This is a genomic window from Helicobacter winghamensis ATCC BAA-430, assembly GCF_028751035.1.
In the GTDB taxonomy this organism is placed as follows: Bacteria; Campylobacterota; Campylobacteria; order Campylobacterales; family Helicobacteraceae; genus Helicobacter_D; species Helicobacter_D winghamensis.
Genome location: NZ_CP063533.1, coordinates 576,715 through 634,385 on the forward strand (window position 1 = coordinate 576,715; position 57,671 = coordinate 634,385).

The 57,671-nt window shown below is 35.2% G+C and carries 53 protein-coding genes and 1 tRNA gene (2 of these 54 only partly in view); 35 read left to right on the forward strand and 19 right to left on the reverse strand.

Annotated elements, in window-relative coordinates:
• On the forward strand, positions 1–435 hold the 3' portion of the coding sequence (locus tag IP358_RS03040; RefSeq protein ID WP_050754795.1) for a hypothetical protein. It extends 291 nt beyond the left edge of the window; the window shows 435 of its 726 coding nt (coding positions 292–726); its start codon lies off the left edge, out of view; its stop codon occupies positions 433–435.
• 62 nt (positions 436–497) lie between these two features.
• Here the strand turns inward: IP358_RS03040 and IP358_RS03045 are convergent, their stop codons facing one another.
• Positions 498–2,165, reverse strand: coding sequence for a hypothetical protein (locus IP358_RS03045; protein WP_006801748.1), 1,668 nt, complete (start codon positions 2,163–2,165; stop codon positions 498–500).
• A gap of 302 nt (positions 2,166–2,467) precedes the next feature.
• Here IP358_RS03045 and gdhA point away from each other — a divergent pair, with 302 nt between their 5' ends.
• Together gdhA and IP358_RS03055 are read left to right on the forward strand one after the other, a co-directional pair.
• Positions 2,468–3,820 carry an NADP-specific glutamate dehydrogenase gene (gdhA, locus tag IP358_RS03050; RefSeq protein ID WP_006801747.1) on the forward strand — a complete coding sequence of 451 codons (1,353 nt, stop codon included), beginning with the start codon at positions 2,468–2,470 and terminating at the stop codon, positions 3,818–3,820.
• Positions 3,804–4,646: a DNA ligase gene (locus tag IP358_RS03055; RefSeq protein ID WP_006801746.1), complete on the forward strand. Its 843-nt coding sequence runs from the start codon at positions 3,804–3,806 to the stop codon at positions 4,644–4,646. Before gdhA ends, IP358_RS03055 begins: the two co-directional genes overlap by 17 nt.
• 99 nt (positions 4,647–4,745) lie before the next feature.
• On the opposite strand, the gene IP358_RS03060 is transcribed toward IP358_RS03055, so the two are convergent.
• Positions 4,746–4,822 (reverse strand) — tRNA-Arg (locus tag IP358_RS03060).
• A 60-nt stretch (positions 4,823–4,882) separates the two neighbouring features.
• On the opposite strand from IP358_RS03060, the gene IP358_RS03065 reads away from it, so the two are divergent.
• Positions 4,883–5,719, forward strand: a complete 837-nt coding sequence (locus IP358_RS03065) for a metal ABC transporter solute-binding protein, Zn/Mn family (RefSeq protein WP_006801745.1) — start codon at positions 4,883–4,885, stop codon at positions 5,717–5,719.
• A gap of 53 nt (positions 5,720–5,772) precedes the next feature.
• Here IP358_RS03065 and IP358_RS03070 read toward each other — a convergent pair whose 3' ends face one another.
• On the reverse strand, positions 5,773–6,057 hold the full coding sequence (locus IP358_RS03070; protein WP_006801744.1) for a 4Fe-4S binding protein: 285 nt from the start codon (positions 6,055–6,057) through the stop codon (positions 5,773–5,775).
• 143 nt (positions 6,058–6,200) lie between these two features.
• On the opposite strand from IP358_RS03070, the gene IP358_RS03075 reads away from it, so the two are divergent.
• On the forward strand, positions 6,201–7,118 hold the full coding sequence (locus tag IP358_RS03075; RefSeq protein ID WP_006801743.1) for a radical SAM protein: 918 nt from the start codon (positions 6,201–6,203) through the stop codon (positions 7,116–7,118).
• On the opposite strand, the gene IP358_RS03080 is transcribed toward IP358_RS03075, so the two are convergent.
• Positions 7,087–8,292 (reverse strand): multidrug effflux MFS transporter, encoded by a 1,206-nt coding sequence (locus IP358_RS03080; protein WP_006801742.1) that lies wholly within the window; start codon positions 8,290–8,292, stop codon positions 7,087–7,089. The genes IP358_RS03075 and IP358_RS03080 overlap by 32 nt on opposite strands.
• A gap of 136 nt (positions 8,293–8,428) precedes the next feature.
• On the opposite strand from IP358_RS03080, the gene IP358_RS03085 reads away from it, so the two are divergent.
• The 3 genes from IP358_RS03085 (at position 8,429) to xseA (ending at position 12,560) form a co-directional block, all read left to right on the forward strand.
• On the forward strand, positions 8,429–9,331 hold the full coding sequence (locus tag IP358_RS03085) for an AEC family transporter (protein WP_006801741.1): 903 nt from the start codon (positions 8,429–8,431) through the stop codon (positions 9,329–9,331).
• A 197-nt stretch (positions 9,332–9,528) separates the two neighbouring features.
• Positions 9,529–11,316: a sodium-extruding oxaloacetate decarboxylase subunit alpha gene (gene oadA / locus IP358_RS03090; protein ID WP_040498214.1), complete on the forward strand. Its 1,788-nt coding sequence runs from the start codon at positions 9,529–9,531 to the stop codon at positions 11,314–11,316.
• Positions 11,316–12,560 carry an exodeoxyribonuclease VII large subunit gene (gene xseA / locus IP358_RS03095; protein WP_006801739.1) on the forward strand — a complete coding sequence of 415 codons (1,245 nt, stop codon included), beginning with the start codon at positions 11,316–11,318 and terminating at the stop codon, positions 12,558–12,560. Before oadA ends, xseA begins: the two co-directional genes overlap by 1 nt.
• On the opposite strand, the gene IP358_RS03100 is transcribed toward xseA, so the two are convergent.
• Positions 12,553–13,326, reverse strand: coding sequence for an undecaprenyl-diphosphate phosphatase (locus IP358_RS03100; protein ID WP_006801738.1), 774 nt, complete (start codon positions 13,324–13,326; stop codon positions 12,553–12,555). The two genes, xseA and IP358_RS03100, sit on opposite strands and share 8 nt — an antisense overlap.
• A 134-nt stretch (positions 13,327–13,460) precedes the next feature.
• Here IP358_RS03100 and IP358_RS03105 point away from each other — a divergent pair, with 134 nt between their 5' ends.
• From IP358_RS03105 to mnmE, 7 genes are all read left to right on the forward strand, one after another.
• Positions 13,461–14,891, forward strand: coding sequence for an acetyl-CoA carboxylase subunit A (locus tag IP358_RS03105; RefSeq protein WP_006801737.1), 1,431 nt, complete (start codon positions 13,461–13,463; stop codon positions 14,889–14,891).
• A 62-nt stretch (positions 14,892–14,953) separates the two neighbouring features.
• A complete protein-coding gene (gene rpmH, locus IP358_RS03110; protein WP_006801736.1) occupies positions 14,954–15,088 on the forward strand; it encodes a 50S ribosomal protein L34 in 135 nt (44 codons plus the stop codon).
• 15 nt (positions 15,089–15,103) lie between these two features.
• Complete coding sequence (gene rnpA, locus IP358_RS03115) at positions 15,104–15,421, forward strand: ribonuclease P protein component (RefSeq protein WP_006801735.1); 318 nt, start codon at positions 15,104–15,106, stop codon at positions 15,419–15,421.
• Positions 15,422–15,424: 3 nt separating this feature from the next.
• A complete protein-coding gene (yidD, locus tag IP358_RS03120) occupies positions 15,425–15,808 on the forward strand; it encodes a membrane protein insertion efficiency factor YidD (RefSeq protein WP_006801734.1) in 384 nt (127 codons plus the stop codon).
• Positions 15,809–15,842: 34 nt separating this feature from the next.
• Entirely contained in the window at positions 15,843–17,402 is a 1,560-nt protein-coding gene (gene yidC, locus IP358_RS03125; RefSeq protein ID WP_232086831.1) for a membrane protein insertase YidC, read from the forward strand.
• Positions 17,403–17,405: 3 nt separating this feature from the next.
• Positions 17,406–18,176, forward strand: a complete 771-nt coding sequence (locus IP358_RS03130; protein WP_006801731.1) for a Jag N-terminal domain-containing protein — start codon at positions 17,406–17,408, stop codon at positions 18,174–18,176.
• On the forward strand, positions 18,176–19,564 hold the full coding sequence (gene mnmE, locus IP358_RS03135) for a tRNA uridine-5-carboxymethylaminomethyl(34) synthesis GTPase MnmE (protein WP_006801730.1): 1,389 nt from the start codon (positions 18,176–18,178) through the stop codon (positions 19,562–19,564). The genes IP358_RS03130 and mnmE overlap by 1 nt, the downstream gene beginning before the upstream one ends.
• A gap of 8 nt (positions 19,565–19,572) precedes the next feature.
• Here the strand turns inward: mnmE and IP358_RS03140 are convergent, their stop codons facing one another.
• Together IP358_RS03140 and IP358_RS03145 are read right to left on the reverse strand one after the other, a co-directional pair.
• Positions 19,573–19,884, reverse strand: coding sequence for an SMR family transporter (locus IP358_RS03140; RefSeq protein ID WP_180322706.1), 312 nt, complete (start codon positions 19,882–19,884; stop codon positions 19,573–19,575).
• 1 nt (position 19,885) lies between these two features.
• The gene (locus tag IP358_RS03145; RefSeq protein WP_006801728.1) at positions 19,886–20,218 is read right to left on the reverse strand and encodes a DMT family transporter; all 333 of its coding nucleotides are present in this window, start codon (positions 20,216–20,218) and stop codon (positions 19,886–19,888) included.
• A 117-nt stretch (positions 20,219–20,335) separates the two neighbouring features.
• On the opposite strand from IP358_RS03145, the gene aroB reads away from it, so the two are divergent.
• Genes aroB through IP358_RS03170 form a run of 5 tightly spaced genes read left to right on the forward strand, consistent with a single transcriptional unit; the run spans position 20,336 to position 26,427 of the window.
• Positions 20,336–21,427 (forward strand): 3-dehydroquinate synthase, encoded by a 1,092-nt coding sequence (gene aroB / locus IP358_RS03150; RefSeq protein WP_006801727.1) that lies wholly within the window; start codon positions 20,336–20,338, stop codon positions 21,425–21,427.
• A complete protein-coding gene (locus IP358_RS03155; RefSeq protein ID WP_006801726.1) occupies positions 21,427–23,106 on the forward strand; it encodes a mechanosensitive ion channel family protein in 1,680 nt (559 codons plus the stop codon). The genes aroB and IP358_RS03155 overlap by 1 nt, the downstream gene beginning before the upstream one ends.
• Positions 23,107–23,164: 58 nt before the next feature.
• Positions 23,165–24,436: a tRNA (N(6)-L-threonylcarbamoyladenosine(37)-C(2))-methylthiotransferase MtaB gene (mtaB, locus tag IP358_RS03160; RefSeq protein ID WP_101313155.1), complete on the forward strand. Its 1,272-nt coding sequence runs from the start codon at positions 23,165–23,167 to the stop codon at positions 24,434–24,436.
• Entirely contained in the window at positions 24,423–26,090 is a 1,668-nt protein-coding gene (locus IP358_RS03165) for an AAA family ATPase (RefSeq protein WP_006801724.1), read from the forward strand. The genes mtaB and IP358_RS03165 overlap by 14 nt, the downstream gene beginning before the upstream one ends.
• A gap of 10 nt (positions 26,091–26,100) precedes the next feature.
• On the forward strand, positions 26,101–26,427 hold the full coding sequence (locus tag IP358_RS03170; protein WP_006801723.1) for a hypothetical protein: 327 nt from the start codon (positions 26,101–26,103) through the stop codon (positions 26,425–26,427).
• Here the strand turns inward: IP358_RS03170 and IP358_RS03175 are convergent.
• The 3 genes from IP358_RS03175 to IP358_RS03185 form a co-directional block, all read right to left on the reverse strand.
• Positions 26,424–26,765, reverse strand: a complete 342-nt coding sequence (locus IP358_RS03175) for a hypothetical protein (protein ID WP_006801722.1) — start codon at positions 26,763–26,765, stop codon at positions 26,424–26,426. The genes IP358_RS03170 and IP358_RS03175 overlap by 4 nt on opposite strands.
• Positions 26,766–26,775: 10 nt before the next feature.
• A complete protein-coding gene (locus IP358_RS03180; protein ID WP_006801721.1) occupies positions 26,776–27,105 on the reverse strand; it encodes a hypothetical protein in 330 nt (109 codons plus the stop codon).
• Between the two features lie 105 nt (positions 27,106–27,210).
• A complete protein-coding gene (locus tag IP358_RS03185) occupies positions 27,211–27,543 on the reverse strand; it encodes a DUF5666 domain-containing protein (protein WP_006801720.1) in 333 nt (110 codons plus the stop codon).
• Positions 27,544–27,660: 117 nt separating this feature from the next.
• Between IP358_RS03185 and IP358_RS03190 the strand changes: the two genes are divergently transcribed.
• On the forward strand, positions 27,661–28,584 hold the full coding sequence (locus IP358_RS03190; RefSeq protein ID WP_083781379.1) for a tRNA dihydrouridine synthase: 924 nt from the start codon (positions 27,661–27,663) through the stop codon (positions 28,582–28,584).
• Here the strand turns inward: IP358_RS03190 and murJ are convergent.
• Positions 28,559–29,998: a murein biosynthesis integral membrane protein MurJ gene (murJ, locus tag IP358_RS03195; protein ID WP_006801718.1), complete on the reverse strand. Its 1,440-nt coding sequence runs from the start codon at positions 29,996–29,998 to the stop codon at positions 28,559–28,561. The genes IP358_RS03190 and murJ overlap by 26 nt on opposite strands.
• Before the next feature lie 101 nt (positions 29,999–30,099).
• Here murJ and IP358_RS03200 point away from each other — a divergent pair, with 101 nt between their 5' ends.
• The 5 genes from IP358_RS03200 to IP358_RS03220 are packed head-to-tail and all read left to right on the forward strand — an operon-like array spanning position 30,100 to position 35,156.
• Positions 30,100–31,887: a flagellar assembly protein A gene (locus IP358_RS03200; protein ID WP_006801717.1), complete on the forward strand. Its 1,788-nt coding sequence runs from the start codon at positions 30,100–30,102 to the stop codon at positions 31,885–31,887.
• Positions 31,888–31,897: 10 nt separating this feature from the next.
• Entirely contained in the window at positions 31,898–32,479 is a 582-nt protein-coding gene (gene ruvA, locus IP358_RS03205) for a Holliday junction branch migration protein RuvA (protein WP_006801716.1), read from the forward strand.
• 13 nt (positions 32,480–32,492) lie between these two features.
• Positions 32,493–33,824 (forward strand): 30S ribosomal protein S12 methylthiotransferase RimO, encoded by a 1,332-nt coding sequence (rimO, locus tag IP358_RS03210; RefSeq protein WP_006801715.1) that lies wholly within the window; start codon positions 32,493–32,495, stop codon positions 33,822–33,824.
• Positions 33,817–34,821 (forward strand): tRNA lysidine(34) synthetase TilS, encoded by a 1,005-nt coding sequence (gene tilS, locus IP358_RS03215; protein WP_006801714.1) that lies wholly within the window; start codon positions 33,817–33,819, stop codon positions 34,819–34,821. Before rimO ends, tilS begins: the two co-directional genes overlap by 8 nt.
• The gene (locus IP358_RS03220; RefSeq protein ID WP_006801713.1) at positions 34,821–35,156 is read left to right on the forward strand and encodes a hypothetical protein; all 336 of its coding nucleotides are present in this window, start codon (positions 34,821–34,823) and stop codon (positions 35,154–35,156) included. The genes tilS and IP358_RS03220 overlap by 1 nt, the downstream gene beginning before the upstream one ends.
• Here the strand turns inward: IP358_RS03220 and IP358_RS03225 are convergent.
• The 7 genes from IP358_RS03225 to glyS form a co-directional block, all read right to left on the reverse strand.
• Positions 35,149–36,213 carry a glycosyltransferase family 9 protein gene (locus IP358_RS03225; RefSeq protein ID WP_006801712.1) on the reverse strand — a complete coding sequence of 355 codons (1,065 nt, stop codon included), beginning with the start codon at positions 36,211–36,213 and terminating at the stop codon, positions 35,149–35,151. The genes IP358_RS03220 and IP358_RS03225 overlap by 8 nt on opposite strands.
• A gap of 3 nt (positions 36,214–36,216) precedes the next feature.
• Positions 36,217–37,131: a lipid A biosynthesis lauroyl acyltransferase gene (locus IP358_RS03230; RefSeq protein ID WP_006801711.1), complete on the reverse strand. Its 915-nt coding sequence runs from the start codon at positions 37,129–37,131 to the stop codon at positions 36,217–36,219.
• On the reverse strand, positions 37,131–38,123 hold the full coding sequence (gene waaC, locus IP358_RS03235; protein WP_006801710.1) for a lipopolysaccharide heptosyltransferase I: 993 nt from the start codon (positions 38,121–38,123) through the stop codon (positions 37,131–37,133). Before waaC ends, IP358_RS03230 begins: the two co-directional genes overlap by 1 nt.
• Entirely contained in the window at positions 38,123–39,601 is a 1,479-nt protein-coding gene (locus IP358_RS03240; protein ID WP_006801709.1) for a Ppx/GppA phosphatase family protein, read from the reverse strand. The genes waaC and IP358_RS03240 overlap by 1 nt, the downstream gene beginning before the upstream one ends.
• Before the next feature lie 14 nt (positions 39,602–39,615).
• Complete coding sequence (locus IP358_RS03245; RefSeq protein WP_006801708.1) at positions 39,616–39,867, reverse strand: YfhL family 4Fe-4S dicluster ferredoxin; 252 nt, start codon at positions 39,865–39,867, stop codon at positions 39,616–39,618.
• Positions 39,868–39,941: 74 nt separating this feature from the next.
• Positions 39,942–40,553, reverse strand: coding sequence for a beta/alpha barrel domain-containing protein (locus IP358_RS03250; protein ID WP_248613370.1), 612 nt, complete (start codon positions 40,551–40,553; stop codon positions 39,942–39,944).
• Positions 40,554–40,567: 14 nt separating this feature from the next.
• Positions 40,568–42,619 carry a glycine--tRNA ligase subunit beta gene (gene glyS, locus IP358_RS03255; protein ID WP_006801706.1) on the reverse strand — a complete coding sequence of 684 codons (2,052 nt, stop codon included), beginning with the start codon at positions 42,617–42,619 and terminating at the stop codon, positions 40,568–40,570.
• Positions 42,620–42,737: 118 nt separating this feature from the next.
• Between glyS and IP358_RS03260 the strand changes: the two genes are divergently transcribed.
• The 5 genes from IP358_RS03260 (at position 42,738) to IP358_RS03280 (ending at position 51,683) form a co-directional block, all read left to right on the forward strand.
• Positions 42,738–44,081 (forward strand): PAS domain-containing sensor histidine kinase, encoded by a 1,344-nt coding sequence (locus tag IP358_RS03260; protein WP_370521377.1) that lies wholly within the window; start codon positions 42,738–42,740, stop codon positions 44,079–44,081.
• Positions 44,082–44,206: 125 nt separating this feature from the next.
• Positions 44,207–45,796 (forward strand): methyl-accepting chemotaxis protein, encoded by a 1,590-nt coding sequence (locus IP358_RS03265; RefSeq protein ID WP_006801704.1) that lies wholly within the window; start codon positions 44,207–44,209, stop codon positions 45,794–45,796.
• A gap of 206 nt (positions 45,797–46,002) precedes the next feature.
• Positions 46,003–47,130, forward strand: a complete 1,128-nt coding sequence (locus IP358_RS03270; RefSeq protein ID WP_006801703.1) for an efflux RND transporter periplasmic adaptor subunit — start codon at positions 46,003–46,005, stop codon at positions 47,128–47,130.
• Between the two features lie 10 nt (positions 47,131–47,140).
• Positions 47,141–50,269, forward strand: a complete 3,129-nt coding sequence (locus IP358_RS03275) for an efflux RND transporter permease subunit (RefSeq protein ID WP_040498206.1) — start codon at positions 47,141–47,143, stop codon at positions 50,267–50,269.
• Positions 50,259–51,683, forward strand: a complete 1,425-nt coding sequence (locus IP358_RS03280) for an efflux transporter outer membrane subunit (protein ID WP_006801701.1) — start codon at positions 50,259–50,261, stop codon at positions 51,681–51,683. Before IP358_RS03275 ends, IP358_RS03280 begins: the two co-directional genes overlap by 11 nt.
• Before the next feature lie 34 nt (positions 51,684–51,717).
• Here the strand turns inward: IP358_RS03280 and IP358_RS03285 are convergent, their stop codons facing one another.
• Positions 51,718–52,266, reverse strand: a complete 549-nt coding sequence (locus IP358_RS03285) for a hypothetical protein (RefSeq protein ID WP_006801700.1) — start codon at positions 52,264–52,266, stop codon at positions 51,718–51,720.
• 127 nt (positions 52,267–52,393) lie between these two features.
• On the opposite strand from IP358_RS03285, the gene IP358_RS03290 reads away from it, so the two are divergent.
• The 4 genes in view from IP358_RS03290 to IP358_RS03305 are tightly spaced (at most 59 nt apart) and all read left to right on the forward strand, a layout consistent with a single transcriptional unit that may run on beyond the window.
• A complete protein-coding gene (locus IP358_RS03290; RefSeq protein WP_006801699.1) occupies positions 52,394–54,202 on the forward strand; it encodes an extracellular solute-binding protein in 1,809 nt (602 codons plus the stop codon).
• A gap of 59 nt (positions 54,203–54,261) precedes the next feature.
• On the forward strand, positions 54,262–55,251 hold the full coding sequence (yejB, locus tag IP358_RS03295; protein ID WP_370521399.1) for a microcin C ABC transporter permease YejB: 990 nt from the start codon (positions 54,262–54,264) through the stop codon (positions 55,249–55,251).
• Positions 55,251–56,276, forward strand: a complete 1,026-nt coding sequence (locus IP358_RS03300; RefSeq protein ID WP_006801697.1) for an ABC transporter permease — start codon at positions 55,251–55,253, stop codon at positions 56,274–56,276. The genes yejB and IP358_RS03300 overlap by 1 nt, the downstream gene beginning before the upstream one ends.
• A protein-coding gene (locus IP358_RS03305) for a dipeptide ABC transporter ATP-binding protein (RefSeq protein ID WP_006801696.1) crosses the window boundary here: on the forward strand, positions 56,273–57,671 show its 5' portion. Its footprint extends 188 nt past the window's final position; the window shows 1,399 of its 1,587 coding nt (coding positions 1–1,399); the start codon lies at positions 56,273–56,275; the stop codon falls past the right edge of the window. The genes IP358_RS03300 and IP358_RS03305 overlap by 4 nt, the downstream gene beginning before the upstream one ends.

A 57,671-nucleotide genomic window follows, 5' to 3' on the forward strand; every position in this document is an offset into this window, starting at 1 on the left:
AAAAAAATACAAGAAGGATTTGAGACAAATTTTATTTTGTATTGTGAGTTTGTGGAATCTCAAAAGCAAGAGTATAACACTATTTTGGAAAAAATTGAGAGTGAAGTTTCTAAAAATCCTTTCTTGATGTTTACTGTCCCTAGAGTTGATTTAGGTGTAAATAAAGCGGAATTTCAAGAAAGCGATGCTTTGCTAAATGTAGAGCTTTTAAAGCTTGCTTTAGAAAAAGCAAAAGAATATGGAAAACTCACCAAAAAGAAATGCTCTATTAAAGAGATTACATTAGGTGATATTGGAGATATTGATCAGATAACTTTTAAAGCGGAATCTCGCTTAATGCAAAGTTCCAAGAATGCATTAGAAGACATTGTATTGCCAAGTGCAAAAAAGGAGCAAAAAACCTTATGGGGTAATGCGATCTTTAGTTGTAAGTGATCTTTAGAATTTTATTTAAAATTTGGAATCCAAAATTAAATTTGGATTCCATAGAGTAATGCTTATGCTCCCAAGAGTTTTGTAAGTGGCAGTGAGCTTAGAATATTATCTTTAAAAGTTTCAGTGCTTTCTTTGAATTTACTTGGATCAAAGAGCAAGCGATTAATTTCTTTATAGCTTGTTTCAAAATGTTCTAGTAAGGATTCTACAAGATTTCCTGTTATTAAGTTAGAACCATTTTTATCTGTATTATTTACTTTAGACTGATTGTTTTCTGTTTGGTTTCCGCTAATTTGGAGTTTTCCAAAACTGCTTTCAAGTTTTGCCCACATTTGTGATAATTCAAAACTTACGCCATTTTGACCATTTTGTAATGAGCTCATACTTACAGAGATATTGACTTCAAGCCTAGAAATTTGAGTAAAACTAATGTGGCTCTTTTCTAGGATTTCACTTAAGATTCCATTTCCAAGATTTCCTAAAGTATTTTGAATTCCAATGTTTGGATTGCCCGCGCTAAGGCTTCCTTGTGTGGAGATTATCTGTATATTCGAAAGGCTGTTTCCATAGACTTTTCCAGCAAGAATTTGTGCAAGCCCACCTTGCAAGACATCATTTTGTGCTTGATTTTGCAAAGCCTCATTTTTGATTTTTTCAGAAACTAAGTCAATGTGATGTATTTTTCCGTCCTTGCCATTTTCAAAGAGAAAGTCTGCGCTTTTGCGTTTGATTCCTAAGAGATCACCGTTTTCTCCACGCATTAACTCTTCACTTTCTTTTGGGTTAAGATAGATTACTCCTATGCCCTTTTCCCCAAGCCCTACAAGTTTACCTTCACCGTTGCCATCTGGAGCCCAAATCCTTAATTTATCATAAATAGGGTCTTCTTTATCAATTTTACCATCTTTGTTGGAGTCATAAACGCTTAAATCTTTAAAACCATCTCCACTTTTTGTTCCAAAAAGCTCACTGCCATCATTGATTTTACCATCATTATTTTTGTCAAGTGCTAAGAATCCAGATCCTTTTTTGAGTGTTGCAATTTGATCGGGTGTTCCATCGCTATCTAAATCAAATTGCATTTTAGTATCGCTTAACTCTGTTCCATTGCCTTCATAATCAATCACAAGCGGGTCAATCACATTTTGATTGGGCGTTTGCGCGTTACCTTGTGTATTGTTCCCAATCCCACTAATTTGAAGATTTTGCATAAAGCTTTGCGAGATGCCAATACTAATATCAAGTTGTTTTTTTGTGCCATCACTTGCAACAATTGTGCCTTGAATGGAGACTTGCAAAGATTGTGAAAAGCCTTGTGAAATACTAATTCCATTGCCTAAAATTTTTTGTCCTAAGCTTGTATTAAGTAAGGAATCTAAGCTTAAATTAACATTTTGTGAGTTGCTAGATGAATTATTTGGTCTAATACCAAAAACTTCTTCCCACATTTTTAACATTTCATCTTTAATTTGTGAGAGCTTTTCTAGCGCCTTATCTACAATAACTTTTTGAAAGTCGTTAAGTTGTCCATTACTTAGAGAGTTGCTAGATAGAACTTCTGAAGTTTGTCCGTTAGCATCTTTGTTGATACTGGATTGTGGAACGCTATTTGCTTCTTTATTTGTGATCTCTTCTTTAGGACTTTTTTGATTTACACTTAAATGCGTGGTGGCTGAAGTGTGTGAAAAGTCAAAAGCCTTAAAAGAAGAGAAATTAATGCCTGCTTGCATCATTTCTCCTTTTATTTTTTGTTTAGCACTCACTATATCGGCAAATTTTTTAAAAACTAAACTAAAAGTGCAAATTTTTTACGCGTTAAGTATTTGTTAAAATTTAAAAGCATATTTAAAATCTAAAAAGTATGCATTATGCATGCTACAGCATTATAAAGTAACAAGTTTTAGATATAATTCTAAAATTAACAAAAAATATTAAATTATAAGTTTAATTTAAAATTAATTTTATTATAATCTCCGCGCAAAAAATAATTTGGTGAAAATCATTTGATGCAATTTATATCAAAGGAATAAAAATGTCTTACGCGCAAGAAGTTATCCAAAAAGTTCAAAAACTTTGTCCTGAGCAAATAGAGTTTCATCAAGCCGTTAAAGAAGTGTTGGAATCTATTGAGCCAGCATTACAAAAAGATTCTAAGTTTCAAAAAAATAAAATTTTAGAAAGAATTGTAATTCCAGAGCGTCAAATTAACTTCCGTGTAACTTGGGAAGATGATAATGGAGAAATCCAAGTTAATCGCGGTTATCGTATTGAGTTTAGCTCACTTTTAGGTCCTTATAAAGGTGGTTTGCGATTCCATCCTAGCGTAACAGAAGGAATTATTAAGTTTTTGGGATTTGAGCAAATCTTTAAAAATGCTTTAACGGGGCTTTCAATGGGCGGTGGTAAAGGTGGAAGTGATTTTGATCCAAAAGGAAAAAGCGATAGAGAAATTATGCGTTTTTGTCAAGCCTTTATGAATGAGTTATATCGTCATATTGGAGCACACACAGATGTTCCTGCCGGTGATATTGGTGTTGGTGGGCGTGAGATTGGCTATCTTTTTGGGCAATATAAAAAGCTAACAAATCGTTATGATGGAGTTTTGACAGGCAAGTCTTTGTTGTGGGGCGGAAGTTTAGTAAGAACAGAAGCTACAGGTTATGGAAGTGTGTATTTTGCGCAAGAGATGTTGGAACATAGTAATTTTGGTCCGCTAGAAGGTAAAGTATGTTTGGTATCTGGTAGTGGAAATGTTGCAATTTATACGGTAGAGAAGCTACAGCAGCTTGGCGCCAAGCCCGTAACAATTAGTGATTCAAGAGGAATGATTTATGATGAAGCAGGGATTGATTTAGCTCTTTTAAAAGAGATTAAAGAAGTCAGACGCGAGAGTTTGGAGTCTTATGCTAAAGAAAGAAGTAGTGCAAAATGGACAAGTGTAAAAGATTATCCAAGCGATCATAATCCACTATGGGCAATCCCAGCATTTGCGGCATTTCCAAGCGCAACACAGAATGAATTAAATGCAAAAGATGCGGAAAATCTCTTGAAAAATGGTTGTAAGTGTGTAAGTGAAGGGGCAAATATGCCTTCAACTATTGAAGCTGTGCATAAATTTTTGGATGCTAAAATCTGCTATGGTCCAGGCAAAGCTGCAAATGCTGGTGGTGTTGCAACAAGTGGGCTTGAGATGAGTCAAAATGCTTCTATGACTTCTTGGACATTTGAAGAAGTGGATGGAAAATTGCATAGAATTATGAAAAACATTTACGCAAGCGCAAATGAAACGGCAAAAGAGTTTGGAGAGCCTACAAACTTGGTGCTTGGTGCAAATATTGCAGCATTTAGAAAAGTTGCAAATGCGATGATTGAGCAAGGTTTATAGTCTGAAAATCTTTTTTAAACTTCTTTTCATTTGGAATCTCTTTTGGAGTTTTTCCCTCGGAGAGATTCTGCGATTTCAACTCTATGAAACCCATTTAAGCAATGCAGAACTTCAAGCCTTTGTAATGAGCGAAAAACTTGATGGTGTGCGTGGAATTTGGAATGGAGAATCCCTAAAAACGCGTAATGGTAATCCTATGCAGCCACCTAAATTTTGGTTAGAGAATTTTCCACCTTTTATTTTAGATGGAGAATTATGGCTTGAGAGAAACGCATTTGAAAAGACTTTAAGCGTAATTAAAAGCGCAGATAAAGAGCGATGGGAGAAAATTACCTTACAAGTTTTTGATGTGCGTGGAGTATGTGAACATTGCACCTTGCAAGAGCGTTTGAAAATATTGCAAAAATATTTAGATAAAAATCCTAATAAATTTATAAAAATAATTCCACAAATTCCTATTAAAAGTCAATTACATTTAGACGAGTTTTATCGAAATATTTTAGAAAAAGGCGGTGAAGGTGTGATTATTCGAAATAATGTATTTTCAAATGTAGGCTACAAGCTAAAGCCATTTTTAGATGCAGAATGTATTGTTAAAGGACATACACAGGGAAAGGGCAAAAATATCGGTAAATTGGGGGCTGTGATTTGTGAAGTAATGATTAATGGAATCCAAAAACGCTTTAAAATAGGTTCTGGATTTAGTGAAAAAGAGCGTGAAAATCCACCACAAATTGGCACAACAATCACTTATAAATATCAAGGTTTTACCAAAAATGGGTTTCCACGCTTTCCTGTGTTTTTGCGCATAAGGGAAGAAGATTAGTATTTTCTAAAGCGACAATGTCTAAAAATATTTGGCTTAGTGGTCGGCCTTATTGCTAATTTTTGCGTATTTTATCTGTAAAATAAGATTAAAAAAGTTTGGTACGCTCAGAGGGAGTCGAACCCCCAACCCTCAGATCCGAAGTCTGATGCTCTATCCAATTGAGCTATGAACGCTTAAAAATAGTGTAAAATAATATCCCAAAAAAGTTTTAATATGCATTAAAAGGATAAAAAATGCAAAAGATTCTAATGTTTGTGTGTTTGCTGTTAAATTTTGCTTTGGCGCGTGAAGTGATAGCGGTAAGTATTCCTATGCAAAAGGAATTTGTAGAAAAAATTGCTGGGGATTTCTATGATGTGGTATCACTTGTAACCCCAGGTGTAAATCCTCATGATTTTGAACCAAAGATTTCAGAGATTAGAAAGGTTAATGAAGCGGTGGCTTATTTTGCGATTGGAATTGAGTTTGAGGAATCTTGGCTTCCACGCTTTAAAGGGCAAAATCAAACAATACAAGTTTTTAATACAGGGGCTAATATTTCAAGGATTAACTTTTCAGATAAACATTATCACAATAATCATCATCATAATGGAGATACACACATTTGGCTATCCCCTAATAATGCAAAAATCATTGCCACAAACATTTATGAAAGCTTAAAAAAGTTGGAATCCAAAAAGGACTTTTCTCAAAATTATAATGCGCTAATGTTAGAGATTGATGCGTTAGATAGAGAGTTAAAGGTGGTTTTAAAGGATCTGCCAAAACATCAAAAATTTGTTGTGTTTCATCCGATGCTTGGATATTTTGCAAGGGATTATCATTTAGATGAAATTTCTATTGAAGTGGAGGGCAAAAGCCCAAAAATGCAAGAAATGATTGTAGTGATTGAAACAATCAAGAGGGAAAATCTTAAAACAATTTTTGCACAACCTGAATTTTCTACAAAAGCAGCGGAATTTATCGCAAAAGAGAGTGGAGCGAAGTTGGGGTATTTTTCACCTTTGCAAACGCCTTGGAAAGAAAATTTATTAAACTTTGCTAAAACACTTGTGGAGTTTGAAAAATAGAAAGAAAAGGATCCCATGAAGTTGGAATCCAAAAGCCCACAAGGGCTTAAAAATTATTCAACAACTGGCGTGTGTGCGCTTCTTTTATCATCACCAATATCTTCTCTGTGAGATGGTGATTCTGCAACAGCATCCCAAACAATACAGCCTTCAGTTGGACAAGCAGTTGCACAAGCTGGCTCATCGTTATGTCCTACACATTCTACGCATTTGTTATTATAAACAAAGTAGCATCCATCATCATTTGGGCTATCATCTTCATCAACAATTGCTTCTACTGGGCATTCATCAATGCAAGCACCACAGGCAATGCAAATATCAGTAATTTTAACAGCCATAATTTCTCCTTAGAATTTGGTTTAAGTTGTGAGTATATAGAAAAGAATATAAATTTTAGCTTCAGTCAAATTAGAATCGCAAAAGTTTCGTAAAATAGTGTAGAATTATCGGATTTAAAATACAGAATCTAAAAAGGGATTTTATGGATATTATTTTTGGACCTGTGCAATCAAGGCGTTTTGGAGAGTCTTTGGGTGTGGATTTATCGCCAAAGTTAAAGCAGTGTAATTATGATTGTTTGTATTGTGAATTAGAAGGTAAAAAAGCGCAAGAGAGTATGCGGGAAGTCTTAAGCGTAGATGAGATTTTAGAAGCTATAAAGCAGGGCTTGGAGAAGTTTCCTAATGTGGAATCTCTAACAATTACTGCAAATGGAGAACCTACACTTTATCCGCATTTGTATGAGTTAATGTTGCGCTTAGAGGATATTAAAGGGGATAAGCAAACGCTACTTTTAACAAATGGCGCATTGCTGTGGGATTTGTGTGTTGCTAGGGCTTGTTTGCTTTTTGATAAGGTGAAGTTTTCTTTAGATGCGGTGAGTGAGAGGGTGTTTAAAAAAATTGATAGGGCGTATAAAAGTGTGGATTTAGCGCAGATTTTAAAGGGGATTTATCAATTTAGCGCAGATTTTAAAGGGGAATTGTATGCGGAGATTTTGTTTGTAAAGGGAGTCAATGATAATCCGCAGGAAATACAAGAAATGGCGCGGTTTTTAGCCCCTATGCCGCTAAAGAGATTAGATATTAGCACCATTGATCGCCCGCCAGCTTACAAGGTGGAATCCTTAAGTTTAGAAGAATTAGAACGCATTGGGCAAGTGTTTTTGCACTATAAGATTCCAACTTTTGTGCCTAAACGCAAGCAAGGTAGTATGCAAGAGAACTTGCAATTAAGCCAAGATGAGATTTTAAAAACACTTGCTTTACGCCCAATGAGTGAGAGCGATATTAATATGCTTTGGAGTATGGAATCTAAAAAGATATTGGAATCTCTTATAGAGATAGGCAAAGTGAAGCAAAAAAGTATTAATGGTGTGAATTTTTATGCCTTGCGCTAAAATAAATAAGATTTGCTAAAAGCACAGAGACAAACATTATAAGACTTAGAAAAATGGGTGTGTTTGCTTCAAATGCACCTACAATAAAGGCTATAAGCCCAGCAAAGGCAAATTGCGTTGTGCCAAGAATAGCAGAAGCCGTGCCAGAGCAATCTCTAAACCTTGCCATTGCTAAAATAGTGGTGTTTGGCATAATAAAACCAAGTGTGGCAAGAATGCTAAAGAGCGAGAACTCAAAGAGCCATAATTGTGGGCTAAAATACGCATTTAAAAGCATTATAAAATGTGCTAGAAGCATCGCTAAAAGCGCAATAGCTAGAATTCTTTTTGCACTAAGTTTTTTTAGCGATCTTGTGTTGAGATTTGCACAAAGCATAAAACCTAGTGCGTTTAATCCAAACAAAAAGGCGAAGTTTTGTTCAGAGATTCCAAAAAAATTGACAAAAACGAAGTTTGAACCTGTAATATAAGCAAAGATTGTTGCCATTGTGAAAGCAGAGCATAGCACATAGACTAAAAATGCGCGATCTTTTAAGACGAAATAATAGTTTTTTAGCGTTTCTTTGTGAGAGAATTTTTGCTTTTTTAAATGTGGTGCGCTTTCTTTTAACCCAAAAAGCACCATTAAAAACAAAAAGATTCCAAGCAAAAACAAAAAGGCAAAAATGCTTTGCCAAGGGAAGTATTGAATCAAAAATGCTCCAAGTGTTGGCGATAACATCGGTGCAAAGGAGCTAAAAACCATCATTAAAGCATACACACCAGCGGCTTCTTCAAAGTCAAACAAATCATTAACAATAGCCCTTGCAATCACCACTCCAGCACAGCCACCTAGGGCTTCAAAAAAGCGCAAAATAATAAAGCTATAAATATTGTCAATCACTACGCAACCAAAGCTTGAAGTGATGAAAATTAACATTCCTATAAGTGCTGGCTTCTTGCGTCCAAAAGTATCGCTTAAAGGTCCATAAAGAAGCTGCCCAAAAGCAAAGGCGATAAAAAAACTAGCAAGAGAGAGTTGTGTAAAAAATGGGTTGGTTTGGAAGCTCTCTTGCACGCGATTTAGTGCGGCTAGATACATATCTGTGGAGAGTGGCGCAAGGCTTGACATAAGAGCTAGAATAAAAATGAGTTTAAATTTATAAGATCCGCGAATTTTAGTGTGGTTTTGCATTTTAATCCTAAATTTTAAAGATTATGTTTTGGATTCTAACAAAGAAAACTACAAAAACTTATAAAAAAGATTCCAACTTTTACATTGTGTTTTGCTGGCAAAAGTGGTAAAATCCCAAATTTAACAAGGAATTATAATGCTTTTGGCGATGTATAGTATTTTTGTCTTTATTTTTATCGGTTATATGGCAAATGTTTTGCGCCTTTTGGGGAATAAACAAAGCGGAATCTTGCTTGGGTTTTTGGTAAATTTTGCACTTCCGGCACAAATTTTTAATGGAACATATCATGCTAGTGTGAGTGTGGATTTTTTGCTTGTGTGCTTGATTGCTCTGTTTTCAAACCTATTTTCCGTGCTGTTTGTTTTGTTTCTTGGGAGAATTTTTAGGCTTGAACGGAGTGTGTTAATTACGCTTTGTTTTATGGCAACGTTTGGAAACACACTGTATTTAGGTTTCCCATTTGTGCAAGGTGCATTAGGTGAAGCACAAGCAAATCAAGTGATTATTTTTGATCAATTTGTAACAGGAATTCCCTTTGCGTTTTTAGCCCCGATTTTGCTAAGTTTAAATGGTAAAACCGCATTTTCCTTTGTAGAAGTTTTTAAGCGATTGTTTAGAAGTCCTTTGTTTTTAGCTCTTATTTGTGGTGTGCTTTTTAGGCTTATTCCCTTTGAGATTCCAGAAGTTTTATTTACGCCGTTAAAATCCCTTGCGCAAACCGCCACGCCTGTGGCACTCTTTGCTATTGGAGTGCAATTAAATTTGCGCGGAATTTTAGAGTGGAAGTATCCAGTGTTGCTTTTGGGGGCAAAAATGTTTGTAGCGCCTTTGGTTTTATTTGTGTTTGTGAGGGTGTTTTATGGAGAATTTAGTAACGCCTGGAAAATGGCGTTAATAGAAGTTGCAATGCCACCACTTGTTAGTGGAGCGGCTATTATTTATAAGGCAGGTTTCAATGCTAAAGTTGCCTTAAATGCAGTTACTTTTGGAATTTTAGTAAGTTTTGTTAGCATTCCATTGTGGTTGTATTTTGCATAAATTATTATCTAAGTCAAGGGAATACAGAAAGAACGAAAGAGCGATACTTTCATAGCTTAAAAGCTTCTAGGCTTCTATGGCGTGATACTAAAAGAAGCAGTTTTTTAAAAAGAAATTACAAAATCCACGCGTTGTATTTAATTAATCGGGATTATTGTTATAATGCGACATTAAAATGAAAATTTTTGGAGTTTTTAATGGTTAAGATTACTGAAAATAGCTTAAGAGATGGACATCAATCTTTGCTAGCTACAAGAATGCGCACAGAAGATTTAGTAGAGGCTGCGCAGATTTTTGAACAAGTTGGATTCCATAGCATTGAAGCTTGGGGCGGGGCAACTTATGATACTTGTTTGCGCTATTTAAAAGAAGATCCTTTTGAGCGTCTTGCAACTTTTAAAGAGATTTTCAAAAAAACTCCCATTCAAATGTTGTTGCGCGGACAAAATCTTATTGGTTATCGCCATTATGCTGATGATATTGTGCGTGAGTTTGTGCGATTATCCGCGCAAAATGGTGTAGATATTTTTAGAATTTTTGATGCTCTAAATGATATTCGTAATCTTGAGGTTTCTATTGAAGAGGTTAAAAAACAAGGAAAACACGCGCAAGGAGCGATTTGCTACACAACTTCGCCTGTGCATACTATTAAAAGTTTTGTAGAGTATGGCAAAGAGTTAGAAAAGCGCGGTTGTGATTCTTTGGCAATTAAAGATATGGCTGGGCTTATTACTCCAAATGCAACATTTGAACTTGTTAAAGCTTTAAAAGAAGAAATTGACTTGCCTTTAGCATTACATACACATTCTACTGCCGGTTTTGCTTTTGGCTCGCATTTAAAGGCTATTGAAGCTGGAGTGGATATTTTAGATCTTGCAAATTCCGCATTAGCAGAAGGCACAAGTCATCCTTGCACGCAATCAATGGTAGCAACATTGCAAGGCACGCAATGGGATAGCAAATTAGATTTATCCTTAATGGAAAAAGCAGCAGAGATTTTAAAGCGTAATCGCAGAAAGTATAAAAAGTTTGAATCAGAATATAACAATATTGATACGCGTGTGCTTGTTAGCCAAATACCTGGAGGTATGATTTCTAATCTAGCCAATCAATTAAGAGAGCAAAACGCGCTAGATAAAATGGATGCCGTTTTAGAAGAGATTCCAAATGTGCGTAAAGACTTTGGGTATCCGCCTTTAGTTACTCCATCAAGTCAGATTGTAGGCACACAAGCAGTATTAAATGTCTTAGCACAAACGCGTTATAAGACTTTGACAACGGAATCTAAAAACATCATCAAAGGCTATTATGGTAAAACTCCAGCACTGATTGATTCTGTATTGATTGAACGCGTTAAGCAAGAAGGTGAGGAAATTATTGCAAGTCGTCCAGCAGACAAAATTGCACCAGAGTTACAAAAAGCAAGAGAAGAATCTCAAGAATTTGCCAAAAGTGAAACAGATGTGATTTCTTATGCGATTTTTGGGGCAATTGCAAAGAAATTTTTAGATGAACGCAATGAAAATCGCCTAAGCCCAGAAGCATTGACGACTTTTGAAGGTGTTCAAGGTCCTATGCCAAAAGAATTTACTATTAATTTACATGGCGAAACTTACCATATTAAAATTGAAGGAAGTGGTGAAAAAAATGCAAGTGTACGTCCATTTTTTGTGCGCGTAGATGGGGATTTAAGGGAAGTTTTAGTGGAGTTGGATTCTAGCGATAAAAAAGGAGGTGTCAAAAAAACTGATTCCTTGCCACAAGCAAGCTTGCCTGGACATATTATTTCTCCAATGCCAGGAAATCTAACAAAACTTAAAGTGAAAGTAGGTGATAAAATCAAAGAGGGAGATGTGCTAGCTATTGTTGAGGCAATGAAAATGGAAAATCAAGTTTTAGCAACGGTGGGTGGTGAAATCAAAGAAATTTATGCAAAAGAAGGGCAGCAAATTAGTGCAAATTTAGCGATTATGCTTGTTGAATAATGCAAACTTTAAGCATTACAGATTTAAATACACAAATTAAGAGTTTATTGGAAGCGACTTTTGTGCAAGTGCGCGTAAGTGGGGAAGTGAGCAATTTCACAAAGCATACAAGCGGGCATTTATACTTCACTCTAAAAGATAAAAATTCTTCTTTAAAATGTGTGATGTTTCGTGGTAATGCAGCAAAACTTAAGTTTCAAATCACAGAAGGAATGGATTTGACTTTAGAAGGTGTGATAAGTGTTTATGTGCCGCGTGGAGATTATCAACTAAATTGCTTAGATGCTATTCCTAAAGGCATAGGAGCTTTATTGTTAGCCTATGAGCAACTTAAGCAAGAATATGAAAAAAAGGGTTATTTCACAAAGCAAAAGCCTATTCCGAGATTCCCTAAAAAAGTTGCACTACTTACTTCAAGCACTGGAGCCGTACTGCACGATATGCTAAGTATTGCTAAGAAACGATGGAATCTTGTAAGATTTGTGCTATTAGATACGCTTGTGCAAGGCGATGGAGCAAAAGAAAGCATTGCAGCAAATCTTAAAATTGCCGATACCTTAGGTGCAGATTGCATTATTTTAGCGCGCGGGGGTGGAAGTTTAGAGGATTTATGGGCTTTTAATGAACCTATGGTAGCAGAAGCGATTTATCAATCAAATACCCCTATTATTTCAGCCATAGGGCATGAGCCTGATGTGGTGCTTAGTGATTTTGTGGCAGATTTGCGCGCCCCAACACCTTCTGCGGCAATGGAGTTATTACTGCCTGATGAAAAGGAATGGTTAATGCGTTTAGATGCGTTGCAAATAGATTTAGAGAAGCTTTTAATGCGGGCTTTACAAGCAAAATCTAATGCGCTAAAAGCATTTAAAGAAAAGCTTAATTACAATCCATTTTTTATGAAAATTACACAATTCCAAGCGCAATGCCAGCAACAAGAAATATTTTTTACACAAAAAATGGAACACAAGTTAGCTTTATCATCTTTTAAATTACAAGTTCCACAGACGCAAGTCCATCTAAAAATGGAGCAGAAATTAGCTCAACTTCAAGCAAAATTGGGAATTTTAAAAGCACAAATGGAATCCAAAAATCCAGAAAATTATCAAAAAGAAGGTTATGTTTGCGCTTTAAGTGAAGGTAAGAGAATAAAAAAACTTGCGGATTTAAATTTAGATTCCATCATAGAATTACAAGATAAAAGTGCGACAATCAAAGCGCAGATTAAAGAAATGCTTAAATAATATCCAAATAATATAAAAATATAATCCCCAGCACAATACGATAAATTCCAAAAGGGATAAAGTTAAAGCGCGAAACAAAATTTAAAAAAAGCTTAATTGCAAGTAATGCGCTGAAAAATGCTACAACAAATCCTGTCCCTAAAATTAGTGCATTATCTACACTTAAAACTTCGTGATTTTTATAAAGACTATAAGCGCTTGCTAGCACCATTGTAGGCAATGCTAAGAGAAAGGAAAATTCTGTGGCTACCTTACGATTGCAGCCTAAGAGTAATCCTCCAACAATTGTTGCCCCACTGCGTGATGTTCCTGGAATCATCGCTAAGGCTTGAAAGAGTCCTATTAATAAAGCTTGCTTGTAAGAGATTGTATTAACTTCTGTGGTGTGGTGTTCTCTTTCTTTATAAAAAATCTCTAAAATAATAAAAATGATTCCACCTAAAATTAGCATAATTGATACGGTAATAGGGGCAAAAAGTGCTTTAATATAGGAATAAAATAGGAATCCTAAAATCCCAGCAGGTAAAAATCCAATTCCAAGCTTTATCCAAAGTTGCAAGCTGTTTTTAAAAAGTTTTTGCGAGAAAACAAAAATTACAGCTAAAATTGAACCTAGTTGGATCACAACTTCGAAAGTTTTATGGAATGTGTTTTGTGGAATCCCTAATAACTCTGAAGTTAAAATTAAATGTCCGGTTGATGAGATTGGCAGAAATTCTGTTAAGCCTTCTACAATGCCTAAAATAATTGCATAAATAAATTCCATAATCATACGCCCAAATGTGTAAAAATGCCTAAATTGTAGCACAAATCTACTCTTTTTGCCAAATTTTGTAAAACTTTAACAATGCCTTAAAAATAAAATTATAGAATTTAAGATTGCTTTTATTTGGAGTAACAATGTTTAAAAGAATTTTGATTGCAAATCGTGGTGAGATTGCTGTGCGTATTATTAGAGCTTGTAATGATTTAAATATTGAGTCTGTGGCGATTTACTCGCGTGCTGATAGGGATAGTATGCATGTTAAAATGGCAACGCACACTTATGCTATTAGTGAAGATCCTATTAAGGGATATTTAGATCCGGATTTAATTATTCAAGCAGCCAAAGAAATGGAAGCAGAAGCAATTCATCCCGGATATGGGTTTTTAAGTGAAAATGCTTTGTTTGCAAAAAAGGTAAAAGAAGCTGGGCTTGTATGGATTGGGCCAGATAGTGAGGTGATCGCAAAAATGGGGGATAAGAATGCGGCTAGAAATCTAATGATTGCAAATGGGATTCCTGTTGTTCCAGGAACTGAACCGCTTAATGCACTAAGTTTGTATGAGATTCAAAAGATTGCGCGCAAGATTGGCTATCCTGTGATTTTAAAGGCAAGTAGTGGGGGTGGAGGGCTTGGAATCCGTGTTGTGTGGGAAGAAAAAGATTTGGAGAGCGCATTTGAAGCGTGTAAAAGAGAAGCATTGACTTTTTTTAAGAATGAAGATGTTTTTATGGAAAAATACATTCAAAATCCGCGCCACATAGAGTTTCAAATCTTAGCAGATAATTATGGAAATGTGATTCATCTTTTTGAGAGAGATTGCTCTATCCAAAGGCGTCATCAAAAACTTATTGAAATCGCGCCTTGCCCTACAATGAGTACGGATTTAAGGCGTAGAATGGGAAGCGTGGCAGTGGGTGCTGCAAGAGCTGCAAACTACACAAATGCTGGAACGGTGGAATTTTTGGTAGATGATTACAATAATTTTTATTTTATGGAGATGAACACAAGGATTCAAGTAGAACACGGCGTTACAGAAGAGATCACAGGCTTTGATTTGATAGGGCGTCAAATTAGAATTGCAAGTGGGGAGATTTTGGATATTTCACAAAGTGATGTGCATATTCAAGGATTTGCGATTGAAGCTAGGATTAATGCTGAAGATGTGCATAATGACTTTGTTCCAAATCCTGGAACAATCACGGCATATTATCCAGCTTTAGGTCCTTTTGTGCGTGTGGATAGTTATATTTATAAAGATTTTACGATTCCGCCTTTTTATGATTCTATGGTGGCAAAGTTGATTGTGCGTGCAACAAGCTATGATTTAGCGGTTAATAAACTTAAGCGCGCATTAAACGAGTTTAAAATTCGCGGAGTTAAAACGACAATTCCTTTTTTGGTTAATATTTGTAATGATAAAGATTTTAGGCGCGGGAATTTTGATACTTCGTATTTGGAGCAAAAGGTTGGACAGCTAATGCCACAAGAAAGTAGCGATGAGAGTGATTTGGTTGCTGCAATTGCAGTTGCTTTGGCTTTTGGATTGGAAGAAAATGTTAAATAAATCTAGTTTTAAGTAAGGTTGCGCTAGAATCAGCGTTTATTTTTTTAAAGAGGTTTTGTAAGATGAAAAGAACATATCAACCACATAATACACCGCGTAAGCGCACGCATGGCTTTAGAGTGAGAATGCAGACAAAAAATGGTCGCAAGATTATTAATGCTAGACGCGCAAAAGGCAGAAAAAGATTAGCAATCTAAGTTTGGAATAGCATTTTGGTAACATTAAACACAAAACAAGATTTTAATCGTGTTTATAGGAGCCAAAAGCGCTGGCATAATGCTTATTTTGTCTTATTCTTTAGAGAGGATGCACAACAGAAAAGAATTGGATTTTCTGTATCAAAAAAGGTAGGCAACGCGGTATGTCGTAATCGCATAAAGCGTAGGTTGCGTGCTATCTACAGGGAGTCTATGCTGGATTTAAGGGGCGGGGATATGATTTTGTTAGCAAAAAATGGATTAGATAAGGTTGCATATAAAACCTTACAAAGTAATTATAAATATGCATTAATAAGACTTGGTTTGGTGTAAAAGATGATAAAAACAGCTTGTCTTTTTGCAATTAAGAGTTATCAGCGTTATCTTTCTCCATTGCTAGGGACAAATTGTCGTTATTACCCTAGTTGTTCAGAATATGCCAAGCAAGCGTATTTATTTCAAAATCCTTTTATTGCCACACTTAAAACGCTGGGTAGAATTTTATCTTGCAACCAGTTATTTAGAGGTGGAATCGCTTATCCTAGTGCATCTTTGTCTTTGCAAATTTATGTTTTCAAGCCTTGTTTGGTAAGATATTGGTTGATTCCTAATCATACTCCAAGCTATGCTTTTTATAATATCCCAAGTTGTACTTTTTTAGAAATTAAATCTCAAACATTTCAGATTATTAAAAATTATCCAAAGGCTTCTCGTGTTTAATAAAATTAATGAATTAAGTTCCCAAGCTAGAATTATGATTGCAGTAGTTTTAGCGCTTGTATTTTTTATTCCTTATAGCTACTTTTATCAACCTAATTCCCTAGAAAATAATGCAACTATAGTCAATAATGATATGGTCAAGTTGGAATCTACTCCTAAAGCACAAGATGTAGCACTTGCTAATGTCTTGCCAACAAATATGAGCAGTGAAGATTCTGCGATAATTGCAACAATTGAAGCGGAGGGCTTTATTTATAAGATTGATAAATTGGGCAGAATTGCGATTGTGGAGCTTAAAGAAGAAAAATATCACAAGGATTCTAAGCCGCTTTCTTTGTTTTCAAATGATGTGGCAAGCCAAACAAATCCAAAGATTCTAGAGATTAGATTTTCAGATTCTGTTTTAAATAATCAAGCATTAAACTCCCCATATAGCGCAAGTGCAAACCATTTAGTGCTGACAGATTCCCCACAGAGTTTAACACTTACTCAAGAGTTAAATGGTTTAAAAGTGCAAAAAGTTTTAACTTTTTATCCAAATGGTTATTATAAGGCAACCATTAAGATTCCACAAAATTACATTTATTTCGTTTCTCCGGGTATGCGTCCAAATGTGGAAAATGATGCTTATGTTTTTAAGGGTGCAATTATTAAAGAAGCTGATGATACGATTACTACTATTGAGGATGGTGATGCACAAGGGCAGCTAAACTTCGCTAATGCAAAAATTTTAGCAGCGGTGGATCGTTATTATACAACCTTATTTTTTAATGATAAAGGTTTCAATGCGACAATTTTAAGTAATGCAAATGAAGATCCAATGCCTTTTATTGGTGGTAATGGAGAGTTAGTATTGGAAGGCTATATAGGACCAAAGAATTATCGTTTGTTAGAATCCATTGATCCATTTTTAACCGATGTTGTGGAATATGGAGTGATTACATTTTTTGCCAAACCATTATTTTTATTGCTTGAGAAGCTTTATGATTTTTGCGGAAATTGGGGATGGGCGATTATTTTGCTAACTCTAATTGTTAGAATTGTGCTTTATCCTTTGACTTATAAGGGTATGGTATCTATGCAAAAACTCAAAGAGCTTGCACCAAAAATGAAAGAATTGCAGCAAAAATATAAAGGTGAGCCACAAAAATTGCAAGTGCATATGATGGATTTATATAAAAAACATGGTGCAAATCCTATGGGCGGGTGTTTACCATTGCTTTTACAAATTCCTGTATTCTTTGCTATTTATCGCGTATTGTTTAATGCTATTGAACTTAAAGGGGCTGATTGGTTGCTTTGGATTACAGATTTGTCGGTAATGGATCCTTATTTTGTATTGCCAATTTTAATGGGTGCAACAATGTATTTACAGCAGCATTTAACACCAACTGCTTTCAATGATCCTATGCAAGAGAAAATTTTTAAATTTTTGCCCTTAATTTTTACAATTTTCTTTGTAACATTTCCATCAGGGCTTGTGCTGTATTGGTTTGTTAATAATATATTTTCAATCTTGCAGCAACTTTTGATTAATAAATCTTTAGAGCGTAAGAAAGCAAGAGAAATTGCTGAACATAAACATAAAGCATAGTTAATGAAAAAGATAGAGGCTCAAACTTTAGAAGCAGCACTAATTGCTGCAGCAAAGGAATTTGATTGTTCTGTTGTGGATTTAGAATATGAGGTTATTCAAAATCCTTCCAAGGGATTTTTAGGATTTGGTAAAAAACAAGCTATGATCTGTGTTCAACCTAAAGAGTCAAATATTAAAAAAAATTCTAATATAATTTGCAGTGATGTGGCTGAGAAAGATTTTATAAAGAATGCAAAAGAATTTGCCAAAGAAATGCAAACAGAGCAGCAAGATAAGAAAAGCAAAAAGTCAATATTTAGAAAAGAAGAAATGCAAGAAATTTCTAAAGCTGTGCAAAAAGAGCTTGATGAACTTCTAGCTATGTTGCCTTATAAACTTGATAGTGTTCTTGTTGAGCCTTATGATGAAAATACGCTATATGTGAAGATTGATGGGGAAGACTCTGCGTTATTAATTGGAAAAGAAGGTTATCGTTACAAAGCAATTTCTTATTTAATTTTTAATTGGGTTAATCATGTTTATGGACTAATGATTCGACTTGAGATTGCTGAGTTTTTACATAATCAAGAAGAGATGATTGCAAATTATCTTTTGCCAACAATAGAAAGTGTGAAGCTAACAGGTAAAGCGCAAACTAAACCTTTAGATGGAGTGTTAGCGCACATTGCTTTAAAGCAACTGCGTGAGCAATTTCCAGATAAATATGTTTCTTTTCGCTTAAATAGCGAAGGAGAGCGTTATATTATTGTAAACGCTTTTTATCATTCCTAATGTTAAATAACGACACAATCATAGCCCCAGCAACAACTTATGGACAATCATCTTTAAATGTTTTACGATTAAGTGGGGCAAATGCTTTATTTATTGCTTCAAAGCTTGCTAGGCTTGATTTTAATGCTATTAAAAGCCTAATTAAGCCCCGCCTAGCGCGATTAACCAAGATTTATTTTGAAGATGGAACACTTTTAGATGAGTGCATTCTTTTGTATTTTAAAGCTCCAAATAGTTACACAACAGAAGATGTGATAGAGTTTCAATGCCACGGAGGGAGCTTTATTGCACAAAATATTTTGCAAACTTGTTTGAAATTTGGTGCAAGGCTTGCAAATCCCGGAGAATTTACAAAACGCGCATTTTTAGGCGGTCGCATTGATTTATCTCAAGCGCAAGCTGTGGCAAAACTTATAGAGTCACAAAATGTAAATGCACATCAAATGTTAATGCGTCATTTAAAAGGCGAAATGCAAGAGTTTTGCGAGAATTTACGCGCAACTTTAATTAGTTTTTTAGCGCATAGTGAAGTGTTTATTGATTATGCCGATGAAGAGTTGCCACAGGATTTATTGGAGAATTTGAAGCAAAAATTGCAGGTAGTGCTTAAAAATCTTAAAGCGCTTTTGGAGCAATCCCAAAATAAAAGAGTGTTATTTGATGGCTATAAGCTTTGTATTATAGGCAAGCCAAATGTGGGGAAAAGCTCGCTTCTTAATGCTCTTTTGCGTAATGATCGCGCCATTGTGAGTGATATTGCAGGTACAACGCGTGATAGCATTGAAGAAAACTTTGTGTTAGGTGGATATTTGTTGCGTCTTATTGATACAGCTGGAATTAGAGAAAGTACTGATGCGGTAGAGAATGAAGGGATTAAAAGAAGTTTAGAAAAGGCAAAAGAAAGCGATTTACTTCTTGTGCTGTTTGATGGTTCGCTTCCTTTAAGTGCGGAAGATTTTCAAATTATTGAACTTTTAAAAGCCTATAAATTACAAAAAAAGATTCTAGTTTTAATCAATAAAACAGATTTAAAAATGCAATTAGAATCCAAAGTTTTAGATGAGTTTAATCCGTTGTTATTAAGTTTAAAAGGGGATTTGCTAAATGAAGATTCCTTGCTTGAGAGATTTAAACTTAGACTAGAAGAGCTTTTAAATGAGAATGAAAAAATGGAATCGCTTTTGTTGGTTTCTGAATATCAATTCCAAGCGGTGCAAGAGTGTATTAATGCACTAAAAAACTCTCTTAATCCACTTGAAAATGGAGAGCTGGAACTCTTTAGCTTCCACATTAATGAGGCATTACGAGCAATTTCCACTATCACAAAACCCTATGAATACTCACAAATGTTAGATGTGATGTTTGGTGATTTTTGTCTAGGGAAATAGCTTCTTATTTACGCTGTTTTTAGCGTAATTACTGCGATGATGATAATAAAGATTCCAACCCAACCTATAGGCTTGAGCCTTTGTTTGAAAAAATACCAACCGCCCAAAGTTGTGCCTAAGATTCCAATGCTTCCCCAAAGCGTATAAGCAATTGCCAGTTTCATTCCTTCTAAGCTTAATGCAAGCAAGTAGAATGCAAGCCATACAAGCAAAACAGAGATTGCCCCCCATTTAAAATTCCTAAATCCATCAGATTTATTAAGTGCTAGATTTGCGATAATATCTAAGAATGCCGCTAGAACAACATAGAGTAGGTAGATATTAAACATTGTGATCCTCTCCTAAATTTACAAGTGTGATTCCAATAATGGCAAGCCCTAAGCCGATGTATTCTTGTGTTTTTAGTGAAGTTCCAAAGATAAAAACCGCGATAATTGTGATTAAACTAAGCCCCACAATCTCCCAAATCGCATAAGCCACGCCAACACTGATAGTGCGGATAGAGATGGACATAAAATAATATGCAATCCCTATCATAACAAACATAAAGCCATACACGAAAATCTGGTTTTCTTCTTGTGAGTAATTCATCACAGAAACCCCAAAAACTTCGCACACAATAGCAAGAATTAGAAAAATCCATGCTTTTAGCATAACCGTCTCCTTAAAAATTTAGAAAAAGGAAAAAATTATAACACAAAAAGGATAGATAAAACAAAAAATTGCTAAAATGGTAGTGAATTACGCAATAGAAATTAAAAAGGTAAATATGTGTATCAAAGCTTAGAAGAAAACTTAGATCAATTCTCAAAAAATTTTAAAAAATCTTTTAGTATTTTATTAAAAAGTAAGGAGGATTATTATCCAATTTATTTTGGAGATTTACCCAAACTAACGCTAGATAAAAAGATTCTAATTGTAACAAATCCAAAAATTGCTGGATTGCATTTGCAGGCACTCTTAGAAAAGCTTCAAGCAAGAGAAGTGTATTGTCACACAATTGCCGATGGTGAGATTTATAAGGATTTTAAAAGTGTGGAATCTATTTTAGAGGCGGCATTTAATCATCGCTTGGATAGAAAGTCTTTAATGATTGCCTTTGGGGGCGGGGTGATTGGGGATATGGTAGGGTTTGCTTCTGGGATTTTTATGCGTGGGATTGATTTTATTCAGATACCAACAACGCTTTTAGCGCAAGTGGATTCTAGTGTTGGTGGAAAAACAGGAATCAATAATTCCTTTGGCAAAAATCTTATTGGGCTTTTTCATCAGCCAAAAGCAGTGTTTATTAATCCGCATTTTTTGCGCACGCTTCCACAAAGGGAGTTTAGAGCGGGGCTTGCTGAGATTGTAAAAATGGCAGTGTGCTTTGATAAAACATTGTTTCAAGCACTCCAAAACCTTGATATTGGAGATGAAAATGCACTTTTATCTGTGATTGAACGGGCAGTTAGCATTAAAGCGCAAGTGGTTAGAGAAGATGAAAAAGAGCAAGGAATTAGGGCAGCGTTAAATTATGGACACACCTTTGGACATAGTATAGAGCTAGAAAGTGGCTATGGTAAGTATTTGCACGGAGAAGCAGTTGGGATTGGAATGGTTATGGCAAACACACTTGCGCTTGCATTGAATCTCATTACACAAAAAGAGTTTGAAGCTATAAAAACACTTTTGGAAAAATTTAGGATTCCAACTTCTTATATGATTAAAAATGTAGAATCCTTTTATGAAAGCTTCTTTTTGGATAAAAAAAGCCTTGATGCGCGTATTAAGTTTATTTTGCCGCAGAGTATCGGTGGAGTGTGCTTTAAAGATGATATTCCAAAAGCTCTAGTGATTGACATTTTAAGAGAGTTTTCTTGATGCGTCTTGTAATTTTTGCTTTGATTTTTGTGTGCAATGTAGTCTTTGGTGCTATTGTCGATGATATAAAAACTATAAAATCCTTAGAATTAGAACTTACAAATGCAAATCGCTTTTTAGAAGATGGCAATAATGCGTGGATGAAACGCTATTTAAACTATCAATCCTATCAGCAAGCATTAGCAAATCTAGCACATACAAAAGAAGCAATCGCGCAGCTAGAAGAGAAACCACAAACAATTGCTGTCCAAAATGAATTGAGTGTTTTAAAGCGTAATTTAATCGCATTAGAGCAGCAAAAAAAGGTGCTAGATATTTATAAGGATTTGCCTTTTAGGGAGCTAACAGAAGCAAAAGAGCTAGAAGAGATGCCAAGCGTTACAAACCCACTATTAATTGTGCGCGCATATTCTTATATTAAAAAGGCTGATGAAGAATTAAAGATTTTAAATGCAAATTATAAAAGTTTGCAAGAAAATCTTAAGTGGCTAAACCAAAAGGATTCTGCATTTAAAGGCTTATTAGAGATTTATCAAAATGTACCAAATGAGTTGCGCAATGTGTGCCGCTCAAATTATTGTTTGTTTGTGAGTACAGAAGAGATTACAAAAGCTTATGAAGAAAATCTCAATGCACTCACTGTTCTAGAGACAACAAAAGAAGTATTTAATACAACTTTGGAGATTTTCACTAAAGAAACACAGGAAAATAAAGCACGCTTATTAGAGCAGATAAAAGCGCAGTTTTTTAAAGGAATTTATATTGGAATTACAATTTTGGTTCTTATTGGAATTGCTTTTTCTTTAAAGCTTGGGGTGCGTAAATATATTCACGACAATGAGAGAATTTACACAACAAATAAAATTATTAATTTTTTAAATATCACATTAATTGTAATTATTTTGCTTTTTTCTTATCTTGATAATGTTGGTTATCTTGTGACTGTGCTTGGATTTGCATCTGCCGGTTTAGCAATTGCCATGAAAGATTTATTTATGTCTGTGCTTGGTTGGATTGTGATTGTTGTAGGTGGTGCAGTGCATGCTGGGGATAGGATTAAAGTTATTAAAGATGGTGCAGTGTATGTGGGTGATGTTTTGGATATTTCTGTGCTTAGAATCACGCTTTATGAAGACATTACGCTAACAACTTATGCAGAAAATCGTCGCGCTGGAAGAATTATTTTTGTGCCTAACAACTTTGTCTTTACTACGATGTTTTCAAATTACACGCATGGCGGAATGAAAACAGTATGGGATGGGATTGATTTTACCATTACTTTTGATTCTGATCACGCAAAAGCTTGCCATATTGCAAGAGAATGCGCTAAAAAATACGCTAGGGGCTATACAGAATCTACGCGTAAGCAATTTACAAAATTGCGCGACAGATTTACTTTGCGCAATACAAATGTTGAACCTCGTGTTTTTAGTTTGTTGGAGCAAAATGGAATTAGGATTTCTGTGTGGTATCTTACAAATGCCTATGCAACGCTTGCTTTGCGTAGCAGTATTAGCGCCGAGATTATTGATGCAATTTTAGAAGAGCCAAATATTCAGATTGCTTATCCTAGCACAACAGTTTATGAAGGTAAGCGTAAGGTTAAAGAGAATTTACAAGGAGAAGCTTTTAAGAGTGTGCGTGTAGGTGATGGTGCAATTCCGCCTTCTAGCTTTTAGTTGGAGATTTGTATTAAAGAGAGTTTTTATTAAGATAATTTTTGCATAAAGAGAAATAATGGTAAAACAAAAAGTGTATTTTAAAACCTTTGGTTGTCGGACAAATTTATTTGATACACAAGTAATGATTAATGCACTAAAAGATTTCGCACAAACGCCTTATGAAGAAGAGAGTGATATTGTAGTGGTAAATTCTTGCACGGTTACTAATGGTGCCGATAGTGGCGTTAGAAATTATATTAATCGCTTGCAAAATGAAGGCAAAAGGATTTTTTTTACAGGCTGTGGTGTGCAAACACAGGGACAAGCACTTTTAGATAGAGGACTTGTTAGGGGTGTGTTTGGACACTCACATAAAGAGAAAATCAATACACTTTTAAAAAAGGATTCCAGCTTTTTTTTAAGCGATGATTTAGAATATTTAGAAAATGATATTTTAAGTGATTTTGTAGGTAAAAGTCGTGCTTTTATTAAAATTCAAGAAGGCTGTGATTTTGCATGTTCGTATTGTATTATCCCTAGCGTTAGAGGAAAAGCTAGGAGTTTTTCACAAGAGAAAATTTTAAAGCAAGTGGAGAGTTTAGCACAAAAAGGCTTTAGTGAGTTTATTATTACTGGCACAAATATGGGAAGTTGGGGAAAGGATTTTGGATTAAATATCGCTACTCTTGTAGAGTCTTTGTGTGAGATTCCTTTATTAAAACGCTTAAGAATAGGGAGTTTAGAGCCATCACAAATTGACACACATTTTTTAAGCGTATTGGAAAATCCTAAGATTGAACGCCATTTGCATATTGCTTTACAACACACTTCACCAAAAATGTTAAAGTTGATGAATCGTTATAACACTTTTGAAAAAGATTTAGAATTATTTAACACATTAAGTCAAAAAGGATTTGCATTAGGGAGTGATTTTATTGTAGGGCACCCCGGAGAGAATAAAGAAGTTTGGGAAGAAGCGTTTTTAAACTTTTCTAAGTTTCCTTTAACGCATTTGCATAGTTTTATTTACTCTCCACGCGATAATACACCATCGGCTCTTTTAAAGGATAGAATTAATGGAAATATTGCAAAAGAGAGAAAAAAACAAATTGAAGGAAAGGTGCAAGAAAACAATTTAAATTTTAGAAAAATATTAAATAAAAAAAAGATTCCTTTAAATATTTTGATTGAAAGTGTAGAATTAAAAGATTCTAAATATATTGCACAAGGATTTGATGAATATTATAATAAGGTGAAAATAGAATCTCAAGAACCAATAGCAAAGGATAGTTGGATAATGATAGAAAACTTTAACCCAAAAGCGGATAAAAATTATGCAGAAATTTAAAATTGTTGGGATTTTAGCGATTATTTTAGCGGGAATTTTATTTGGAGTAATGTTTTTTAAGCAGGAAGTGAAACTTATTAGCTCAATGGAGCTTCATAGCCTTACAGAGAAAACTCTTCCTAAAATGGCAATCATTAAAGAGGATTATTTATATTTTACGCTAGGAACACAGCATTATAAGGTGGCAAAAGAGAGTGTAGATTTACAAGCCTTTGGTCAAAAAGTGCCTTTAGAGATTAAAAATGGATGGAGTTTTTGGCAAAATGTTATTGAAGTTATGGTGATTTTTGTTTTTATATTTGTAGCGCTTTTATTTCTTTATGCTTCTAAACAGAATAAAGCTTATAAGCCAAAGCAAGAAAAACAAAGTGAAGATTTTTATTCTAATGCTGCAAAATCCCTAGCAAATGATACATTTGGCTTTTATCACATTAAGCCGATAACTTCAAATGTTACTTTTGCAGATGTTGCTGGGATTAGTGAGGCAAAAAACGAACTTGAAGAAATTATTGATTATCTAAGATTTCCTAAAAAATATCAAGACTTTGGTGTAAGGCTCCCCAAAGGCGTGCTTTTAGTAGGGGTTCCCGGAGTTGGTAAAACATTGATTGCAAAGGCGTTAGCTGGAGAAGCGCAAGTGCCATTTTTTTATCAAAGTGGGGCAAGTTTTGTGCAAATCTATGTAGGAATGGGTGCAAAAAGAGTGCGTGATTTATTTGCTCAAGCAAAGCTAAACGCGCCTTCAATCGTGTTTATTGATGAAATTGATGCAGTAGGCAAAGCACGCGGTGGAATGCGCAATGATGAAAGAGAAGCTACACTTAATCAGCTCTTAACAGAAATGGATGGCTTTGAAGATAGCTCAGGTGTAATTGTAATAGGTGCTACAAATAATATGGAATCCTTGGATGAAGCGTTGCTTAGAAGTGGTAGATTTGATCGGCGTATTTTTGTGGAGTTGCCAAACTTGCAAGAGCGCATTAAGATTTTGCAAGTGCATACACGCAATAAACGCTGCGATTTTGATTATGAAGAGATTTCTAGGCTTTGTGTAGGCTTTAGTGGAGCTGCGCTTGCTTCTTTAGTTAATGAAGCTGCCCTTTGTGCAATTAAGAGAAATTCAGAAGTAATTACTAAAGAGGATATTTTAAATGTGCGTGATAAGGTAATGCTTGGTGTGCGTAAAAAGCTTAGTTTTAGTGCTAAAGAGCGTGAGATTTTAGCCTATTATCAAGCGGCAAAGGCTTTTAGCGCTTATGTCCTAGAAGTGCCTTTTGAGAAGGCAACTTTAATGAGTGATGGGCTAAAGTATGTTGATAAAGAGTTTTTGAGTAAAAATGAAATGGAAAACCAAATAAAAATCCACCTATCTGGGATTGCAGCGTTAGAATTGTTGTTTGATGAGCGCTACTCTCACGCAAAAGTGGATTTGGATAGGGCAAAGGCGATTGCGCATAAAATGGTAGAATCTTATGGAATGGGGGAATATCTTTTAGGGATTGAAGAAGATGTGCTTAGAATCTTAGAAAAATGCAAGGATGATCGCTTTGTGTTTTTTAAGAATTATCGCTTGATTTTAGATTCTATCAAGAACGCACTTTTGGCAAATGAAAAGTTAGATTATGCAGAAGTTGGTAAGATTATTAATGTATAAGCGATTTTAAATGTGTGTGGTTTTTGGTGAGAGTGAAAAGTTGGAATCCTTTTTTAAGATTCCACAATTTTTATATGGAGATTTTAGCGTTTTTGGAGTGGATAGGCATTGTGAAAAAGCAGTGGAGTTTGTGCTAGAGAGATTAAAGGAGAATCAGCGTATAGAAGTTTTGGTTCTTTTAAATATGAAATTAGATTTAAAAGAAAATCATCTAAAAACAATCCAAAGCTTTGGCACTAAAATCTACTTTTTTTTAACAACACAAAAAAAAATTCCAACTTTAGAAGTTTATAAAAAGCTTGCAGAAAATGGAATCTTATTTTTGTATAAAATTTAGTAAGCCTTATTTTTGTAACATTCTATTTCAATTTCTCTAGCAATAGGATTTGCTTTGCCATTATTTAAATCTTGGAAATACAATTTGATTTCTACGAAAGTTCCTGGAGTTAAATCTTTAAATGTTCCATATTTATCAATTCCAAAAATACCACAATTATCCATATCAATTTCAGTATTGGGTAAAATTTTCACTATAACGCTATCTCCATAAATGGAATCCACAAGGATGGTTTTATCCTTTGTATTTGCCTTAGCGATCGTGCCTTGAAGTTTGAAGCTACTTGCTAGGCTTACTGCAATAAGTAAGGGAAAAATTAAAGCGGTTTTTAAAAACATTGTTGTCTCTTTAATAAGCTGTATTGCATTGCCATTTGATTCTATAGGCGTTAAAAATCTCCCCTTTTGGGTAACCTTTAACCTCTACAAACATTCCAGATTTCAGGGAAGAAAAGCTTTCATTTGCAGAAAATGAGCCAAACATGCCACAATTTTTTCCATGAAGTTTTGTATTTGGAAAGACTTGCACCACAACATTTTTTTGCGCTTCTTGGATTGTGATTGTTTTTTTGTTATTATCAATATTGATAATTTGTCCAAAGAGTCTAATATTATCAGCTCCAAAAGCATTTAAACCGCTAAATACAACCAAAGTAATGAAAAACTTTTTGATTTGCATTTTTATCCTTAATTTGAAAAATTATTTGAAGTTATTGTAGTAGAATATTGTCAATTTTCTGTTAAGATAGCAAGAAAAGCTACCACAAAGGTGGTAGTTAAGCGATTAATACGCTTTTGCTCCGCATTTCCATTCAATGCTTTTTGCACCTAAGCCTCCATTTGCTTGTGGTAATGTTTCTATTTCCACAAACATTCCTGTTTTTAAAGCACTAAATTTTTCTTGTGTATCATTACCAAAAGCTCCGCAATTATCGCCTTTAAGCTCAGTGTATGGGAAAACTTGAATGATAACTTCACCATTTGCGTTAGAGAGAGAAATAGTTTTTTGCGCATTATTAATCTTTGTGATTTGTCCTTGTATTTCAATATCATTATCCGCTAAAAGTGGAGAAAGAGAGAGAGATAGAAGCACAGTTGCTAGAATTTGTTTTAGCATTTTACATCCTTTTTATTTTTAAGATAGCTAGATTTTACCAAGTCTTTGTTAATATTCCATTAATTTTTATAAAATTAAGGTTTGTTTTTGGAATCTCTTATTAAGAAAAATACATTAATGCTAGCACCTTTAGCGGGTTATAGCGATTTACCTTTGCGTGAAGTGGCTAAGAAGTTTGGTGCCGATATTACGGTTAGCGAGATGATAAGTGTGCATGCTCTAGCATTTAAAAATAAAAAAACGCTTAAAATGGTGGAAAAATCCCCCCTTGAAAATCCCTTTGCCTTGCAAATTGCAGGAAATGATTTTGGGATTATTGCGCGTGCGGTGGAGTATTTAAACACACAAAAAGATGGAATCCAAATTTTGGATTTAAATTGTGGTTGCCCAGCTCCTAAAGTTTCAAGCCACGGGAGTGGAAGTTCGCTGTTGAAAGATTTAAATAAGTTGGTAGAGATTTTAAAATTAATCCGTAAGGTGAGTGAAATTCCTTATTTAAGTGTAAAAGTGCGTTTAGGCTTTGATCAAAAAATTCCGCTAGAAATTGCACAAGCCCTAAAAGATACCCCCATTGATTATGTCGTTGTTCATGGAAGAACAAAAGTTGATGGCTATAAAAAAGAAAAAATTGATTATGATTCCATTGCGCTAATTAAGCAAAATTTAAAAGTGCCATTGATTGCAAATGGAGAGATAAATAGTGTTAAAAAAAGTCAAGAAGTCTTAGAAAAAACAGGAGCTGATGGCGTGATGATAGGAAGAGCTGCTGTTGAGAAACCTTGGATATTTGCACAAATTAAAGAAGGCTTAACAGAAGATAGTGTGAAATTAAGGGAAAGAGTAGTGTTGGAGCATTTTGATCGCACCATTAGTTTTAGGGGGGATTATGGGGCGATTATGTTTAGGAAAAATCTACATGCCTATTCTAAAGGGCTAAAGGGCGCAAGTGAGTTTAGAAGCAAGGTAAATGTAATCACAGAGCCAATTTTAATGCGTGAAGCAATTTCGGAGTTTTTTAAAAAAGCGGAATTTGAAGGCTAAAAATATGGGCTTTAAATCCTAAGAGAATTAGGGCTTCTAAGAGCAAAAGCGCGCAAGTTAAGGCGATAAATTTTAGATTCCATAAAATTTTAAAAAATGCTTGCCAGCTAAAATAATGTAGTGTTAAGAAAAATACTACAAATCCGCTAATGCTTCCAGCAAGTGCTAATCCGACCGCGCCAAAAAATTGCATTAAGATAAGTGAAAAGATTGTTCCAGTAAGCAAAGAAAAGGCTGAAATTTTTGCCGCTAGAGCCTGTTTGTTTTGAGAATAAAGCCACAAAGAAAAAATCCTAGAAAGCCCAAAGGGTAGTAGTCCTATTAGATATGCTCCAAAAACACTTGCGCAAATTAAAGTATCTTCGCGCATAAATTTGCCCCGTTCAAAAAGTAGCCAAATGATTTCATTTTTTAATAAGATTCCACCTAAGGTGCAAATACTAAGAAGAATTAAAAGTAGCCAAAAAGATTTTGTAAGGGCTTTTAGGGCTTCTTTTTCTTTAGATTCTTTGATAAATTTAGCAACTATTGGAAAGAGTGCTGTGGAAGTGGCGATGGCAAAAATGGCTAAAGGAAGTTGAAAAATACGATTTGCATAATAAAGATAAGAAATTGCTCCACTTGCCAAAAAGGACGCTAAAAGTGTGTCGATAAAAGAAGCAATTTGTGCTGTGGAGCTTCCAAGCATTGCAGGGAAAAACTGCTTAAAAAACTGCTTTACGCTTGCATTAATGCTGTTTTTGCGAGTGTGTTTTGTAGAATCTTTTAGCTCTTTTGTGCCACAAACAAGCAGTTTTAAAAAGCCTAAGCGTTGCATTGGGATAAAATGTAAAAGAATTTGTGCCATACCCCCAGCAAGTACTCCATAGCTTAGGATTAAAACCGCTGTGTAAGCTTCGCTCTTTTGCGCAAGCAAAAGCGCAATAATCATCGCAAGATTTAAAAGGGCAGGGGAGTAAGCCCAAGCAGTAAAATTGCGTTTGTATTGCAACATTGCTCCAAAAAGCGTAACAATAAAGATTAAAAGCAAATACCAAAAGTTAATAGCGACTAAAGGTGCAGTAAGTGCAATTAGTTCTTTAGAAAACCCAAAGGCTAAGAGCTTCGTAATAGACTCACTAAATACGCACACAAATAAAGATAACACCAAAAGAATCGCACAAAAAATTAAGCCAATTTTTAGTGCAAATCCTCCACGAAAGCGCGCTTTAAAGAATCCGGGTAAAAAGGATTGGTTAAATGCACCTTCTCCAAAAACACGGCGAAAGAGATTAGGAAGCTTAAAAGCCACAAAAAACATATCACTATAAATTCCAGCACCAAGCGTGTTTGCAGTTAGTAAATCGCGAAAAAATCCTAGAATCCTTGAAGTTAGGATGCCGCTAGAATTTGTAAAAAAGCCTTTTAGAAACATTGCGCATCTCTTTTTAGCATAAAATCAAAAATTTTAAATTAAACTTATAGCAAGATTGGTTAAAATTTGCTTTCTATTTTTACATAAAAGGTTTTAGAAATATGTTAAAGAAAGGTTCGCATACATTTCGACCTTATTATATTAATGAATGTGAAGATATTAAATTTGCTATTAAGCAAGTTGCTTCCCAGTATAATCGCGATGCGGATTCTTTTGATTTTGAGCTTCAAGCTATTACAACTTATAAAAAAAATCTTTATGACTATGAGCTGGAGCAAATTCATCAAGATGCAGTGGAGGCATTTTTTCAAAACCGCGACAATATGCTAGAGCCAAATTTGGTTATTTCTCAGCGTTATTGTATTTTGATAAAAGAAAAAGAGCGCAAAGAAACACGATTCCATCTAAGCGCAGATAAAGGGTTTAGCGAAGCGTTTTTATATTTTCATCCCGGATTTACTTATAAAGAAGAAAATTTTGAGAGCCTTTATGGGCAAATTAAAAAAGAAAAAGTTTGGAATAAAATTCTGTGTTTTGATGAGGAGAGAGAAAAAAAAGCTTTAGTGGAGTTTTTAAAAACATTGACTTATCCACTTAAAAAAGAGGAACGATATTTATTAGTGCGTGGTGTAAATTTAGTTGCGAGTACAGAAGCAAAATTAAGTTTCAAAAAAGATGTAACTGCGCAATTCCAGACTGTGTTGGCTAATGAAGTCATTTGTGAGTTTCAAAAGCCCTTACAAGGCAAGCCCGGACGAAACATTAGGGGGGATTATATTGTTCCACAAGCCCCCAAGAGCGAGAAGCAAACAAGTCCTTTAAGATATGATAATGCAAGTATTGTGCTAGTAGATTATCCCAATAAGATAGAGTATAAAAGTGCAATGGGTGGAATCTTAGATTATAAAGATAATGTATTAAGCATTGAAGATACCCTTGAAGCTCAAGAAGTGTCGTTTAAAACTACAGGATCGTTAATTGGGGCGATTGATAGTGGCACGGTTGTAAATATCACAGAAACTGATACAATGAAAGAAGCCTTAGGGCAGGGAATGAAAATTCAAGCGGGGGAAGTAAATATTGAAGGCAATGTTGGTTCTGATGCGATTGTGCATTCTAAGAGAGTGCATATTGGAGGATTAACACATCAAAGCTCTAAGATCTATGCAGATAGTGTAGAAGTTTCTACACATAAAGGTTATATTAAGGGAGAAAAAGTTCAAATTGATATGCTTGAAGCTGGTATTATTGAAGGGAAACGCGTAGAAGTGGGTAAGATGTATGGGGGCAAGATTTATGCAGAAGAAATTGTGATTCAAACTTTGCATTCTAATGCGTTATTATATGCGACAAAGAGTATTCATATCGTGCATATGAAAAAGGGAGAAAATAAATTCTTTTTAGCGGCAAATTATAGCCCAAGCAATAAAAAGCAGTATGATACACTTTTAGCGCAAAAAAACGATTCCATTAAAGAAGCAATTCGTTTAACAAAAGAGCTAAAAGTGGAAAGTTTGGAATTAACAAAGCTCAAAGAAATCGCCGATGAAGTGCGAAAAGTGCTAACTCAATATAAAAATACCAAAACAAAGCCGCCAAGTTATCTGTTAGAAAAGTTTGAAGCATATCGTGCGCGTGTTGTGGCATTGCGTGAAAAAAGAGAAAAAATTAATTTTCTAAGCGAAACCTTTAAAAATGCGCGTGATGCGCTTGTAGAGTTAGATGCACAAACAAAGGACGCAACAATTAGCATAGATAGTGGCTGGGTAGGTTATAATGAAGTGCATTATACTTTTTACGCGCCAAGTAAGGATTTATTGTGTATTCCAAAGCCGGGTGAACCTTCAAAGGTAATATATAAAAATGACAAAATCGAGTTAGTTTTATAAGGAGAAAATGATGATTATCGCATTAGAGGGGGAGATTTTTTTAAAAGAACCTACGCGTTTAGGGTTAAAATGCACTGGTGTTGTGTATGAAGTGTTTATATCCTTGCAAACTTCACAGCAAATTCAAGCAAATATAGGAGAAAAGCTAGCATTGCATACTACGCAAATTATCCGCGAAGATGCGCAAATGCTCTTTGGATTTTTAGAATTGCTGGAGAAAACTTTGTTTGAACGCTTGATTAAAATTAATGGCGTAGGTCCAAAGGTGGCTATGGCAATTCTCTCTACTTACACGCCCCAAACTTTTGCAAAAGTAGTAGAAAGTAATGATATAAAATCAATGCAGCGCGTGCCGGGCATTGGTCCAAAAAGTGCGGGGAGAATTCTAGTAGAGCTCTCTGGCTGGTCGTTAGATCTTGTGCAAGGAGAGAGCTTAAATGTGAAAAAGGATTCCAACTTGCAGCAAGTGATTTTAGCCCTAGAGTCTTTAGGCTATAAAAATGATGTGATAGCAAGGGTAACTAAGGGATTAGAAAATGATGAAGTAAGCGCAATGGTCAAAGCGGCTCTAAAGCGTTTGCAAACATTATAATTTTAGGATAAAAATGAGTAAAAAATTTCATTTAATTTCTTTGGGTTGCACGAAAAATTTAGTGGATAGTGAAGTAATGCTTGGGTGTTTAAGCGCTTATGAAAACACGCAAGATGTAAGTGAAGCTGATGTTGTAATCGTTAATACCTGCGGGTTTATCGAAGCAGCAAAGCAAGAGAGTATTCAAACACTACTAAATGCCCTAGAGGCTAAAAAAGATGAGGCGATTTTAGTGGCAAGTGGTTGTTTGAGTGAGCGGTATGCAAAGGAATTAAAGCAAGAAATACCAGAGATTGATATTATCACAGGCGTTGGGGATTATGATAAGATTGATGTGATGATACAAAAGCGTAAAAAAGGTGAAGAGATTTGTCAAAGTCAAAATGGCGTGTTTTTGGCTAATGAAACAACTAAGCGCGTGATTAGTGGTTCAAAAATCCACGCATACATTAAGCTCTCAGAGGGTTGCAACCAAAAATGTAGTTTTTGTGCAATTCCAAGTTTTAAAGGCAAATTGCACTCACGCACGCTAGAATCCACGCTTAAAGAAGTGCAGGCTTTAGTCAAACAAGGTTTTAGGGATTTTAGCTTTATCTCTCAAGATTCTAGCTCTTATATGCGTGATTTAGGGGTTAAAGATGGGCTTGTTGCATTGATTAAGGGGATTGATAAGCTGGTTGAAAATGGCTTAGATCTTAGAAGCGCTAGGATTTTATATCTTTACCCTTCCACCACTTCTAAAGAGTTAATTCAAGCAATTTGTGATTCTAAAGTTTTTGTCAATTACTTTGATATGCCTTTACAGCACGCAAGCCCTAGTGTGTTAAAGACTATGGGAAGAAGCCATCATTTTAAGGATTTATTAAAAGAAATGCGCAAAACTCCAAATAGCTTTGTGCGCACAAGTTTTATCATTGGACACCCCGGAGAGAGTGAGAGTGATTTTGAAGAACTTTGTGCGTTTATTGAAGAATTTCCTTTTGATAGAATGAATCTTTTTGCCTTTTCTAAAGAAGAAGGCACAAAAAGCGCGGAAATGGAGCAGATTCCACAAAAGACTATTAATGCACGCTTAAAGGCAATCAATGCGATTTTCACAAAGCAGTATCAAGCGGATTTAAAGGCACTTAAGGACGAAGAGATTGTAGTCATTATTGAAGGAAAGTCAGAAGAGTCAGAATATTTTTATAGCGCAAGAGATGTGCGCTTTGCTCCTAGTATTGATGGGGAGATTTTAATCAATGATTCTTTGCTTGAAGGTGAGCTTGAAGCGGGGTATTATAAGGTTAAGATTACAGAAGTGGTGGGGGAAAATGTGCTTGGGCGTGTGATTGCGCGTGCTTAGGCTTGAATTTTTAGAGTTTTTAAGGGATAAGCGGAATCTTTTGGCCTTTTCAGCAGGGGTAGATTCTAGCGCATTGTATTTTTTGTTGCGTGAGTGTGGAATTTCTTTTGATATAGCGATTGTGGATTATGGAATAAGGAAGCAATCTAGGCTTGAAGTAGATAGGGCTAAAACACTTTGTTTTTGGGATAAGAGACAGTGTTTTGTGAAGGTAGAAGAGCCGATTTTAAAGGATTTTGAACATACAGCACGCAAGGTGCGTTATGCGTTTTTTGAAGAAATCATACAAGCACAAAATTATCATAATCTTATTTTAGCCCATCAACTAAATGACGCTTTTGAGTGGTTTTTAATGCAGTTTTGCAAGGGTTCAAGTTTGCTAAAAATGCAAGGGTGCTATAAAAGACAAGGAATTGTAGATTATAGAGTAGTTAGACCATTGCTTAAAACTTCAAGGCAAGAGATTCTAGAGTATTTAAATAAACGAAAAATTTTTTATTTTGAGGATTTTAGTAATTTAGATTCCAAGTTTTTGCGTAATGCTTTTAGGAAAAAGTTTAGCAATCCTTTGCTTGAAGACTTTAAAGATGGAATCGCTTTTAGTTTGGAGCAAATAAGTGGTGAAGTTGTAAGTGTGGAACTATTTAGGATTCCAACTTTAGAGCCATTTTGTGTTTTTAGAAATGGAGGTTTAGAGCAAATTGATAGAGCGTGCAAAATGTGTGGAGCTCTACTTTCTCGTGCTCAAAAAGAAATGTTAGCAAAAGAGTTGCAAAACAATTCTTTTTCAGTTGTTCTACAACACAAAGTAAGTGTGGAGAAGCTAGAAAATCGCATTTTTATTGCACCTTTTAAGACTAGCTTAAAAGCGATTCCAAAAGTTTTTAAGGAAAAATATCGTAACTTAAGGATTCCAAAACGCTTTAGAGGCTTTTTAGAAGTCGCAAGAGAAAAAGGTAAGCTTGAAGCAGTGTTATCAATTATAAAGGATATTTAATGGAAAAAATTTTGTTGCTAAAAAGTGATGGAATTGGCGAAAGTGGGGAGCTTGGAAGAAAACTTATGCTAAATTTCCTTGGAACACTTTTAACGATGGAATCTATCCCAAAAGAAATGTATTTGTTGAATCGAGCGGTTTTGCTTGCGACAATAGATATTGAAGGTATAGAGGTGTTAAAGCGTTTAGAAGAAAAGGGAGTTAAAATTTATTCTTGCCAGACTTGTTTAGGATATTTTAAAGTGCTTGAAAAGTTGCAAGTTGGTAGTGTTGGAAATATGCAAGATACAGCAAGTGCGCTTTTAGGTAGTAATTATAGTGTGATTGCTATTTAAGCAAGGGATTTAGGAAACTTTGTAGAGCTTGCAAGGCGACTTGTTGATTAAGCTTGCTTGTTAGGCAATCACTTTTTTGGCTATTATTGCAACCTGCCATTCCACAAGGCATACAGGGCATTTTTTCTTGGTAAATGCAGTGTTTGCCTAGTTTTTGGATTCCGCCTTTTTGGTTTTTGTAGGGAAAATCTTGCAAGGAATTATCCCAAGGTCCCCAAACTTGCGTAAAGCTTGGTCCAAAAAAGGCAAAAGTTGGAATCCCATTTGCTGCACTTAAGTGCATTATGGAAGTATCCACGCCTATAAATGCTTTGGCTTTAGAGTTAAGTAAGGTAACTTCATCTAAAGAAAGATTGCCTGAAAAAATTATAGGATTGCTTTGTGTTAGGGTTTGTATAGCTTGAATCCTTTGTGCTTCATTGGCATTTGGAGCAGCAGTTAGCACGCAAGGGATTTGATAGGTTTGCGTGATGAAATCTATAATGTTTGCGCAAAAGGAGTTTTCTAAACACTTAAAATCCCAGTCGCTAAAAAAATGGCAATGCACAAATCTGCTAGGTAGATTTCTTAAGGCAATGGAGTCTTTAGCGATTTTAGGACAAACGCGTTTGCTAAGGATTGGAATTTTAAGCGCACGCAAGGCATCAAGGTTGGATTCTATGTTGTGCTGGGGTTTATATGGGGTTATTTTGTGTGTGTAGAGACGCTTTGCCCAAAAGCTTGGTGGGGGGATTCCAACGCGCGTATTAGCCCCTGTAAAAAAGGCAGTAAATGCTGTCCTTTCGCCACCTGTAAGCCCAAGCACAATATCGTATTTTTGTAATTTTAAAGCAAAAAGCAAAGCAATATCGGATTTTAATTTAGTAAAAAATCCTTTAGGGCGTTTTAGTAAATGGATAGTGTTTAGATGTGTGGTATCTAAAAGCCCTTGTGTGCCGTCATTTACTAATATATCAATTTGGCAATCTTGTCCAAAATGTGCCTTTAAATTTGAAAAAATAGGGCTAGTTAGCAAAACATCGCCGATTTTATTAAGTTTAATAATTAAAATTTTCATTATTTAATACTTGTAAATTTCTGGATATTGATTTTTAAATTTTTTGTGAAACCATAGCCATTCTTTTGGATTTTCTTTAATAATTTGTTCTAAAATATTGCTTTGCATTTGAGTTAGTTCTTGAATATCATCTTGTAGATTATCTGTTTTTTTAAATTCTAATGGTGGAAATATTTTAATATTAATTTTTTTATAATCTTTAGAATATTCTGCGATAAAATGCACTATTTTTGCATCATATTTTAAAGCAAGTAAAGAGGCAATTGGTGTATGGCGAACATTTTTACCAAAGAATTTTACAAGCAATCCTTCATTATCGGCTGTGTTTTGGTCGGTTACGATTCCAATAATTCCTATTTGTTTTAATGCACGGATTAAACCACTCATTGCTCCCTTTTTATCTAAAATTGTAATATCAAATCGCTCACGAATTTTTGTAAGATAGGAATTAACTAGCGCGCTTGGTGTCATTCTGGCAATAGCAGTAATTGTGTGATTGAAAGTGCAGGTAAAGGCTGGGGTTGTGTATTCCCAGTTTCCAAAATGTGCAGTTACAAAAATAATTTTTTCCTTATTTTGTAAAAGTTTAGTAATAATCTCTGGTTTATCAATGTTGATGTTGTCTAAAACTCTTTTCTTGCTGCTTACTGCAAGCATAAAAAAGTGGATACTATTATAAACTAAATTTAAATAATTTGTTTTTAAGATTTCTTGTTTTTTTTCTTTAGGGAGTGAGTTGTTGTAGGCAAAATCTAGGTTATTTAGTAGGTCAAATTTACGTTTAGAATCTAAAATATAAAGAATAAAAGCGATTCCTTTTGCAAAATTTAAGCGCAAAAAATGCGGAAGATATAAAAAGAAATAGCCTAAGCTATTTAAAAATAAAAAAAGAAGTTTTTGTTTAAAAGTTCTTAACATTACATTTTCCTATCTAGAAGCTTCTCTGTAAGCTCTAAAATCGCAGTTGGTGCAAGGGTTTTGATACTAAAATCGTCTTTTTTGTAGCTAGCATTAGCATTAGCACTTAAAGAGAGATTTTGCTCTGTGTTTAAATTAAAGCGTTCTTGTGGTGTTGCTCCAAAAAGTGTGATAGAAGGACGCTGAAGCGCCCACGCTAAATGCGTGATTCCTGTATCTCCACCGATAACTAAATCCATTTGCGCAACTAGGCTTTTAATCTGTTTAAGCCCTAAGCTGTGTGCGTGGTAAAAGTTAGCTGTGTTAGGAATTATGATAGGATTTTTTGACAAAAATATTGGTGTATATCCTTTGGCATTTAGTAACTTTGCAAGCTCTAAAAACTTTTCCAAGGGATAGGTTTTATTGGGCTTTGAAGTTTCAAGCACACAAAGGATATTTTTATCCTTTTGTAAAAAAGGAAAATCCATAGGTGCAAATCCTAAAAAAGATTTACATTGCTTTAGTGATTCTAAGCTTGGAATCTCTAAATCAAAAGCACCAAAGGCTAGCGTGGCGTTACGCAAAAGAATATGGCTAGAATAGGGGATTGGAATCTTTTTTGTATAAAAAAGCTTTGTTAAGGGTTCTTTTGGGCTTTGGAATCCAAAAATAGATTCCGTATTTAGAGATTTTGCAATGAGAGCAGATTTTAAAAGCCCTTGCATATCAAGCACCATATCAAAGGTTTTGGTCTTTAGTGTCTTGTAAATTGCAAATAGGGCTTTTGGATTTTTGGATTGTATGGCTTCTTTCAGTGGTAGAGCGATGAGTTGGTGAATATAGGGTGAGTCGTCTAAAATCTCTTTAAAGTTGGAATCCAAAATCCAGCTAAGATTGATTGTATAGTGTGTTTTTAGTGTTTCAAGCAGGCTTGGCAAAATGCTTGCACTATGGATAATATCACCCATTGCACTTAAACGCACAATGGCAAGGTTTAGGTTTTTTGGCATTATTGCCCTTTAGAGCTTGTTAAAACAAGCTGTGAAAATGGGCTGGGAAGTGTGAGTTTTTTTAATTTTTCTTGCACAAGATAAGAAAGGTTTGAATGTGTGATTTGCAATGTGTATCCATTTAAGCCATTAAATAAGATGAAGTGAAAATCGCGTGGATTATCGTTGTTGCTTAAAATTTCGCTTAATGCTACAAAAAAGCTAAGGATTCTTAGAGTTTGTAAGTTTGGTAATAATTCTAAATAGGGTAGAGATTCTGGAATTTTTTTGCCTGAATAACGCACAAGGGTAGCAATTAGCAAGCGTTCTTGGTGAGTTAGTCTATAATTTAGGGCATTAAGCAAAATATAATCGCTGTGGTAGCTTTTTTCATAGAAGTTAAGAGCGATTCCAATGTTGCAAAGTTCTGCACTTATACTTAGGTGTTTTTTGTAGGCTTGTGGGATAAGGGCTAGATTTTCTTGTGTGCTAAAAAGGCGCATAGCTAAGAGTTTTTGAGCGTTTGATTGTGCGGTGTTTTTTAGGAATCTATCTTTTAAGTTGCGCACGCTAGGGTTAAAGTTTGGCGGAAAATGCCCATTTTCGTTGCGCAATAAGTCATTTAAAAACACGCCTTCTCTAACACCAACACCACTTGTAACAACGCTTTTTGTTCCAAAATGTAAAAGCGCAAGATGAAAAATTAATGCACCGCCTTGTATGGAATCTATGCGATCTTCTTTAATACCTAGTTTTGGAAGTTCGTTAGGATTTGCGCAATAGATTGTGCGGAAAAATTCTGTGTGATGAAAAAAGTCATATTCAAAGGCGTGAAGTGTATCAATAGGGTATTGAATGCGTTTTTGGATTGTTTTACTAAGCGCTCTTGCGGTTCCACCGATTCCAAAAATGCGCGTGTGTGAAAAATGCTCTGGTAACTTGTGGAGTGCATTTTGCACAAATTCTTTCGCACCTTTTAAATTGCCTTTATCAAAAAAGAGTTCTTTTAAACGAATTGTGCCAATATCTAGTGAAATTTTGTCAATAATTTTATGGTTTTCAATAAGGGCACATTCTGTGCTTCCGCCACCAATATCAATGGTGATTCCGCTTGCATAGGGCAAAAGATTTAGTGCGCTTAATGCTCCAAAATAAGCTTCTTGTTCACCACTGATAACTTTAATATTTAAGCCAATGTTGCGTGCGAGTTTCAAAAACTCTGCTTTATTTGGCGCATCACGCACAGCAGAAGTTGCTACACATAAAATTTTGCGTGCTTTATGGGCTTTTGCAATGTGTAAGAAGTCTTTTAAAGCGCAAATTGCACGCTCCATAGGTATTGGCTGTAAGTAGCCATTATGTGCGTAGGAGAACTCCGAGATTCTAACCTTGCTTTTTGTTTCATAAAGAAGATGGAATCCCAAATGGCTTGTTTTCTCAAAAATTGCCATTCTAGCAGAGTTTGAACCAATATCAATGATGGCAGTGATTTTTGCCATTGTGTCTATTGTCCTTAGTCTTCTTGATGGATTTGTGAATGTTTAAACTTTAATTCTTCTAATGATTCTACATTATCAGGATCTGAAATAATCGCATCTACAGGGCAAACAGAAAGACAAGCAGGCTCATCATAAAAACCGAAGCATTCCGTGCATCGTTCTGGATCAATGATATAGTAAGGATCTCCTTCTTCTATTGCTTCATTTGGACATTCTTCCCGACAAGCATCACAAGCAATACATTCTTCATTAATCATTAAAGACATAAAAAGCTCCCAAATTAAAATGAAATGTAGCTTTTAGTTAAAAGAATCTAAATTAACGCTTAAAAGATATATTTTTAGAGAATACGCGCATCGAGTGTGTTGAAGATTTCAGGATTGGCGTTTTGCAAATTTGAAAGAAGAATTTTTTGCTTAGGGATTAAGGGAATAAGTGAGAAATTTTTATTAAGGTTTAAAATATCTGCCTTGGCAAAAATTGCTTTTGTTAAATCTTCTTTGGATTCTATGCAAAATATTCTTTCTAAGCCTAGTTTTAATGCGTATTGGCTAAGTTCTTTAAGCGTTTTTTGCTCTAAATATTTTGGATATAACATTACGCTATCAGTCCCATAAACAAGTGCTTCTAAAAGCTGATAGGAATCCAAAATCAAAAAATCATAAACCAAAGGCACACTAATATAACGCCTAAGATATGTTGCAATTTCTAAAGATTCTATAATAAAGGCTTTTGCGCTCTTTTCAAGTTCTTTTGCTTGAAATAAAAAATTCTCATCATTAGAATTTGCAAGACTATAAATTACATTGAGTGAGTCTTCACGCTTTAAGTCTAAGGGGCGGGGTTGATAGGGAGTGTAAGCAAGACTTTTTCCAAGCCATTGTATATCAAAATTTTGCTTTTTAGCTTCAATAGCTTTTTTAATTTGCTCAATTTCAATCCCCTTAAACACTTGCAAATGCAATCCTAAAAGCTAATTTCTTTAATGTCTGCAATATTTAAAAACTCTCTATAAATGCGCGCAATCAAATGTTTGCGATTGTTTTTAAAATCTTCATCAGGTGCATTGACAAGCACTTTGTCAAAGAAGCGTTCTAAAATTGGGCTTAAAGCAAGCAAAGATTTCAAGTGTTTGGCATAATCATTACCGCTAAATTCGCATTGTTTAAAGCTCTTATAAAGTTCTATTTCCTCACTTGCTAAAAGCTTGTCTTCTTTAATGAGGAGTTCACCTTTTAAATCCACTTCTTTTGTGATATTCGCTAGGCGTTTGAAAGTTTGTGTTAAAAGCTGCTTGTCTTGGTTTTTAAGTGCAGAATCTAGGGCAGTTAGCTTTTGAAAAATTTGTGCCAAATCGCGTTCATTTGTAGCTAAAACTGCGCGTAAAAGTGATGGATTAAACTCTAATGTGGAATCTAAACGCTCTAGAATAAAGTTTTCTAGCCCTGTTGTGTCAAAATCTTTATAATGATTTTTAAGTGTTTGTAAGACTTCTCTTAAATTAAAAGGCAAATTAAAATGCAAAATAATTTTAATCACACCATTTGCGGCACGGCGCAATGCAAAAGGATCGCGCGAACCGCTTGGAATTTTTCCGATACTAAAAAGCCCTAAAAGATTATCAAGTTTGTAAGCAAGGGCAATAATGGCACTTATAAGATTTGAAGGTAAGACACTTTCTTCTGAGTTTGGCAAATACTGCTCTTTGATTGCAAGTGCAACGCGCTCTTCATAGCGCAATGCTTTTGCATAGTAATATCCCATAATCCCTTGTAGCTCCGTAAATTCATACACCATTTCGCTCATTAAATCTGCTTTGCTAAACAAGCAAGCTTGATCTAAAATTTCAAAGGCTAACCCTAAATTTTGTTCTCCTTTCTGCAAGGATTCCTTAAACAAATCACCCAAAGCCTTTACGATAAGGCGTTCTCTTTCTGTTTTATCCCACATAGAGCCCAAGCCCTCTACAAAGGTAACCTCCTTTAATTTTTCTGGCATAAATCCATTATTCAAGTCGTTGTGGTAAAAAAAGAGTGCATCTTCTAAGCGCGCGCGTAAAACTTTCACATTTCCAGTAATAATCTCTTCTGGATTCTCGGTCAAACTATTTGAAACTAGGATAAATCCGTGGTGAAGTTTCCCATCTTTATAAGTGGCAAAATAGCGTTGATTTACTTTCATTGAAGTGATAATACAAGGGGCTGGAAGCTCCAAGAAGTGTGCGCTAAACTCACCAAAAAGTGCGGTTGGATATTCTGTAATTGCTACAACTTCATTGAGTAGTTCTTCGTCAATTTCTACTTGGATATTTTGCGTTTTTTCAATTTGAGTAATTGCATTTAGGATTCTGTCTTTGCGTTTATTTTGATCTAAAATTACGCCATTATTTTCCAAAGTTTGCAAATAAGATTCCAAAGAATTAATATCAAAAGGTTCAAAACTCACATTGCGATGCACATAAGTTTGTGCTTTTGACTCCACTCCATAAAGTTTTAGGGGGATAATTTTGGAATCTAAAAGGCATAAAATCCAAGAAATTGGGCGAATAAAGGATTCTTTTAGGCTCCCCCAACGCATTGTTTTGCCAAAATTTAAGGATTCTAAAAATTCTTTAATAATTTCTTCTAACAAGGTGTTTGAAGGCAACTGCTCCGCGCTTTTTTGGCAATAAAGAATCTCTTTTCCGTCTTTTTCTATGGTTTGAGTGTCTTTAGGTTCAATTCCACATTTTTTAAAAAATCCTAATGCTGCTTGCGTTGGTGTATTATCCTTATAGGCAATACTTAAAGGTGGTCCGAAAAATTCTAAAATCTCAGCGTTTTGGATTTTTGGAAAATCATTTGCAATGATCACTAGGCGACGGGGTGTGTAGTAAAAGTCAAATGCGCAATTTAAGCGTTTTGCTTCTAAGATTTTTTGGAACTTGTTTTTGATATTTGGTAACTCTGCTAAAAATGGAATTGCCGGTAATTCTTCTGTTCCAATTTCAAGTAAAAGTGGGCTAGTTTGTGCTGTCATTCCTTATACCTTCTTAAAAAAATCCAAAGATTGTAACAAAACAAAAGCTAAAAAACGCTAAAAATGTTTAAAAGCGCATTTGGCGTTGTATAATTTCAAGAGACAAGGAAGCGTGCAAATGGAATGGTTTATGTATTGGAGGGAGAATTATTTGATTGAAAATTTGTTTTTTGGTGTTTTTGTTTGCTTGGTTTTGGTAGGGATTTATTTTGTTAATCAGTATAGGCGATTAAATAATGAGTTAAAAAAGAGTGAAAAGCTTATTAATGATCTTCAAAGCAAAAGAGAAATTGTTGAGATCTTAAGCAAGGAGCTTGCTAGTCAAATTGAACAAGAAGTTGCGCAGCGTTTAAGAAGCGATTATGCGCATAATTATTTGTTTGAAAGTAGTCTAAATGCAATTATTATTGCTCAAGATAAGGATTTAAAAATTATCAAATACAATAGTTCGGCTTCTAGTCTTTTTGGAGTAGAAATGCTGTATTATAATGTTTTGGATCTTTTTGAGGAAGAGGAGTGTAGGCAGTTTGTCTTAGAGAAGATTGAACAACTTAAACAAAGCAAACAACGCCAAAATTTTAGAATGCAATTACAGATTTCAAATTTGACAATTCCTGTTATGGCTTCTATTAACTTCTTGGAATTTGCACAAAAAACGACATTATATTTTACATTTATTGATATATCTGATTTAGTAAAGCTTGAAGAGGAATTGCAAAATAGACATTTAATATTGGCGCAAAAAACAAAAGATGAAGAAATGGGAAGAATGCTTGGTAATGTGGCTCACCAATGGAAGCAACCACTAAATGCGCTTTATCTTGTGTGCCAAAATCTAAAAGAAATGCAATCTTTAGGAACACTTGATGATATTGAGTTTAAAAAGTATTTGAAAATTATGATAGAACAAATTAAATTTATGTCAAATACCATTGATGCATTTCGCTCATTTTATATTCCCTCTAAGGAAAAGGAGGAGTTTGAAATCTGTGTGGTAATTAAAAATACTTTAGAGTTATTTTATAGCATTTTAGATAATAATATTTCCATAAAATTTTTATCTTGTAAAGATAAAAAAATATTAAAAATTAATGCAATTAAAAGTGAATTCCAAAATCTAATTATTATTTTAATAGATAATGCAATTGAGGCAATTAAGGATCGTCTGAAGAAAAAAGAAATTAAAGAGGGAAGGATTACAATTTGCTGTGTGTTAGAAGAAAATATTTTCAAAAAGAAAGTTTGTGTATTTTATATTAAAGATAATGGTGGTGGAATCCCAGCAGAGATTGCAAAAAAAGTGTTTGATAAATTCTTTACAACAAAGCAAAGTGGCACTGGAATTGGCTTATCTATGGTGCGGATGTTTTTAAGCTCTATGCAAGGTGAAATCTCTTTTGCAAATGAAAAAGATGGAACAAAATTTAAAGTGGAGTTACCATTGAGTAACAAAAATGCATAAGAGAAAAGATAAACTCTATAAATTTGTAGTAATATTATACTTTTAACAAGTGTTTTAGCGTTATTGATTTAAAATTTTAAAATTTTTAGAGTGATTTTTATAACTTAAGATTCCTAGGAGGAGAAATGCTAAAAACTATCCGTTCTAAGATTATTGTAATGATTATTGGTTTTTTGCTAGTTTTGCTGACAATGGTGTATTATAATCTGCAAAATGGATTTAATAGCATTGCTAAAAGTAGCTCTACAAGGGAATTACACCAGCTAAATGCTATGCTGACAGAGGGGTTAAAAGTTGCAATGAATACTGGAGATCCTATTATAATTGGTGGCTTTATCGAGGGCTCTAAGAAAGTTAATGGAATCGCAAATTTAGAGATTTTTGCAGCTCAAAATGTAATCGATCTTATGGGACTACAGAAGGAATTTACTACAAAGCCAGAGATCTTAAAGGTTTTTGAGAGTAAAAAAGAATTAATTAGAACATATAAAACTGAGAGTGATGAGGGATTTTTGATGGCAAAGCCTATTTTGGCGGAAGATGCTTGTGTAATGTGCCACGCAACTTCGCAAGTGGGCGATGTGCTTGGTGTATCAGAAATGCAAATTTCCATCAAAGAATTGACACAAGATTCTAATGCTGTGCGCAATAAAATTATTTTTTTAATGGCGGGAGTAGGTATTGTTGCTTTGTTTTTATTACTTTTGCTATTTAATCGTTGGGTGTTTTACCCAATTTCAAATCTTGCGAAAGTGGCATTTGATTTAGCTCAAGGAGATGGGGATTTAACGAAACGCTTGCCCGTTAAAAATGATGATGAAATTGCAAAAGCAAGCACATATATCAATAGATTTATTCAAAAAATTGGCAACACAGTGTGTAGCGCAAAAGATATTAGTCATCAAAATATCACGCAATCACATCAGCTTTTTAGTGCTTCAAGTGAGATTGATGAGCGTATTGAGCGTTCTGTTGAAGTTGTAAGAGAGAGTGCAAGTCTTGGCAAAGCAATAGAAGAAATGTTAAATGCAGCAAAAGACTTAGTGCAACTTAGCGCAAAAGATATTCGGGAATCCTCTAATCAGCTAGCTAGCACTAAAAAGCTATTATTAAAAGTAGCAAATAATGTGCAAGAAAATGTAAGTGTTGAGCATAATATCGCTGAACAACTAGAACAAAGCACGCAAGAAACAGATAAAATTAAGGGTGTTTTGACGATTATTGCAGAAATTGCCGATCAAACAAGCCTGCTTGCACTTAATGCAAATATTGAAGCAGCGCGTGCAGGAGAAGCTGGGCGTGGTTTTGCGGTAGTTGCTGATGAAGTTAGAAAGTTAGCAGAACGCACACAAAAAAGCTTAGGAGAAATCAATGCTGTGGTTAATATGATTATTCAGTCTATTACAGATGCAAACAACGCAATGCGCACAAATGTCCAAAAAATTGTAAGTGTTGCTGATGATTCAATGGAAGGAACAGAAATTTTAGAGGTTAGCACAAAATCTCTTGAAGCTGCAGTTGAAGCTTCAAGTAAAGCATTAGAGAAAACAAATACTCTTTTTGAAGCAATGCAAATGGTGTTAAAACAAATTAGCGAAGTGGATAAACTCACAAATGACAATAGTGAAGCGGTGCATATGATTAATGCGATTTCAAAAGAGATGGCGCAAAAAGCAAATATGTTAAACGCACAGCTTGATTCTTTTAAATGTTAGGTGATTTAAAAAGTATTGATGTTGTCTTTGTTTTGGGATTGTTTTATTTGATTTATTAAATTTATTTTTACTTCACACTTTTTAGTTACACTTAAAAGGTGTTTTCTGTAGTAAAGTTAGCTTAGTTTTTAAGCTAACTTTAGCTAGAATTTCAAAATCTTTTGTGTAATTAAAATTACAAGTTGATTTTTAAATGAGGGAAATTAATGAAAAAAACTAGTATGATGTTTTCTAAAACTCTTTTGGGTTTAGCGTGTGGAGTATTTCTTTTTGTGGGGTGCTCTAAAGAAAATGAGAATGCGCAAGCAATGCAGCAAAATGCAGCAATTTCGGTTGGAACTTATGTAGTTAAAACTGCAGATGTTCCTGTAAGTTTTGATTTTCCAGCGAAGCTTGAAAGCTTACAAAGTGTAGATATTTACGCGCGGGTAGAGGGAACATTGCTTGAGCAGCATTTTGTGGAAGGTGGACTTGTCAAAGAAGGAGATAAGCTTTTTAAAATTGATCCTTCCAAGTATCAAGCTGCTTATAATATGGCACAAGCTCAACTTCTTTCGGCACAAGCGACTCTTAAGGTAGCAAGTCGTGATTGGAAACGCGCGCAAAAGCTTTTTAAAGAAAAAGCCCTTAGCCCTAAAGAGTATGATTCTGCCCAATCAGCGTTTGAAAGTGCCGATGCTGCAGTTGCAAATGCAAGAGCAAGCTTAAATGTTGCTAAAATTGATTTGGATTATACTGATGTAATGGCAACAGCGAGCGGAAAAATTAGCATGAAGCGTTATGATATTGGCGATTTAGTTGGAGTGGCAGGTGGAAATAATGTTTTAACAACTATCACGCAACTTGATCCTATTCATGCAGAGTTTTCAATTCCGAGTAATGATTATTATTTTGTTCGCACACTAAATCAAGAAAATGTAAGTGTGCATTATATTTTGCCAGATGGAAGTCAATATAAAAAAGAAGGCAAGATTGATTTTATTGACAGTGTGATTGATTCTACAACTGCGACAATTAAAGCGCGTGCATTAGTTGAAAATCCAGAGCATTTATTAGTTCCTGGAGAGTTTTCGCGCATTAAGTTAGAGGGATTTATTTTGGAAAAATCTATTGTAATTCCTCAAAAGGCATTGATGCAAGATTCAAAAGGGGGTTATGTCTTTAAAATTGTTGATGGCAAAGTGCAACCTGTTTATATTACTACTGGGCATATTATTGGTAATTCTGTGGTGGTGAAGAGTGGGTTAAGTGATAATGATGTGATTATTACGAGTCAACTTATTAAGTTGCGACCTGGAGCCTCTGTGGTGCCAATGCAACAGAATGAGCAATAAGGAATCATAAATGTTTTCAAAATTCTTTATTAATCGTCCTGTTTTAGCAATGGTAATGTCTATTATCATTGTGATTGCAGGCTCGCTGTCAATTTTTTCGCTTGCGGTAGAAGAATATCCACAGGTTACTCCGCCACAAGTCGTTGTGCAAGCAACCTATCCAGGGGCTAGTGCAGAGGTTATTTCAAGTGGTGTGGCAAGTGTTTTGGAAAATAGTATTAATGGAGTTGAGGGAATGCTATATATGCAATCTTCTTCAACCTCTAGTGGCGCATTGTCTATTAATATTTATTTTACCAATGAAACAGATCCAGATCAAGCAACTATTAATGTAAATAATAGAGTTCAAGCTGTTTTAAGTCAATTGCCTCAAGAAGTTCAAAGAATGGGTGTTACTGTTGAGAAGCGATCTTCTACAATCTTAGCTGTGTATTCGCTCTCATCAGATACTCCAAGTCATGATGCAGTCTTTATTGCAAATTATGCAACAATTAATATTTTGGATGAATTAAAAAGGATTCCAGGTGTTGGAGATGCATCGCTCTTTAGTCGCTCGGAATATTCTATGCGTATTTGGCTTGCTCCAGATAAGCTTACCAAGTATAATTTAACACCTACTGAAGTGATTGCAGCAGTGCAAGAGCAAAATTCGCAATTTGCAGTGGGTGCATTTGGGCAAGAGCCTATTAGAAAAGATTTAGATTTTACTTACTCGGTAACTACACAGGGGCGTTTTACGAGTACTGATGAGTTTGGCGAGATTTTAATCCGTACAAATCTTGATGGTTCATCTTTACGCTTAAAAGATGTAGCTAAAGTATCTTTAGGGGCTGAGGATTATAGCGTAAATGCTTTTTATAATGGCAAGCCAGCAGTTGCTTTTGGTGTATTCTTGCAACCTGGAGCAAATGCTCTTAATGTGGCAGAGAGTGTGAGTGCAAAGTTAGAAGAGCTATCTAAAAGTTTTCCTGATGGGCTAGAATATGCAATTCCATATGATACAACAGCATTTGTTGATGTATCTGTTAAAGAAGTGATTAAGACTTTTATTGAAGCAATTATTTTGGTTGTAATTGTAATTTATTTCTTTTTGCAAAACTTTAGAGCAACGATTATTCCAGTTTTAGCTGTGCCTGTATCTATTATTGGTGCATTTGCGGGAATGTATATTTTAGGATTTTCTATTAATCTTTTGACACTTTTTGGGTTGATTCTTGCTATTGGGATTGTAGTTGATGATGCTATTATTGTAATTGAAAATGTAGAGAGATTAATCCATGAAGAAAAACTCTCTGTAAAAGAAGCGACAACAAAGGCTATGGAGGAGATTGCAAGTCCTGTAATTGCAATTGTTTTGGTGCTCTCAGCAGTATTTATCCCTGTAGCATTTATTGGTGGATTTGCAGGAGAGATTTATAAGCAATTTGCAATTACTATTGTAATTTCTGTTATTATTTCTGGTTTTGTGGCATTAACACTTACTCCAGCTCTTTGTGTGTCTTTGCTTAAGACAAAAGAGCCTAAACCTTTTTGGATTGTAAGAAAGTTTAATATTTTCTTTGATTGGCTTACACATCAATTTACTGATAAAGTCGCGCATGCGATTCGTCGCGGAACATTATATGTTATTTTGTTTGTGGGGCTTATTGGAATTACCTATGGATTATTTACGCGTGTTCCAACTGGTCTTGTTCCTTCAGAAGACAAGGGAGTTTTGCTAATTTCTATGAAACTTCCCCCAGCAACAGCACTTAGTAAAACCACTGATGTCGCTTCTTTTATGGAGCAAACCGTTAGAAATCATCCCGATACTGAAGCAATTATGGCACTTGCAGGATATGACTTGCTTTCAAGTGCTGTTAGAACATTTGGAGGGGCAGCATTTGTGAAATTAAAAGATTGGGATTTGCGCAAGAAAGATAATCAGCATTCTCAAGCTATTGCAAATACTCTAACAGGGCAGTTAATGCGTAATCCTAATGCGATTATTTTCGCACTTAATCCTCCACCTATTATGGGACTTAGTTTGACAGATGGTTTTGAGATGTATGTGCAAGATAGAACGGGTGGTTCTATTGAAAATTTACAAAAATATACACAAGAAATTTTGCAGAAGGCTACACAAAGAAAAGAATTAACAAGTGTTAGAACAACATTAAGTGCTGATGTGCCACAATATAATGTGCAGCTTGATAGAGAAAAAGCTAAGTCTTTGGGGGTTAATATTAATGATGTTTTTTCAACATTGCAAGCAACTTTTGGCTCTTATTATGTGAATGATTTTAACCTTTATGGAAGAACTTATAAAGTTAATATTCAATCTGATGGTGCTTTTAGAGAGAGCCCAGAGGATCTGCGTAATGTCTATGTGCGTTCAAGCAGTGGAGAGTTGGTGCCAATTAGCGCACTTGTAACTTTTAAAAGAATCATTGCTCCAGATATTTTAGAGAGATTTAATCTCTTTCCAGCGGCAAAGTTAATGGGGGATGCAGCACCGGGTTATTCTTCGGGGGATGCCTTAAAGGCAATCGAAGAGGTAGCAAAAGAAGTCTTACCAGAAGGTTATACAATTGCTTGGTCTGGGACTTCTTATCAGGAAAAAGCAAGTAGCAATACAGGCTCTCTTGCCTTTGTTTTTGGACTTGTGTTTGTGTTTTTGATTTTAGCAGCACAATATGAACGGTGGCTTATGCCTATGGCGGTTTTAACAGCAGTGCCTTTTGCGGTTTTTGGTGCGATTTTTGCAACTTGGCTTAGAGGCTTAAATGTAGATATTTATTTTAATATTGGTCTTGTAATGCTAATTGCCCTTGCAGCAAAAAATGCTATTTTAATTATTGAGTTTGCAATGCAGGCTAGAGAAGTGGAGGGCAAGGATATTTATGATTCTGCCATTGAGGCAGCAAGGCTTAGATTCCGTCCTATTGTAATGACTTCTTTAGCTTTTACTATTGGTGTTTTACCGCTTGCTATTAGCACTGGTGCAGGAGCGGCAAGTAGGCACGCAATAGGCACAGGTGTAATTGGAGGAATGCTTGCAGCAACTTTTATTGCAACTTTCTTTATTCCGCTATTTTATACTTATTTTGCGCGTTTTAGTGAATTTATTGCAAATTTAAGGAGAAAAAATGAATCCTAAAATTTACAAATTTGGTTTAAGTTTTGTTGCGATTTTAGCCTTAGGTTTTGGTGGTTGTTCATTATCGCCAAAGTATTCTAAGCCTACTACAAATCTTCCAGATATTAAAGAAGGACTGCAGAATTCTGAAGTTTTAGAGATTAAAGAGAAGTGGTGGGAAGATTTTGGTGATACGCAATTAAATGTGTTTGTTGAGGAAGCGTTAGTAAATAATTATGATTTGCTTGTAGCAATGGAGCGCATAGAACAAGCGCGTGCGCAGTGGGGTTATGCAAGAAGTGATCGTTATCCCAGTTTGAGTGCGCAGGGTGAAGCAACACGGAATCGTAAAAATTTAAATTTAGGACAAAGAGAAAATTATAACAATTTTTCCTTGAGTGCTGTGCTTAGCTTTGAGCTTGATTTATGGGGTAGAGCTAGAGATGCAGATAGGAGCGCCTTGGCAAAATTACTTGCAATTAAGGCAAATGGGGATATGGTGCGCTTGAGTCTAGTTGCAAACATAATGCAAAGTTATTTTGGTGTTTTAACGCTTAACAATCAAGTGCAAATTTCCCAAAACACACTAAAAAGTCGTACAGAAAATTACGAATATCGCAAAAAAGAGTTTGAAGCAGGTAAAATTTCAGAGATTGATATGCAGCAAGCAAAATCTGAAATGGCAAGTGTTCAAGCGCAATTACAAAGTCTTTTGATGGAGCAAAATTCTGCACAAAGTGCATTTTTAATTCTTTTGGGGCGTGATGGCAAGGGAATGTTTGAAAATAAGATTCCAACTAAGCCACAAGCTTTGGTGAGCGCACCTAGTATAAAGGCAGGCTTGCCTTCAAGTATTTTACAAAAACGCCCAGATATTGAAGCAGCAGAGCAGAATCTAAAGGCAGCAAACTTTTCTATTGGCGTTGCGCGCAGTGTTTATTTTCCAACGATTTCCCTAACTGGGCTTTTTGGCTACGCAAGCCCTCAGTTAAATGAACTTTTTAGGACTTCAAATTCAACTTGGAATTTTGGGGGTAATTTTATAGGGAATCTTTTAGATTTTGGCAGAACAAGTGCAAATGTGGATTTAGCAAAATCACAATATAGAGAAATGTTATTAACCTATGGACAGACTTTACGCACAGCTTTTGGAGAGGTGAGAGAGAGTTTATTTAATGTTCAGATGACAAATCAAAGGTTAAATAGTTTGAAAGAGCAAGTAGAAGCCTTGCAGCGCACATTAGAGCTTGCGAATTTGCGCTATGCAGAAGGTTATGTCAGCTATCTTGAAGTCTTAAGCACTCAAAGTGCTTTATTTGCAGCAGAATTAGAGCAAGAAGGTGCAAGATTAGAATCCTTAAGTGCTACAATTAGTTTATACAAAGCATTTGGTGGTGGATGGGATAAAAAGAAATTTGAAGAATCTAAAGATTAATTGTTGATGGAATCCAAAAAAATGGATTCCATATTTATATTACACTCAATGCGCCTAGAGCAATACTGACAATGCAGCCTGCTAGAATAGTAGCATATTGAATTTTACGATTTTTCTTGCTATTAAAAAGTGTAATCATTAGCCCTGAAAGATAAAGCAAAATCAAAGTAATGCCAAATCCTATAGCCAACACATCAAAGTACCATTTTGCTTTTGCTTTGTGAAGCATAATCATATCCCCAATGAGAGAACGCTTTAGTGTTGTGATTGTATAGGTGGAATCTGTATTTTTGGTAATGCTTGCACTATAGTGCGTGCCTCCTATGCTTAATGCGTTATTTTTGCCTGTTTTTGGAGTTAGATTAGAGGGAACATCTAGATTATTGCTTTTTAGATATTCCACTAAAACTTCAATTTCCTTGCCTTTTTCAATATTTTGCGTGAGTGTATAGCTTTGTTTTGTTGCCCCTGTATCTTGATTGAATCCACTGATATATAAAATGCCAGTAAGTGCATATATTAGTGCAATGGGCAAGAAAAATAGACTTAAATAAATGTGTATATTGCGAAATTGTTTTGTCATTAAAGACTCCTTTGAAAAATTTGCGGAAGTTTAATGAATAAATGTGAAGAAAATGTTAATTCTTGTCTGTTAATTTGTAAATATTTTGTTAAAATGAACCTTTGCATTTTTAAAACAAAGGATTTTTATGCGCTTTATTATGGCTTTTGTTTTGTTTTGTGGAGCGTTGTTAAATGCGCAAACTTATAGCACTCCTGCATTAAGCGCACAGGGGGAAGTAAAATATAAGAATTTCAAGCATTTTGATTATGTCAATCCTAACGCTCCAAAGGGAGGGCATATTAAGCAATACGCGCTTGGGAGTTATGATAGTTTTTATGATTTTTTGCTTAAAGGCGTTAGCGCAAAGGGCTTGCAACTTGTTTATGATACTTTAATGGTGCGCTCTTTTGATGAGCCAAGCAGTCAATATGGACTTGTTGCAAAGCAAGTGCAAAGGGCAAAAGATAATACTTTTGTGATTTTTCATTTAAATGAGAATGCGCGTTTTAATGATGGCAAGGAAATTACGGCTTTTGATGTGGAATTTAGTTTTAATACGATTGCAAGGGGGGAGAATCCCTCAATGGCACGCTATTATGCAGATATTAAAGATGTGGTGGTGGTGGATAAACACACGGTGCGCTTTAATTTTAAAGACAATAAAAACCGCGAGCTAGCGTTGATTTTAGGGGATTTGCCGATTTTACCTAAGCACGCTTATGAAAAAGTGGATTTCAATGAAAATCCCCTAAAGATTCCCCTAGGCAGTGGTCCTTATAAAATAGAATCTTTTGAAGCGGGGCGAAGTGTAACTTATAAGCGTGTGGAAGGGTATTGGGCTAGGAATCACCCAGCGCGTGTGGGGCATTTTAATTTTGATAAAATCACCATTGATTATTATAAAGATGATTCTGTTGCTCTAGAGGCTTTTAAGGCTGGGAGATATGATTTTAGAGAAGAAGTTAGTGCGAAAAACTGGGCGTTGGGCTATAATGGAAATGCGTTAAAAAATAAGGATATTCAAAAACAAGAGTTTGAGCATTTTTTGCCAAGTGGAATGCAAGGATTTGTGTTTAATATGCGCAAAAATCTTTTTAGTGATAGGCGTGTTAGGGAAGCCATTGGGCTTGCGTTTGACTTTGAGTGGAGTAATAAGAATCTTTTTTACAATCAATACACACGCACTAAGAGTTTTTTTGATAATTCAGAGTTTGCAAGTGTTGGGATTCCACTAGGTGCGGAGCTAGCATTGTTAGAGCCTTTTAGAAGTCAGCTTCCAAGCGCACTTTTTACGCAAAGTTTTTCTTTGCCGCAAAGTCAGGGTAATGGTGATAATAGAGAGAATTTGAAAAAGGCGCAAAGTTTGTTAAAAGAAGCGGGATATTCCATTAAAAATGGCAAATTACAAAAAGATGGAATCCCTTTTGCATTTGAGCTATTGCTTGTAAGTCCGGCAATGGAGCGTGTTGCAATCCCTTTTCAAAAGAATTTGCAAATTTTAGGAATAACCTTACACATTAGATTGGTGGATGTTGCGCAATATGTTAATCGTCTGCGAAGTTTTGATTATGATATGATAGTAAGCGTGTTTCCACAAAGTTTATCGCCGGGCAATGAGCAAGCATTTTTTTGGGGGAGTGAAGCAGCAGATACGCAAGGGAGCTATAATTATATTGGTGTGAAAAATCCTGTGGTAGATGCGTTGATTGCAAAAGTGATTCAAGCAAGTAATTATGAAGAGTTATTAAGTAGCGTGCGTGCGCTTGATAGGGTGCTGTTGTGGGAGTATTATGTGATACCGCATTTTCATACAAAAACCTTTCGCGTAGCGTTTTGGAAATTTTTGCAACACCCTAAAATCACGCCCCTTTATGATGTAGGGTTTGAAACTTGGTGGGTGGATTTTGAAAAGTTGCAAGATATTCAAAAGAAATATCCTAATTTTAGGCGATAGTTTTGGGAAGCTATATTCTTAAGCGACTTTTGTTGATAATTCCAACATTGCTTGGAATTATGACTTTAAATTTTTTCATCATTCAAGCAGCACCGGGCGGTCCTGTGGAGCAGATGATTGCGAAGCTTGAAGGTGTTGGAATGCAAGCAGAAGTGCAAGCAAACACTAAAGGAATGTATAGAAATCAAGGTTTAGATACACAGATGCTAGAGAAAATCAACGCATTATATGGCTTTGATAAGCCTATTTTAGAGCGATATATTTTAATGCTCAAAAACTACTTCACTTTTAATTTTGGGGAGAGTTTTTATAAGAATGCAAAGGTGGTGGATTTAATCTTAGAAAAACTCCCTGTTTCTATTAGTCTTGGGCTTTGGAGCACTCTTTTAATTTATTGTATTTCTATTCCTTTGGGGATTAAAAAAGCAGTGCGTGAGGGAAGCACCTTTGATAGTGTTACAAGCGCGATGATTATTATTGGAAATGCGATTCCAACTTTTTTGTTCGCGCTTATTTTAATTATTCTCTTTGCTGGGGGGACTTATTTTAGTATTTTTCCTTTGCGTGGGATTGTGGGGGATAATTTTGAGTCTTTAAGTTTGTTGGGAAAAATTAAGGATTATTTTTGGCATATTACACTACCTGTGCTTTCCCTAAGCATTGGGGGATTTGCCACTTTGACCTTACTTGCTAAAAATTCTTTTTTAGAAGAAATCAACAAGCAATATGTTCAGCTTGCCTATGCAAAGGGATTATCACAAAGGCAGGTTTTATATAGGCATATTTTTCGTAATGCAATGCTTTTAATTATCGCTTCTATTCCTTCAGCATTGCTTGGGATTTTGCTTAGTGGTTCTTTGCTTATTGAAATTATTTTTTCACTTGATGGTTTAGGGCTTTTAGGCTATGAAGCTATTATTTCAAGGGATTATCCTGTGATTTTTGGCACATTATATATTTTTACGCTTTTTGGACTTCTTGTTGGAATCCTTAGCGATATGGTGTATGTACTAGTGGATCCTAGGATTCATTTTCAAAAGGTGCAATAATGCAGTTTGCAACGCGTAGATTTCAAGCATTTAAGAAAAATCGCCGTGCATATCTATCTTTATGGGTTTTTGGTGTGTTGTTTGTGTTGTGTATGTGTGCAGAGATTCTTGCAAATGATAAGCCTTTGTTTGTGCGTTATAATGGGGAGAATTATTTTCCTTTGTTAAAGGATTATCCTGAAACAACTTTTGGTGGGGATTTTGAAAGTAATGCAAATTATAATGATATGTACTTGCAAGAAAAAATCGCACAAAAGGGCTTTATGATTATGCCTTTGATTCCTTATTCTTATGATTCTGTTATCTATACGCTAGAAACTCCAGCCCCTTCTAGCCCAACTCCAAAGAATCTCTTAGGCACAGATGATTTAGGTAGAGATGTGCTAGCAAGATTGCTCTATGGCTTAAAAACTTCCATACTCTTTGGGATTGCACTAGCTTTTTTTAGTTCTCTTATTGGGCTTTGTGTTGGTGGGATTTGCGGATATTTTGGGGGAAGGGTGGATTTGATTGGACAGAGATTGATTGAAATATGGAGTGGAATGCCTGTGTTGTTCGTGTTGATTATTTTTGCGGGGTTATTACAGCCCACATTTTGGAGTATTTTGTGCATTGTGTTGCTGTTTTCTTGGGTGGCGTTAGTGCCTTTTGTGCGTGCGGAGTTTTTAAAGGTAAGGAATCTTGACTACATAAAGGCTGCAAAAATGTTAGGGGTTAGCCATACACGCATTATGTTGCACCATATTTTGCCAAATGCCTTAGTTGCGGTCTTGACTTATTTGCCCTTTGTTGTGTGTGGAAGTATTATAACGCTTGCTTCGCTTGATTTTTTAGGGCTTGGATTGCCGCCTCCTAGTGCAAGTTTGGGGGAGATTTTAGCACAGGGTAAAAACAATCTTAATGCGCCTTGGCTTGGATTAAGTGGATTTTTTGCTTTGAGTGCTTTGTTGTGTTTGCTTGTTTTTATTGGAGAGGGTTTGCGCGATACAATGCGCGTGGAGGCGATTCAAAGGATAAAAGAATGAGTCTTTTGAAGGTGGAATCCTTAAGCGTAGAAGTGAATGGGTTTTGTTTAAAGAATATTAATTTTTGCCTAAAGGAAGGGGAGTTTTTAGGGATTGTTGGGGAGTCTGGGAGTGGGAAAACCTTGCTTAGTCATTTAATCTTAAGGCTTGTTAAGGAATACAACTTACAAAGTGGCAAGATTGAATGTTTAGGGGAGAATATTTTAGAGATGTTGGAATCTAAAATGCAAAATTTGCGTGGTTTAAAGATCGGATATGTTTTTCAAGAGCCACTTAGCGCGCTAAATCCTTTGCAAAAAATCCATAGGCAATTAAGCGAGGCAATTTTAATCCATAACCCTAAGATTTCTAAAAATGTCTTGCAAGAGAGAATGCAAGAATTGCTCCATAGCGTGCAACTTCCAACAAGTGTTTTACAGGCTTATCCTTATGCTCTAAGTGGTGGGCAAAGGCAGCGCGTTTGTCTAGCTATTGCCCTAGCAAATTACCCTAAGATTTTAATTGCTGATGAGCCTACAACAGCGTTGGATTCCACAACGCAAGCACAAATCATAGAGTTATTAAAAAGCTTGCAAAAAACATTTAATCTTAGCGTGATTTTTATTAGCCATAATTTAGCAGTGGTGTCTAAATTGTGCAAACGCGTGCTTGTAATGCAAAAGGGCGAGATTATTGAGAGTGGGGAAAGAGATGAGATTTTTAAAACACCTAAAAATGCTTACACAAAAATGCTTCTTAATGCTTTGAGATTTCATTATAATATGGAATCTTTTAGTAAAGAGATTGTTTTGGAAGCTAGCAATTTAAGCGTGGAATATCCTAGAAAAAAGAGTTTTTTAGGTAAAACTTTGGAATCCTTTGTGGCTTTAGAGCCTTTAAGTTTTGTGTTAAGAAAGGGGGAGAGTTTAGGGATTATTGGGGAGTCTGGAAGCGGTAAAAGTAGTCTTGCTAACGCGCTTTGTCGCTTGATTGATAGGGATTGCATAAAAGGAGAAGTTAAGCTTTTAGGAAAGGATTTTTTTAGTCTAAAAGGGAGTGATTTAAGGGAGTTTCGCGCGTGTATGCAGTTGATTTTTCAAGATCCTTTTAGCTCTTTAAATCCCAAAATGAATCTTTTTAAAATTTTACAAGAAGGCTTGCAGGCGCATTTTAAATTAAGTGTTGCAGAGCAAAAAAGGCTTATAGAAAAAACTTTAAATGATGTGGGATTAGATAGGAATTTTTTGGAGCGATACCCTAATGAATTAAGCGGGGGACAAAGGCAGAGAGTAAGTATTGCTAGAAGCTTAGTTTTACGCCCCAAGGTGCTGATTTTAGATGAGCCGACAAGCGCGTTAGATTGTGCAGCACAGGGGCAAATTCTAGGGTTATTATTAAAACTTGCTAGAGAATATA

Excerpts from the sequence above, each read along its gene's own strand:
- IP358_RS03185 (WP_006801720.1), bottom strand. The coding sequence starts at position 27,543 with ATGCTAAAACAAATTCTAGCAACTGTGCTTCTATCTCTCTCTCTTTCT.
- IP358_RS03225 (WP_006801712.1), bottom strand. The coding sequence starts at position 36,213 with ATGAAAATTTTAATTATTAAACTTAATAAAATCGGCGATGTTTTGCTA.
- xseA (WP_006801739.1), top strand. The coding sequence starts at position 11,316 with ATGCAAACTTTAAGCATTACAGATTTAAATACACAAATTAAGAGTTTA.
- glyS (WP_006801706.1), bottom strand. The coding sequence starts at position 42,619 with ATGACAGCACAAACTAGCCCACTTTTACTTGAAATTGGAACAGAAGAA.
- IP358_RS03105 (WP_006801737.1), top strand. The coding sequence starts at position 13,461 with ATGTTTAAAAGAATTTTGATTGCAAATCGTGGTGAGATTGCTGTGCGT.
- IP358_RS03290 (WP_006801699.1), top strand. The coding sequence starts at position 52,394 with ATGCGCTTTATTATGGCTTTTGTTTTGTTTTGTGGAGCGTTGTTAAAT.
- rpmH (WP_006801736.1), top strand. The coding sequence starts at position 14,954 with ATGAAAAGAACATATCAACCACATAATACACCGCGTAAGCGCACGCAT.
- IP358_RS03170 (WP_006801723.1), top strand. The coding sequence starts at position 26,101 with ATGTGTGTGGTTTTTGGTGAGAGTGAAAAGTTGGAATCCTTTTTTAAG.
- yejB (WP_370521399.1), top strand. The coding sequence starts at position 54,262 with ATGACTTTAAATTTTTTCATCATTCAAGCAGCACCGGGCGGTCCTGTG.
- mtaB (WP_101313155.1), top strand. The coding sequence starts at position 23,165 with ATGGTAAAACAAAAAGTGTATTTTAAAACCTTTGGTTGTCGGACAAAT.
- IP358_RS03130 (WP_006801731.1), top strand. The coding sequence starts at position 17,406 with ATGAAAAAGATAGAGGCTCAAACTTTAGAAGCAGCACTAATTGCTGCA.
- IP358_RS03065 (WP_006801745.1), top strand. The coding sequence starts at position 4,883 with ATGCAAAAGATTCTAATGTTTGTGTGTTTGCTGTTAAATTTTGCTTTG.
- IP358_RS03230 (WP_006801711.1), bottom strand. The coding sequence starts at position 37,131 with ATGTTAAGAACTTTTAAACAAAAACTTCTTTTTTTATTTTTAAATAGC.
- IP358_RS03155 (WP_006801726.1), top strand. The coding sequence starts at position 21,427 with ATGCGTCTTGTAATTTTTGCTTTGATTTTTGTGTGCAATGTAGTCTTT.
- IP358_RS03085 (WP_006801741.1), top strand. The coding sequence starts at position 8,429 with ATGCTTTTGGCGATGTATAGTATTTTTGTCTTTATTTTTATCGGTTAT.
- yidD (WP_006801734.1), top strand. The coding sequence starts at position 15,425 with ATGATAAAAACAGCTTGTCTTTTTGCAATTAAGAGTTATCAGCGTTAT.
- IP358_RS03080 (WP_006801742.1), bottom strand. The coding sequence starts at position 8,292 with ATGCAAAACCACACTAAAATTCGCGGATCTTATAAATTTAAACTCATT.
- IP358_RS03240 (WP_006801709.1), bottom strand. The coding sequence starts at position 39,601 with ATGGCAAAAATCACTGCCATCATTGATATTGGTTCAAACTCTGCTAGA.
- IP358_RS03220 (WP_006801713.1), top strand. The coding sequence starts at position 34,821 with ATGGAAAAAATTTTGTTGCTAAAAAGTGATGGAATTGGCGAAAGTGGG.
- IP358_RS03200 (WP_006801717.1), top strand. The coding sequence starts at position 30,100 with ATGTTAAAGAAAGGTTCGCATACATTTCGACCTTATTATATTAATGAA.
- IP358_RS03045 (WP_006801748.1), bottom strand. The coding sequence starts at position 2,165 with ATGCAAGCAGGCATTAATTTCTCTTCTTTTAAGGCTTTTGACTTTTCA.
- murJ (WP_006801718.1), bottom strand. The coding sequence starts at position 29,998 with ATGTTTCTAAAAGGCTTTTTTACAAATTCTAGCGGCATCCTAACTTCA.
- IP358_RS03165 (WP_006801724.1), top strand. The coding sequence starts at position 24,423 with ATGCAGAAATTTAAAATTGTTGGGATTTTAGCGATTATTTTAGCGGGA.
- IP358_RS03075 (WP_006801743.1), top strand. The coding sequence starts at position 6,201 with ATGGATATTATTTTTGGACCTGTGCAATCAAGGCGTTTTGGAGAGTCT.
- IP358_RS03270 (WP_006801703.1), top strand. The coding sequence starts at position 46,003 with ATGAAAAAAACTAGTATGATGTTTTCTAAAACTCTTTTGGGTTTAGCG.
- rimO (WP_006801715.1), top strand. The coding sequence starts at position 32,493 with ATGAGTAAAAAATTTCATTTAATTTCTTTGGGTTGCACGAAAAATTTA.
- IP358_RS03100 (WP_006801738.1), bottom strand. The coding sequence starts at position 13,326 with ATGGAATTTATTTATGCAATTATTTTAGGCATTGTAGAAGGCTTAACA.
- IP358_RS03285 (WP_006801700.1), bottom strand. The coding sequence starts at position 52,266 with ATGACAAAACAATTTCGCAATATACACATTTATTTAAGTCTATTTTTC.
- IP358_RS03275 (WP_040498206.1), top strand. The coding sequence starts at position 47,141 with ATGTTTTCAAAATTCTTTATTAATCGTCCTGTTTTAGCAATGGTAATG.
- IP358_RS03245 (WP_006801708.1), bottom strand. The coding sequence starts at position 39,867 with ATGTCTTTAATGATTAATGAAGAATGTATTGCTTGTGATGCTTGTCGG.
- gdhA (WP_006801747.1), top strand. The coding sequence starts at position 2,468 with ATGTCTTACGCGCAAGAAGTTATCCAAAAAGTTCAAAAACTTTGTCCT.
- ruvA (WP_006801716.1), top strand. The coding sequence starts at position 31,898 with ATGATTATCGCATTAGAGGGGGAGATTTTTTTAAAAGAACCTACGCGT.
- IP358_RS03265 (WP_006801704.1), top strand. The coding sequence starts at position 44,207 with ATGCTAAAAACTATCCGTTCTAAGATTATTGTAATGATTATTGGTTTT.
- yidC (WP_232086831.1), top strand. The coding sequence starts at position 15,843 with ATGATTGCAGTAGTTTTAGCGCTTGTATTTTTTATTCCTTATAGCTAC.
- waaC (WP_006801710.1), bottom strand. The coding sequence starts at position 38,123 with ATGCCAAAAAACCTAAACCTTGCCATTGTGCGTTTAAGTGCAATGGGT.
- mnmE (WP_006801730.1), top strand. The coding sequence starts at position 18,176 with ATGTTAAATAACGACACAATCATAGCCCCAGCAACAACTTATGGACAA.
- IP358_RS03190 (WP_083781379.1), top strand. The coding sequence starts at position 27,661 with ATGCTAGCACCTTTAGCGGGTTATAGCGATTTACCTTTGCGTGAAGTG.
- oadA (WP_040498214.1), top strand. The coding sequence starts at position 9,529 with ATGGTTAAGATTACTGAAAATAGCTTAAGAGATGGACATCAATCTTTG.
- IP358_RS03260 (WP_370521377.1), top strand. The coding sequence starts at position 42,738 with ATGGAATGGTTTATGTATTGGAGGGAGAATTATTTGATTGAAAATTTG.
- IP358_RS03070 (WP_006801744.1), bottom strand. The coding sequence starts at position 6,057 with ATGGCTGTTAAAATTACTGATATTTGCATTGCCTGTGGTGCTTGCATT.
- IP358_RS03280 (WP_006801701.1), top strand. The coding sequence starts at position 50,259 with ATGAATCCTAAAATTTACAAATTTGGTTTAAGTTTTGTTGCGATTTTA.
- IP358_RS03180 (WP_006801721.1), bottom strand. The coding sequence starts at position 27,105 with ATGCAAATCAAAAAGTTTTTCATTACTTTGGTTGTATTTAGCGGTTTA.
- IP358_RS03145 (WP_006801728.1), bottom strand. The coding sequence starts at position 20,218 with ATGCTAAAAGCATGGATTTTTCTAATTCTTGCTATTGTGTGCGAAGTT.
- IP358_RS03300 (WP_006801697.1), top strand. The coding sequence starts at position 55,251 with ATGCAGTTTGCAACGCGTAGATTTCAAGCATTTAAGAAAAATCGCCGT.
- IP358_RS03175 (WP_006801722.1), bottom strand. The coding sequence starts at position 26,765 with ATGTTTTTAAAAACCGCTTTAATTTTTCCCTTACTTATTGCAGTAAGC.